General features: G+C 67.2%; 59 protein-coding genes and 1 tRNA gene. 18 read left to right on the top strand and 42 right to left on the bottom strand.

Going from position 1 to position 53,611, the window contains the following annotated elements; genetic code table 11:
* On the bottom strand, positions 1–913 hold a 913-nt coding region (locus R2601_RS04570; RefSeq protein WP_007794239.1), incomplete at its 3' end, for an NAD(P)/FAD-dependent oxidoreductase.
* Positions 914–1,029: 116 nt separating this feature from the next.
* On the opposite strand from R2601_RS04570, the gene R2601_RS04575 reads away from it, so the two are divergent.
* Together R2601_RS04575 and R2601_RS04580 are read left to right on the top strand one after the other, a co-directional pair.
* Positions 1,030–1,575, top strand: coding sequence for a sigma-70 family RNA polymerase sigma factor (locus R2601_RS04575; RefSeq protein WP_007794242.1), 546 nt, complete (start codon positions 1,030–1,032; stop codon positions 1,573–1,575).
* Positions 1,572–2,240 (top strand): anti-sigma factor, encoded by a 669-nt coding sequence (locus R2601_RS04580; protein ID WP_007794245.1) that lies wholly within the window; start codon positions 1,572–1,574, stop codon positions 2,238–2,240. Before R2601_RS04575 ends, R2601_RS04580 begins: the two co-directional genes overlap by 4 nt.
* A 7-nt stretch (positions 2,241–2,247) precedes the next feature.
* Here R2601_RS04580 and R2601_RS04585 read toward each other — a convergent pair whose 3' ends face one another.
* From R2601_RS04585 to R2601_RS04605, 6 genes are all read right to left on the bottom strand, one after another.
* A complete protein-coding gene (locus R2601_RS04585; RefSeq protein WP_007794248.1) occupies positions 2,248–2,556 on the bottom strand; it encodes a hypothetical protein in 309 nt (102 codons plus the stop codon).
* Between the two features lie 164 nt (positions 2,557–2,720).
* A complete protein-coding gene (locus tag R2601_RS26915; RefSeq protein WP_007794249.1) occupies positions 2,721–2,885 on the bottom strand; it encodes a hypothetical protein in 165 nt (54 codons plus the stop codon).
* Positions 2,882–4,018 carry a YeeE/YedE family protein gene (locus tag R2601_RS04590; protein WP_007794252.1) on the bottom strand — a complete coding sequence of 379 codons (1,137 nt, stop codon included), beginning with the start codon at positions 4,016–4,018 and terminating at the stop codon, positions 2,882–2,884. Before R2601_RS04590 ends, R2601_RS26915 begins: the two co-directional genes overlap by 4 nt.
* A complete protein-coding gene (locus R2601_RS04595; RefSeq protein WP_007794254.1) occupies positions 4,015–4,956 on the bottom strand; it encodes a sulfurtransferase in 942 nt (313 codons plus the stop codon). The genes R2601_RS04590 and R2601_RS04595 overlap by 4 nt, the downstream gene beginning before the upstream one ends.
* Before the next feature lie 493 nt (positions 4,957–5,449).
* Positions 5,450–5,526 (bottom strand) — tRNA-Pro (locus tag R2601_RS04600).
* 44 nt (positions 5,527–5,570) lie between these two features.
* Complete coding sequence (locus R2601_RS04605) at positions 5,571–6,548, bottom strand: DMT family transporter (protein WP_007794257.1); 978 nt, start codon at positions 6,546–6,548, stop codon at positions 5,571–5,573.
* A gap of 137 nt (positions 6,549–6,685) precedes the next feature.
* Here R2601_RS04605 and R2601_RS04610 point away from each other — a divergent pair, with 137 nt between their 5' ends.
* Entirely contained in the window at positions 6,686–8,296 is a 1,611-nt protein-coding gene (locus R2601_RS04610; RefSeq protein WP_007794260.1) for a Na/Pi cotransporter family protein, read from the top strand.
* An 81-nt stretch (positions 8,297–8,377) separates the two neighbouring features.
* On the opposite strand, the gene leuB is transcribed toward R2601_RS04610, so the two are convergent.
* From leuB to R2601_RS26610, 4 genes are all read right to left on the bottom strand, one after another.
* Positions 8,378–9,481 carry a 3-isopropylmalate dehydrogenase gene (leuB, locus tag R2601_RS04615; protein ID WP_007794263.1) on the bottom strand — a complete coding sequence of 368 codons (1,104 nt, stop codon included), beginning with the start codon at positions 9,479–9,481 and terminating at the stop codon, positions 8,378–8,380.
* A gap of 85 nt (positions 9,482–9,566) precedes the next feature.
* Entirely contained in the window at positions 9,567–10,472 is a 906-nt protein-coding gene (locus tag R2601_RS04620) for an endonuclease/exonuclease/phosphatase family protein (protein ID WP_007794265.1), read from the bottom strand.
* A 26-nt stretch (positions 10,473–10,498) separates the two neighbouring features.
* On the bottom strand, positions 10,499–11,317 hold the full coding sequence (locus R2601_RS04625) for a hypothetical protein (RefSeq protein ID WP_007794268.1): 819 nt from the start codon (positions 11,315–11,317) through the stop codon (positions 10,499–10,501).
* An 8-nt stretch (positions 11,318–11,325) separates the two neighbouring features.
* Entirely contained in the window at positions 11,326–11,520 is a 195-nt protein-coding gene (locus R2601_RS26610; protein ID WP_144266892.1) for a hypothetical protein, read from the bottom strand.
* Positions 11,521–11,693: 173 nt separating this feature from the next.
* Between R2601_RS26610 and R2601_RS04630 the strand changes: the two genes are divergently transcribed.
* Both R2601_RS04630 and R2601_RS04635 read left to right on the top strand, forming a co-directional pair.
* A complete protein-coding gene (locus R2601_RS04630) occupies positions 11,694–12,347 on the top strand; it encodes a CoA transferase subunit A (RefSeq protein WP_007794271.1) in 654 nt (217 codons plus the stop codon).
* Positions 12,347–13,027, top strand: a complete 681-nt coding sequence (locus R2601_RS04635; protein ID WP_007794274.1) for a 3-oxoacid CoA-transferase subunit B — start codon at positions 12,347–12,349, stop codon at positions 13,025–13,027. Before R2601_RS04630 ends, R2601_RS04635 begins: the two co-directional genes overlap by 1 nt.
* Before the next feature lie 216 nt (positions 13,028–13,243).
* Here R2601_RS04635 and leuD read toward each other — a convergent pair whose 3' ends face one another.
* Entirely contained in the window at positions 13,244–13,849 is a 606-nt protein-coding gene (gene leuD, locus R2601_RS04640) for a 3-isopropylmalate dehydratase small subunit (protein WP_007794277.1), read from the bottom strand.
* A gap of 76 nt (positions 13,850–13,925) precedes the next feature.
* Between leuD and R2601_RS04645 the strand changes: the two genes are divergently transcribed.
* Positions 13,926–14,141, top strand: a complete 216-nt coding sequence (locus R2601_RS04645) for a hypervirulence associated TUDOR domain-containing protein (protein ID WP_007794279.1) — start codon at positions 13,926–13,928, stop codon at positions 14,139–14,141.
* Between the two features lie 37 nt (positions 14,142–14,178).
* Here R2601_RS04645 and leuC read toward each other — a convergent pair whose 3' ends face one another.
* Positions 14,179–15,600, bottom strand: a complete 1,422-nt coding sequence (gene leuC, locus R2601_RS04650; protein ID WP_007794282.1) for a 3-isopropylmalate dehydratase large subunit — start codon at positions 15,598–15,600, stop codon at positions 14,179–14,181.
* 337 nt (positions 15,601–15,937) lie between these two features.
* Here leuC and R2601_RS04655 point away from each other — a divergent pair, with 337 nt between their 5' ends.
* Entirely contained in the window at positions 15,938–16,897 is a 960-nt protein-coding gene (locus R2601_RS04655; protein ID WP_040544359.1) for a DMT family transporter, read from the top strand.
* Here the strand turns inward: R2601_RS04655 and R2601_RS04660 are convergent.
* Positions 16,818–17,627, bottom strand: coding sequence for an ABC transporter permease (locus R2601_RS04660; RefSeq protein WP_007794290.1), 810 nt, complete (start codon positions 17,625–17,627; stop codon positions 16,818–16,820). The two genes, R2601_RS04655 and R2601_RS04660, sit on opposite strands and share 80 nt — an antisense overlap.
* Positions 17,628–17,748: 121 nt before the next feature.
* Between R2601_RS04660 and R2601_RS04665 the strand changes: the two genes are divergently transcribed.
* Positions 17,749–18,351: a GcrA family cell cycle regulator gene (locus R2601_RS04665; RefSeq protein WP_007794294.1), complete on the top strand. Its 603-nt coding sequence runs from the start codon at positions 17,749–17,751 to the stop codon at positions 18,349–18,351.
* 431 nt (positions 18,352–18,782) lie between these two features.
* Here the strand turns inward: R2601_RS04665 and R2601_RS26615 are convergent, their stop codons facing one another.
* Positions 18,783–19,040, bottom strand: coding sequence for a hypothetical protein (locus R2601_RS26615; protein ID WP_144266893.1), 258 nt, complete (start codon positions 19,038–19,040; stop codon positions 18,783–18,785).
* Positions 19,041–19,299: 259 nt separating this feature from the next.
* On the opposite strand from R2601_RS26615, the gene R2601_RS04670 reads away from it, so the two are divergent.
* Complete coding sequence (locus tag R2601_RS04670; protein ID WP_007794297.1) at positions 19,300–19,803, top strand: flavin reductase family protein; 504 nt, start codon at positions 19,300–19,302, stop codon at positions 19,801–19,803.
* Between the two features lie 7 nt (positions 19,804–19,810).
* On the opposite strand, the gene R2601_RS04675 is transcribed toward R2601_RS04670, so the two are convergent.
* Positions 19,811–20,272, bottom strand: a complete 462-nt coding sequence (locus R2601_RS04675; protein WP_007794301.1) for an NUDIX hydrolase — start codon at positions 20,270–20,272, stop codon at positions 19,811–19,813.
* Positions 20,273–20,515: 243 nt separating this feature from the next.
* Between R2601_RS04675 and R2601_RS04680 the strand changes: the two genes are divergently transcribed.
* The 3 genes from R2601_RS04680 to acpS are packed head-to-tail and all read left to right on the top strand — an operon-like array spanning position 20,516 to position 22,124.
* On the top strand, positions 20,516–21,268 hold the full coding sequence (locus tag R2601_RS04680) for a pyridoxine 5'-phosphate synthase (RefSeq protein WP_007794304.1): 753 nt from the start codon (positions 20,516–20,518) through the stop codon (positions 21,266–21,268).
* A complete protein-coding gene (locus R2601_RS04685) occupies positions 21,265–21,723 on the top strand; it encodes a nucleoside deaminase (RefSeq protein WP_007794306.1) in 459 nt (152 codons plus the stop codon). Before R2601_RS04680 ends, R2601_RS04685 begins: the two co-directional genes overlap by 4 nt.
* Positions 21,720–22,124 carry a holo-ACP synthase gene (acpS, locus tag R2601_RS04690; protein ID WP_007794308.1) on the top strand — a complete coding sequence of 135 codons (405 nt, stop codon included), beginning with the start codon at positions 21,720–21,722 and terminating at the stop codon, positions 22,122–22,124. The genes R2601_RS04685 and acpS overlap by 4 nt, the downstream gene beginning before the upstream one ends.
* A 44-nt stretch (positions 22,125–22,168) precedes the next feature.
* Here acpS and R2601_RS04695 read toward each other — a convergent pair whose 3' ends face one another.
* From R2601_RS04695 to yghU, 3 genes are all read right to left on the bottom strand, one after another.
* A complete protein-coding gene (locus R2601_RS04695) occupies positions 22,169–23,239 on the bottom strand; it encodes a 5-(carboxyamino)imidazole ribonucleotide synthase (RefSeq protein WP_007794311.1) in 1,071 nt (356 codons plus the stop codon).
* A gap of 73 nt (positions 23,240–23,312) precedes the next feature.
* Positions 23,313–23,807 carry a 5-(carboxyamino)imidazole ribonucleotide mutase gene (purE, locus tag R2601_RS04700; RefSeq protein ID WP_007794314.1) on the bottom strand — a complete coding sequence of 165 codons (495 nt, stop codon included), beginning with the start codon at positions 23,805–23,807 and terminating at the stop codon, positions 23,313–23,315.
* A 92-nt stretch (positions 23,808–23,899) separates the two neighbouring features.
* On the bottom strand, positions 23,900–24,760 hold the full coding sequence (yghU, locus tag R2601_RS04705; RefSeq protein WP_007794317.1) for a glutathione-dependent disulfide-bond oxidoreductase: 861 nt from the start codon (positions 24,758–24,760) through the stop codon (positions 23,900–23,902).
* Positions 24,761–24,934: 174 nt separating this feature from the next.
* Between yghU and R2601_RS04710 the strand changes: the two genes are divergently transcribed.
* The 4 genes from R2601_RS04710 (at position 24,935) to R2601_RS04720 (ending at position 28,778) form a co-directional block, all read left to right on the top strand.
* Positions 24,935–27,364 (top strand): ligase-associated DNA damage response DEXH box helicase, encoded by a 2,430-nt coding sequence (locus R2601_RS04710; RefSeq protein WP_040544362.1) that lies wholly within the window; start codon positions 24,935–24,937, stop codon positions 27,362–27,364.
* A gap of 94 nt (positions 27,365–27,458) precedes the next feature.
* Positions 27,459–27,602, top strand: a complete 144-nt coding sequence (locus R2601_RS26755) for a hypothetical protein (protein WP_007794323.1) — start codon at positions 27,459–27,461, stop codon at positions 27,600–27,602.
* 65 nt (positions 27,603–27,667) lie between these two features.
* Positions 27,668–28,330 (top strand): ligase-associated DNA damage response endonuclease PdeM, encoded by a 663-nt coding sequence (gene pdeM / locus R2601_RS04715; RefSeq protein ID WP_040545147.1) that lies wholly within the window; start codon positions 27,668–27,670, stop codon positions 28,328–28,330.
* Positions 28,331–28,370: 40 nt separating this feature from the next.
* Positions 28,371–28,778, top strand: a complete 408-nt coding sequence (locus R2601_RS04720) for a PaaI family thioesterase (RefSeq protein ID WP_007794328.1) — start codon at positions 28,371–28,373, stop codon at positions 28,776–28,778.
* 46 nt (positions 28,779–28,824) lie between these two features.
* Here R2601_RS04720 and folD read toward each other — a convergent pair whose 3' ends face one another.
* The 17 genes from folD to leuS all read right to left on the bottom strand — a co-directional run bounded on the left by folD (position 28,825) and on the right by leuS (position 46,802).
* Complete coding sequence (gene folD, locus R2601_RS04725) at positions 28,825–29,727, bottom strand: bifunctional methylenetetrahydrofolate dehydrogenase/methenyltetrahydrofolate cyclohydrolase FolD (RefSeq protein WP_007794332.1); 903 nt, start codon at positions 29,725–29,727, stop codon at positions 28,825–28,827.
* 11 nt (positions 29,728–29,738) lie between these two features.
* Positions 29,739–30,035: a chorismate mutase gene (locus R2601_RS04730; protein WP_007794335.1), complete on the bottom strand. Its 297-nt coding sequence runs from the start codon at positions 30,033–30,035 to the stop codon at positions 29,739–29,741.
* Between the two features lie 129 nt (positions 30,036–30,164).
* Positions 30,165–31,841 carry a formate--tetrahydrofolate ligase gene (locus R2601_RS04735; RefSeq protein WP_007794340.1) on the bottom strand — a complete coding sequence of 559 codons (1,677 nt, stop codon included), beginning with the start codon at positions 31,839–31,841 and terminating at the stop codon, positions 30,165–30,167.
* A gap of 84 nt (positions 31,842–31,925) precedes the next feature.
* Positions 31,926–32,525 (bottom strand): MOSC domain-containing protein, encoded by a 600-nt coding sequence (locus R2601_RS04740; protein WP_007794343.1) that lies wholly within the window; start codon positions 32,523–32,525, stop codon positions 31,926–31,928.
* A 94-nt stretch (positions 32,526–32,619) separates the two neighbouring features.
* Positions 32,620–33,396, bottom strand: coding sequence for a methyltransferase domain-containing protein (locus R2601_RS04745; RefSeq protein ID WP_110739990.1), 777 nt, complete (start codon positions 33,394–33,396; stop codon positions 32,620–32,622).
* The gene (ftsH, locus tag R2601_RS04750; RefSeq protein ID WP_007794349.1) at positions 33,393–35,306 is read right to left on the bottom strand and encodes an ATP-dependent zinc metalloprotease FtsH; all 1,914 of its coding nucleotides are present in this window, start codon (positions 35,304–35,306) and stop codon (positions 33,393–33,395) included. Before ftsH ends, R2601_RS04745 begins: the two co-directional genes overlap by 4 nt.
* An 86-nt stretch (positions 35,307–35,392) precedes the next feature.
* Positions 35,393–36,739 carry a tRNA lysidine(34) synthetase TilS gene (gene tilS, locus R2601_RS04755; RefSeq protein ID WP_007794352.1) on the bottom strand — a complete coding sequence of 449 codons (1,347 nt, stop codon included), beginning with the start codon at positions 36,737–36,739 and terminating at the stop codon, positions 35,393–35,395.
* Between the two features lie 10 nt (positions 36,740–36,749).
* Positions 36,750–37,580 carry a tol-pal system protein YbgF gene (ybgF, locus tag R2601_RS04760; RefSeq protein WP_007794355.1) on the bottom strand — a complete coding sequence of 277 codons (831 nt, stop codon included), beginning with the start codon at positions 37,578–37,580 and terminating at the stop codon, positions 36,750–36,752.
* A gap of 5 nt (positions 37,581–37,585) precedes the next feature.
* Positions 37,586–38,110 (bottom strand): peptidoglycan-associated lipoprotein Pal, encoded by a 525-nt coding sequence (gene pal / locus R2601_RS04765; protein WP_007794358.1) that lies wholly within the window; start codon positions 38,108–38,110, stop codon positions 37,586–37,588.
* A 153-nt stretch (positions 38,111–38,263) separates the two neighbouring features.
* The gene (gene tolB, locus R2601_RS04770) at positions 38,264–39,604 is read right to left on the bottom strand and encodes a Tol-Pal system beta propeller repeat protein TolB (RefSeq protein ID WP_007794361.1); all 1,341 of its coding nucleotides are present in this window, start codon (positions 39,602–39,604) and stop codon (positions 38,264–38,266) included.
* A 125-nt stretch (positions 39,605–39,729) separates the two neighbouring features.
* A complete protein-coding gene (gene tolA / locus R2601_RS04775) occupies positions 39,730–40,917 on the bottom strand; it encodes a cell envelope integrity protein TolA (RefSeq protein WP_050768406.1) in 1,188 nt (395 codons plus the stop codon).
* Between the two features lie 10 nt (positions 40,918–40,927).
* Positions 40,928–41,410 carry a protein TolR gene (tolR, locus tag R2601_RS04780; protein WP_040544365.1) on the bottom strand — a complete coding sequence of 161 codons (483 nt, stop codon included), beginning with the start codon at positions 41,408–41,410 and terminating at the stop codon, positions 40,928–40,930.
* A 3-nt stretch (positions 41,411–41,413) separates the two neighbouring features.
* Positions 41,414–42,109: a protein TolQ gene (gene tolQ / locus R2601_RS04785; protein WP_007794370.1), complete on the bottom strand. Its 696-nt coding sequence runs from the start codon at positions 42,107–42,109 to the stop codon at positions 41,414–41,416.
* Positions 42,110–42,267: 158 nt separating this feature from the next.
* A complete protein-coding gene (gene ybgC, locus R2601_RS04790) occupies positions 42,268–42,657 on the bottom strand; it encodes a tol-pal system-associated acyl-CoA thioesterase (RefSeq protein WP_007794373.1) in 390 nt (129 codons plus the stop codon).
* Positions 42,658–42,734: 77 nt separating this feature from the next.
* Positions 42,735–43,763, bottom strand: coding sequence for a DNA polymerase III subunit delta (gene holA / locus R2601_RS04795; RefSeq protein ID WP_007794375.1), 1,029 nt, complete (start codon positions 43,761–43,763; stop codon positions 42,735–42,737).
* Positions 43,760–44,245 carry an LPS assembly lipoprotein LptE gene (gene lptE / locus R2601_RS04800; protein ID WP_007794378.1) on the bottom strand — a complete coding sequence of 162 codons (486 nt, stop codon included), beginning with the start codon at positions 44,243–44,245 and terminating at the stop codon, positions 43,760–43,762. The genes holA and lptE overlap by 4 nt, the downstream gene beginning before the upstream one ends.
* On the bottom strand, positions 44,232–46,802 hold the full coding sequence (gene leuS, locus R2601_RS04805; RefSeq protein ID WP_007794382.1) for a leucine--tRNA ligase: 2,571 nt from the start codon (positions 46,800–46,802) through the stop codon (positions 44,232–44,234). Before leuS ends, lptE begins: the two co-directional genes overlap by 14 nt.
* A gap of 186 nt (positions 46,803–46,988) precedes the next feature.
* Here leuS and R2601_RS04810 point away from each other — a divergent pair, with 186 nt between their 5' ends.
* On the top strand, positions 46,989–48,248 hold the full coding sequence (locus tag R2601_RS04810; RefSeq protein ID WP_040545156.1) for a glycosyltransferase family 4 protein: 1,260 nt from the start codon (positions 46,989–46,991) through the stop codon (positions 48,246–48,248).
* Positions 48,249–48,287: 39 nt separating this feature from the next.
* Here R2601_RS04810 and R2601_RS26760 read toward each other — a convergent pair whose 3' ends face one another.
* Together R2601_RS26760 and R2601_RS04815 are read right to left on the bottom strand one after the other, a co-directional pair.
* Entirely contained in the window at positions 48,288–48,437 is a 150-nt protein-coding gene (locus tag R2601_RS26760) for a hypothetical protein (RefSeq protein WP_154657514.1), read from the bottom strand.
* A gap of 123 nt (positions 48,438–48,560) precedes the next feature.
* On the bottom strand, positions 48,561–48,854 hold the full coding sequence (locus R2601_RS04815) for an HNH endonuclease family protein (protein WP_007794389.1): 294 nt from the start codon (positions 48,852–48,854) through the stop codon (positions 48,561–48,563).
* 74 nt (positions 48,855–48,928) lie between these two features.
* On the opposite strand from R2601_RS04815, the gene R2601_RS04820 reads away from it, so the two are divergent.
* The gene (locus tag R2601_RS04820; RefSeq protein WP_007794393.1) at positions 48,929–50,137 is read left to right on the top strand and encodes a TIGR03862 family flavoprotein; all 1,209 of its coding nucleotides are present in this window, start codon (positions 48,929–48,931) and stop codon (positions 50,135–50,137) included.
* Here R2601_RS04820 and R2601_RS26920 read toward each other — a convergent pair.
* The 4 genes from R2601_RS26920 to R2601_RS26620 form a co-directional block, all read right to left on the bottom strand.
* The gene (locus tag R2601_RS26920; RefSeq protein WP_007794395.1) at positions 50,107–50,550 is read right to left on the bottom strand and encodes a pyridoxamine 5'-phosphate oxidase family protein; all 444 of its coding nucleotides are present in this window, start codon (positions 50,548–50,550) and stop codon (positions 50,107–50,109) included. The two genes, R2601_RS04820 and R2601_RS26920, sit on opposite strands and share 31 nt — an antisense overlap.
* A gap of 488 nt (positions 50,551–51,038) precedes the next feature.
* The gene (locus R2601_RS04830) at positions 51,039–52,058 is read right to left on the bottom strand and encodes an IS110 family RNA-guided transposase (protein ID WP_007794398.1); all 1,020 of its coding nucleotides are present in this window, start codon (positions 52,056–52,058) and stop codon (positions 51,039–51,041) included.
* Between the two features lie 179 nt (positions 52,059–52,237).
* Positions 52,238–52,810, bottom strand: coding sequence for a hypothetical protein (locus R2601_RS04835; protein ID WP_083793896.1), 573 nt, complete (start codon positions 52,808–52,810; stop codon positions 52,238–52,240).
* Positions 52,800–53,267: a hypothetical protein gene (locus R2601_RS26620; RefSeq protein ID WP_144266894.1), complete on the bottom strand. Its 468-nt coding sequence runs from the start codon at positions 53,265–53,267 to the stop codon at positions 52,800–52,802. Before R2601_RS26620 ends, R2601_RS04835 begins: the two co-directional genes overlap by 11 nt.
* Positions 53,268–53,611 lie beyond the last annotated feature (344 nt).

A 53,611-nucleotide genomic window follows, 5' to 3' on the forward strand; every position in this document is an offset into this window, starting at 1 on the left:
CGGTGACATAGTTCCACGACGACCAGATCTTGCGCGTGCGCGGCATCAGCCTCGTGTCGGAATGCAGCACCATGCGGTTGGGCTCGGTGCGGAAGGCGCTCAGGATGGCGCGCTCCTGCGGGTCGGGCCGGTCGAGCATCTCGAAGCTCTGCGGCGCATGGGTCGCCATCACCACCCGGTCGAAGCGCTCTTCGCCGCGCGCGCTGGTCACGATCACGCCATCGCCATCGCGACGCACCTGCCAGACCGGGCAGCCGAGCCGCAGATCCGCTTTCGTGGCCTTGAGGATCGCCTCGACATAGCGCGCGGAACCGCCCTTCACGGTCAGCCATTTCGGCTGGTCGTTGACGGTCAGCAGGCCGTGGTTCTCGAAGAAACGCACGAAGCTCTCGGCCGGGAAATCGAGCATGTCCTGCGTCGGGGTCGACCAGATCGCGCCCGAGATCGGCATCAGGAAGCGGTCGCGGAACTCTGCTCCCAGCCCCATCTTGGCGATCAGCTCGCCGATGCTGGTACCGGGTTCGACGTGATCGGGCGCGCCCTTGAAGAAGCGCAGGGTGTCGCGGATCATCCGCCAGTGCGACGGGTCGGCCAGCCGGCGCGGTTGGGCAAAGAGGTCGAGCGTGCGGGTGGTCCCGTATTCCAGCTTGCCGCCGCCGAAGCTCGCCGCAAAGCTCATGTCGCTTGGCGCCAGCTCGACGCCCAGATGCTCGAGCAGCGGAATGAACAGCGGATAGGTGCGCCGGTTGCAGACGATGAAGCCGGTATCGACCGAGACCCCGTCAACCTCCGCCGTGCGGGCATGGCCGCCGGGCCGCGCGTCAGCCTCGAAAAGGGTCACATCTTGGTGCGGCCCAAGCAGCCACGCGGTGGCCAATCCCGAGATGCCGCTGCCGATCACGGCGGTTTTCATGCCTGCGCTTGTCACACTCGCCTCGCTTTGTCATTGTCACGCAGTAAGAGACGGAGCGGGCGTGAGAAAAGTTTCACTTCCGGCGAAAAAACCTCGCAAGGAGCCTGACGCCCGACATGAGCACCCAAGCGGCCGACCTCGCCGACCTGCTGACCCGCGTCGCCCTACGCGACCGCAGCGCGTTCAAGGCGCTTTACGAGGCCGCCTCGCCCAAGCTTTTCGCCATATGCCTCAGCTTGCTGAAGGACCGCCGCGAGGCCGAGGACGCGCTGCAAGAGGTCTTCGTCAAGATCTGGCACGGCGCCGACCGCTTCGCGCCGGACCTCGCGAGCCCCGCCGCCTGGCTCAACACCGTGACGCGCAACCACGCCATCGACCGGCTGCGGGCGCTGCGGAGCGGCTCCTACACGCTTGATGCTGCCGAGCAGATCGCCGATCCCGGCCCCGACCCCGAGGCCACCGCGATCACCAGCTCCGAGGGCCGCCGCATCGAGGGCTGCATGGAGGGGCTGATGCCCGAACGGGCCGAGGCGGTGCGGCTTGCCTATGTCGAGGGCGAAAGTTATCTCGAGCTTTCCGAGCGCTACTCGGTGCCGCTCAACACCATGCGAAGCTGGCTGCGCCGCAGCCTGATCCAGCTGCGGAATTGCCTCTCGCCGTGACTGACCTTTCGACAGACGACATCGCCCTTGCCGGGGAATACGCGCTCGGCACGCTGGATCACGCCACCCGTGGCACGGTGGCGGCACGGATCCGGCGCGATGCGGTCTTTGCCGCCGAGGTGGCGCTGTGGGAGGCCCGGCTCGACCCTCTGAACGATGCCTTGGCGCCGGTCGCGCCGCCCGCGGCGCTCTGGCGCGGACTGGAAGGGCGGCTGTTTGCGGAGAGCCCGCGCCCGTCGCCATGGCGTTGGATCGCCGCCGCCGGGGCGCTCTCGACGGCGATGCTGGCGGCGGTGCTGTGGTTCGGTGCGCCGCTTGCGACCGGGCCCGGGCCGATGTGGGTTTCCGACATGGTCTCGGAGGACGGCTCGGTGCGGCTGGCGGCGCTCTACGACGAAGACCGTGGCGAGATGCGCGTCTCGGTCGGTGGCGAGGCCGCGCCCGAGGGCCGTGATTTCGAGCTCTGGCTGATCGCCGGAGAGGCGGCGCCGATCTCGCTCGGGGTGATGCCGGAGGCAGGTCAGGCGGCGATGCCGATCCCGGAGGACCTTCGACCGCTGATGCTCAACGCCACGCTGGCGATCACCGACGAACCCGCCGGCGGCGCCCCCGGCGGCATCGCGACCGGCCCGGTGGTGGCGCTGGCGGCGTTGCGGCGGATCTGAGACCGGCTCAGAAGCTGCAATACTCCGAGCCGTAGTAGCGATAGGTGAAGGGCTCGCGGCTCAGCACCTCGATATCCTCGCGGTTTGAGACCGCGATCACCGCGTTGTTGGTCCCCATGAGGCCATGGCCCGCCTGCTGGTAGATCTCGAAGATCTGCGCCTCCGTCAGCACGCAGGCATTCACCTCGAAGATGTAGCGCACGAAGTCATCGGGATCGTTGGGCTTGGGCGGCGGTCGGCCCTGCTGGGCAATGGCGGGCTGGAGGAGGAGGGCTTCAGCGAGCCCCGCGACGAAGCCAAGACATGCGAAGTTCATTGATCGAAAATCCTGCTGAAATCTTCAGTCAGGAGCATCGATCCCCCGAGTCGAGTCAACCCTGAGGTGTGAAGGCCCGGAACACGGACACGAGGCCGCCACGCTCTCCGCCCGGGACATCGCGGGCAAAAGACCGGCGCACCGAGGCCGCCGGTCTCCACAGATCAGTTCGGAAGGGCTCCGCAGAAACCGCCGGAGGCCACGGCTCCGGAGCCGAGGGCGAAGGCGGCGGGTGCCTGGTAGGGGTTCAGGTCCGAGGTCGCCAGATCGAACCCGACCAGCGCCACGATGAACACCAGCGACAGGGACGCGGTGAAAGCGCGGGTCATGTCCGCGCCTCCAGCCCCAGGATCGGCCGCAGCTTGATGCCGTAGAACGCGCCGCAGAACGCTGCCACGAACCACACCCAGCCGTGCAGGCTGCCGGTCGAGATGCCCGAGAAGAACGCCCCAACGTTGCAGCCGAAGGCCAGCCGCGACGAGTAGCCGAGCAGGAAGCCCGCCACCACCGTCGCCACCCAGGCCCGGGCCGGGTAGCCCGGCAGCGCCGCCGACAGCGCGCCGCGCCGCCAGGCCGCCACGCCGAAGGCGCCGGCGATAATGCCGATATTGGTCAGCGAGGTATAATCGGTCAGCAGGCTCGACTGCACCCGCTCCATCGAACCGGCCGCGGCCCAGAACGCCGAGGCCGAGAGTTCTCCGCCCAGCACAGAGAAGCCCTTGGCGGCCCAGAGGCCGAGCCCGTAGACCACGCCCCAGGGCTGGCCCGCGACCACGAGATTGCCGATCGCCAGCGCCGCGAGCACCAGCGCCGCGATGGCGTGGCGGCGGCTCAGCTTCACCGCTCCGGGCGCCGCGCGCCACAGGAACAGGCCCACGGCCAGCGCGATCAGCACCAGCGTGAGGATCAGCCCCGAGGTGCCGCCGAAGGTGATGATCGGCAGCGCGCCGAGATCGGTCCACCAGATCAGGTTCCACGCCCCCGCAAAGCTGCCCAGCGCGAAGAATGGCAGCGCCAAGAGGCTCACCGGGTTGCCGCTGCCGGCATTGACCAGCGTGCCCGAGCCGCAGCCCAGCACGATCTGCATGCAGGCGCCAAAGACGAAGGCGCCACCGATCATCGCGAAACCCACCGGAGCCTGCGCGCCGACCAGCTCGCCGGGATGGCTCGCCAGCAGCGGGATCGCCACCACCGCGACCACCGCGATGGACAGGAGCTGCGCGATCACCCCCGAGGGCTCGCGGCGCAGGATCATCGCCCGCCACGGGCCGGCAAAGCCGAAGCGCATGCCCTCGAGCGCGATGCCGAAGCCAAGCCCGATGGCCAGCAGCATGCCGTAGCGCGCCCCGGCGAAGAGGCTGACCATCGCCACAACGACAAGCGCGCCGAGCAGCAGCCCGGCGCGTTTCGACCATCCCCCGGCGGCGGCCGCCGGGGTGTCAGGAGTTACCGCCTGGCTCATCCGTTGTTGCCCATGAACTGGTTCAGCAGATTGCGGATCAGGCCCGGCGCATTGGCCATCTCACCGCCAGTCTTGGAGTATTCCACCATCGAGCCGGGGTAGAGCTTGACGTCCTCGAGCTGCGCCAGCTCGCTCAGCGCGAACCAGTTGGTCGCCGCCCAGTGGCCGGTATTGCAGAACGACACGACCTCTTCTTCGCCGCTCAGGCCGAGCGCATCGCGCAGCTCGGTCGCGTCGGTCACCTGGCCGATGGCGGTGGCGCCGGACTGGAAGAAGCGGGTGTAGGGGTAGTTGACCGCGCCCGGCAGCGTGCCCGGCTTCTCGGCGGCGCCATGCGCCTTCTTGCCGAGGAAGAAATCCTCGGGGCGCGAATCGACCAGCACCGCGTCTCCGGTGCCCTCGACCACGGCGGTGACCTCTTCGGTGTCGGCGGTCCAGGTGTCGTCCCAGCTGATGGACAGATCGGTCGGCTGCGGATCGACCGCCTCGGTCGAGACCGGCAGACCGGCATTGGCCCAGGCCTGCGCGCCACCATTGAGGATCGACAGCTCGGTGAAGCCCGAGCTCTTCAGGGTCCAGTAGACGCGGGCGGCGGCGCCGAATTCGGTGTCGGTGGCGCCCTGGGTGACGATCACCACCGGCTCGCCCGGTTCGAGGCCCAGCGATTCGTAGGTGGTCTCGAGCTGGTCGACCGGCACGATCTGACCGGGATTGTCGGCCGGGCCGCGGAACAGACCATACGGGGCCGAAACGGCGCCCTCGATATGGCCCTCCTCATAGGCCTCGCCGCGGATGTCGAGCACCAGCGGCGCGTCATCCGACTGCAGCGCGGCGTCGAGCTCGGGCGCGGTGACCAGCGGGCCGAGCGGTGCGGCAAGGGCGGCGGAGGTCATAAGGGCGGTTGCGGTGGCAGCAATGCCAAGAATACGGGTGTTCATCGCGGAGTGTCCCCTTTCGCTGAAACTTGCCCCTTACTTGGCGCAACGCGAGCCTGTCGCAAGGGCGAAGCGGCTGTTGCGAGGACGACCGCCGGGAACAAAGATCCCGCGGCGCGGCGCTCCGCAGGACAGGGCGCAAGCGGCGCGGCATTTGGAGGATACCTTCCCGCGCTCGCACCACAATACGTAAATTTGTTCTTTTCGTGCGACAATGTTCCCCGGTGGCGGGAAATCCTCCCCGCCCGCATGCTGGGACAAGGTTGCTCCGAGCAGGCAATGCACGCCATCCGCAGGCATCGACGATTCGCGGGCCATTCGCCGCAGCCCCCGACCGCGCTCGCCCACCCCGGCCGGACAACCGCCCCGCCACCCCTCGGATCGCGCTGGGGATGGCGGCGCTGGCCACGGTGATGCCCGCCTGAGCCCGTCGCACCGTCCGCGACAACATTATTGGGCAAACGAAAAAGGCGCCCCGAGGGGCGCCTTGTTTCATTGGTCGGAGTGAGAGGATTCGAACCTCCGGCCCCTGCCTCCCGAAGACAGTGCTCTACCAGGCTGAGCTACACTCCGACCGTGGCGGGCGGAATACCCCAGCCCGCCGACCTTGGCAAGGGTCATTGCGTGCTCTTTTGCACGGTTTTCTCGCGCCGCCTTATTGCCCTCAGAAGCGGCCCGATGCGTAGGCTGGTGCCGGTCTCGAACCGGGTGCGCGTGCGCAGCACCGGGTTGTTCTCGGACGCCTTGCCGCGGCCCTCGCGCAGCACGATGTAGACCCCCGACCCGATGATCAGCACCGCGCCCGCGAGGGTCATCTCGTCGGGCCATTCGTCGAAGATCAGCGCGCCGTAGAGCGTGGCCCAGATCAGCTGCGAGTACTGCATCGGCGCCACGATCACCGCCTCGCCGGCCCTGTAGGCCCCGATCAGCACGAAGGAGGCGATCAGCGCCAGCACCGCCATCACCCCGACCCCGCCGAGATGCTCGATCGGCATCGGCTGGTAGACGAAGGGCAGCGCGCAGGCCATCAGCACGACGTTGGTCATCATCGGGTAGAGTAGCAGCACCACCGAGCGCTCCTCGTGGCCGATCTTGCGCACCACGATCGAGGACAGCGAGCCGCAGCAGGCCGCCACCAGCGCCGCGGCGTGGCCAAGGGTCAGCTCGGTCGCGCCCGGACGCAACACCACGATCACCCCGGCCAGCCCCACCAGCACCGCGATCCAGCGGCGCAGGCGCACCTGCTCGCCAAGGATGGGAATCGCCAGCACGGTGATCAGCAGCGGCTGGGCGAAGATGATCGCGTAGGTCTGGGCAAGCGGCAGCACCGAGAAGGCATAAAAGGCGCAGAGCCCGGTGATCACCGCCGAGACGGTGCGCAGCGCGGTCCACCACGGGTGGATCGGCCGCAGATGCCCCGGCGTGGTGTCGCGGATCAGCATGAGGCTGACCAGCGGGAAGCTGAACAGCACCGAGAAGAACACGATCTGGAACGGGCTGTAGACTGACCCCAGCAGCTTCACCACCACGTCATGGGCAGAATAGAGCGCGAAGGAGAGCAGCGCGAGAAGCGCGCCTTTGGCATTGTGACCCATGACGGTGATCGACTCTACAAAACGGAGATGACCCGAGCCTTACACCGCTTTGCGGGCTCAACAAGAGGTCGCTGCGCCCAAGCGCCGCGCTTGCGGCGGATTCGCACGAGTGCGATGATTTCGCGGGAGATCGTGGCATGAGCATCGAGATACTGAGCCTTCTCGGCGGCGTCGGACTGTTCCTGTTCGGGATGCAGTCGATGACCGGCGCGCTGCGCGAGATCGCCAGCCGGCAGATGCGCGCCATCCTAGCCCGCTTCACCACCTCGCCGCTGACCGGCGCGCTCTCGGGCGCGGCCACCACCGCGGTGATCCAGTCGTCCTCGGCCACGATGGTGACGGTGATCGGCTTCGTGGGCGCCGGTCTCCTGAGCTTCCCACAGGCCATCGGGGTGATCTACGGCGCCAATATCGGCACCACCATCACCGGTTGGATCGTGGCGCTGCTGGGGCTGAAGCTCTCGCTCGGCACCATCGCCCTGCCCGGGCTTCTGGTCGGCGCGCTCACCGCGACGATGGCGCGCGGACGGCTGGCGCGGCTCGGTGCGTTGCTGGCCGGGTTCAGCCTGATCTTCATCGGGCTCGACATGATGAAGGACGCCACTGCCGGCTTCGAGAGCTGGCTCTCACCCGAGATCCTGCCGCCGGACAGCTGGGCCGGTCGGGCGCTGCTGCTGCTCATTGGCGCGGGCGTGACGGTGGTGATCCAATCCTCGAGCGCCGGGGTGGCGACGACGCTGGTGCTGTTGTCCTCTGGCGCGATCACGCTCGGGCAAGGTGCAGCGCTGGTCATCGGCATGGATGTGGGCACCACCTTCACCGCGATCCTCGCCACCGTCGGCGGCTCGCGCGACATGCGCCGCACCGCCATCGCCCACACCGCCTACAACATCGTCACCGGCGCCGTGGCCTTTGCCATGCTGGGGCTCATCGTGCCGCTGCTGTCGCGCGCCTTCGCCCCGGGTGACCCCGCCGCGCTGGTGACATTCCACACCCTGTTCAACGTCATTGGCGCGCTGGTCATGCTGCCGGCCACCGCGCCCTTTGCGCGGCTGATCGAGCGCCTCGTGCCGGGCCGCGCCGCCACACTCACCGAGACGCTCGACCGTCGCCTGCTGGGCGATGCCCACGCGGCGATGGACGGGGCCGGCGGCTGCGCCCTGCGCATTCGGCGCGCACTGTTCCGCGCCGCCGGAGACCATCTGCGTCCGCAGGGCGGGCCCCTGCCCGCGCAGGCGGTGCTGCGGCTGCAGCCCGCGCTCGACGACCTGCACGGCTTTCTGGCACGCATCAGCCCGGCGCCGGAAGATGCCCTTGCTGCCAACCGCTACGCGGCGCTTCTGCACCAATACGATCATCTGGCCCGGCTGGCCCACCGGCTTACCCGCGAAGACCAGATGCGCCCGCTGCTCGGCGACCCCGGCCTGCGCCGCCCGGCGCTCGCCCTTGGCGCGGCGCTGCGCTATGCGGCGGACGACCCGCCCCGCGCCGACGCCGCGCGACTGGAGCGGCTCGAACATCTGATCACCGGGCGCACCCGGCGGCTGCGCCGCTCGGTGCTGCTGCGCGAACATGCGGGTCTCGTGGAGGTGCGCGACGTGTTCGGCCTCACCGATGCCATGCGCTGGCTCGGCCACGCCGCGCACCACGCCACGCGCGCCGCCCATTACGGCGATCTCGCCGCCAGCGACCGCCCCGAGACACCGGTCTCCGACCGCCTTCAGCGGGCCACCGCCAGATCCGACTGAGCCCGCAAACGACAACGGGCGACACCATGGGTGCCGCCCGCGTCACATCAGATCGGTCAAGGGCCCTCAGGCCCGCGCACCTCAGAGGCTGGCGTCGAGCGCCGCGAGGATCGCGTCGCCCATGCCCGAGGTCGAGACCGGGGTCACGCCCTCTTCGCCCAGCAGGTCGGCGGTGCGGACACCGTCGGCGAGCACTGTCTCGATCGCCTTCTCAAGACGCTCGGCCTCGGCCCCCTGATCGAAGCTGTAGCGCAGCGCCATGGCGAAGGAGAGGATGCAGGCGATCGGGTTCGCCTTGCCCTGGCCTGCAATGTCCGGCGCCGAGCCGTGCACCGGCTCATAGAGCGCCTTGGGACGGCCGTTCTCCATCGGCGCACCGAGCGAAGCGGAGGGCAGCATGCCGAGCGAGCCGGTCAGCATCGCGGCGGCATCAGACAGCAGGTCACCGAAGAGGTTGTCGGTGACGATCACGTCGAACTGCTTGGGCCAGCGGCAGAGCTGCATGGCGCCGGCATCGGCATACATGTGCGACAGCTCGACCTCGGGGTAATCCTTGCCGACCTCGGTCACCACCTCGCGCCAGAGGATGCCCGATTCCATCACGTTGGCCTTCTCCATCGAGCAGACCTTCTTGCCGCGGCGCATGGCCAGCTCGAAGGCCGAGCGCGCGACGCGGTCGATCTCGGATTCGGTGTAGCGCTGGGTGTTGATGCCGACCCGCTCGTTGCCTTCCTCGAAAATGCCGCGCGGCTCGCCGAAATAGACGCCCGAAGTCAGCTCGCGCACGATCATGATATCGAGACCGGCGACCACGTCCTTCTTGAGCGACGAGAAATCCGCCAGCGCGTCGAAGCACTGGGCCGGGCGTAGGTTGGAGTAAAGGTCCATTTCCTTGCGCAGGCGCAGCAGGCCGCGCTCGGGCTTCACCGAGAAGTCGAGCACATCGTATTTCGGGCCACCCACGGCGCCGAGCAGGACGGCGTCGACCTCCTGCGCCTTGGCCATGGTGTCGTCATGCAGCGGCGTGCCGTGCGCGTCATAGGCCGCGCCGCCCACGAGGTCTTCGCTCACATCGAAGGCGAGGCCGCGCTTGTCGCCGTACCAGTCGATGATGCGGCGGACCTCGGCCATCACCTCGGGGCCGATGCCGTCGCCCGGCAGGATGAGAAGCGAAGGGTTGCTCATGGGAATATCCTCTCCTCGGAATGTCCCGATCCGCGTAGCCGCTGGGGGCGGGATGGTCAAGAAAGGCGGGGGTCGGCGCCGCCTGTCAGGGCAGATCGAGCGCCACCCAGACCAGCCGGTGCCGCTGCCCCTCGACGGCCGGGCGCACCCCGGCATCACGGACCGTCAGGCCGGCGGCGGGCAGGATGTAGCTTACCCGCATCGGCCCGGTCTGATCCCACGCCACCGTCGCCTCGCCCGGCAGCGGATCCTGCAGGCGCGGATCCTTCAGCAGGCCGCGCATCTCTTCTCGCAGGCCTTCGCCGCGCTCGGGGTCGAGATTGGCGTTGCCGATCAGCACGGGCAGGTCCGGCGGCACGCCAAACGCGCCGTCGAGATAGCGCCGCCACAGCGCCGCCTCGTCGGCGTTGCGCCGGCCGTTGCGATCCTCCGGCCCATCAAAGACCGGTGGCGTGGCATTCCAGGCCAGCAGGCTCGGCCCCCCCTCGATCCCGATCACCCAATGTGCATCCGAGGACAGGCGCTGGACCTCGGGCGCAGGATCGCCCCCGCGCATCCGGCTGCGCGGCAGATCGCGCCAGAGCAGCGCCGTGAAGTCCGCCTCCAACTGCAACGGACGCGTCGACAGCAGCGCCATGCCCCCCTGCCCCGAGAACCATCCGTAGCCCTGCGCATCCCTAGGCCCGCCGAGACGACCGTCGCCATCGAGATCAAGCCCCGTGGGCACGCCGGTATTGGGCCTTTGCGCAAAGCGATGGGGATAGGACAGCCCCGCCGCCTCCAGCCGCGCGGCCAGTGCACCCAGCGCGACGAGATCGTGATCGAAGTCGATATCCGTGAGCAGCAGCACGTCGGGGGCCACGGCGGCAACCTCGGCCACCAGCCCGGCGCCCTCGCCGTCGCGCAGATCGCGGAGCAGGAGCCCCGGCCCTTCGCGGGACAGGTCGGCGTTCCAGATGGCCAGCCGCAGCGGCTCGGCCAGCAGCGGCAAGGTCAGCCACAGCGACAGGAGAAGGCTCAGGCCGCCTGCAAATCCGCCTGCGCATAGGCGCGGCGGCGCTTTTCCTCGATCAGTTCGGCAATGCGCATCAGCGCGACGCCGCGCATGATCAGGCTTGCCGGCAGGAAGGCCCATGCGCTCGTGATCCAGATAAGGCTGTGGACGTTCGCCAAGGAGATCGGGGCAAACGCCTCTGATGCCAGTTTCATCAATGCCGGGATCAGGAATGGCAGAAGAAACCCTAAGGCGATGTTAACGTGGGCATCACGTTTCAGGCGGCGCAGCACGTCTCCGCCTGCGGTCGGGTCGAAGAGCGGCAGGTTGACCCAGAAGTTGAACGCGCCCTTCCGGATCGGCCAGTTCAGCACCCGCACGATCAGCACGAAGGTCACCGTCGCCAGCATGGACACGAGATAGGCAATCCCCGCATGGATCCGGATCATGTCGACCTGCTCGAGCGTCATCTCCGCCGAGGCGCCGAGCACCATCAGCCGCACCGGCGAGTAAGGGAAATCGAGCACGTTCCCGATGCCCCGGCCAAGCGCGCGCAGGCCCTCGCTGAGCGCCGACGGGGACACCTCGCCGCGGCAGATCAGGGTCAGGATCAGCACCGTCGCAAAGAGCGCCAGGAAACGCAGCCGGTTGAACGGCGGCGCATCGCGGAACTCGATGATCGAGGGGTAATCGCCGATATACTCGACGAAGGTCAGCAGCGCGCCCACCAGCGCCAGAAGCGCGATCATCTGGGTCGCATCCGCCGTGGTCTGCGGCAGGAGCAACGCTGGCATTGCCACCAGCGACGCAATCAGGACGGCGCGCGTCCCGGCTTTCACCATACGCTTGATCAATCGTCTTGCCCCTTATGTCCGGCCGGGCACGGTTCTTTGCCATGCACCTTGTTTTGCCAGACGCCGCCACGCGGACGGTATGCCTCAATATTGCCCAATTTTTGCCTACTTTCCCGAGCTGCGGCAAGGATCCATGCAGCAAAGGACTCGGATTCGGGCGGTTTCGTGTTCAGATCGGTGCGTTTTTGCATCAGACGCGCCTCGATTGTGGCGCCGACGCCAGCACCCACAAGATATGGACATGGGGCTCCGGAAACACGGAATAGGCGAATTCGCCAAGTGTTTGACCTACCGCAAGGCCAGTGCCCGTGGAAAGGTCTTTACCGAGCCCGACAGTTGCGAGCGGAACAGGAGGAAGACCACCATGCACCAGGCAATCAGCATGCAGGAGGCCGTGGAGATGATCCCCGACGGCGCCCGCGTGATGCTCTCGGGCTTCATGGGCGTCGGCACGCCCGACGGAATCGTGCGCGCGCTGGCCGAATCCGGCAAGCGCGACCTGACGATGATCGTGAACGATGCCGCGCGCCCCCATACCGGGGTCGGCCCGCTGGTCAGCGCCGGCTGCGTGAAGAAGTTCATCGGCAGCCACATCGGCGTGAACCCGGTGGTGCAGGAGAAGATGCAGGCCGGAGAACTCGAGGTCGAACTGGTGCCGCAGGGCACCTTCGTCGAGCGCATCCGCGCCGCCGGCATGGGGCTTGGCGGCATCCTGACCCCGACAGGTCTCGGCACGCTGATTGCCGAGGGCAAGCAGACCGTCGAGGTCGAGGGCAAGACCTATCTGCTGGAGCCACCTCTGCGCGCCGATTTCGCACTGATCGCGGCGCGAAGCTGCGACTATGTCGGCAACCTCGCCTACATGCTGTCGGCGACGAACTTCAATCCGATCATGGCGCTGGCCGGCGATGTGGTGATCGCCGAGCCGGAAGAGATCGTGCCGATCGGCGTGATCCCCCCGGACGCGGTCAAGACCCCGGGCGTGCTGGTCGACCACGTGATCAAGAGGGCGATGTGATGCGCGATTTCGAAACCATGGACCCGAAGGAAATCATCGCCCGCCGGGTGTCGCTCGAGATCCGGCCGAAATCGCTGGTCAATCTCGGCATCGGCATCCCGACGCTGGTCTCCGACCACCTCGACGAGAGCCTCGGCGTGTTCTTCCAGGCCGAGAACGGCGTGGTCGGCATGGGCCACCGCCCTCCCGAGGGCATGACCGACCGCCACCTGACCGATGCCGGCGGCACCTTCGTCTCCGCCGTGCCCGGCGCCTCGATCATCGACAGCGCCTTCTCCTTCGGGCTGATCCGCGGCGGCCATCTCGACCTGACGGTGCTGGGCGGGCTGCAGGTGGATGCCAAGGGCCATCTCGCCAACTGGATGATCCCGGGCAAGTTCGTTCCGGGCATGGGTGGCGCGATGGACCTCGTGACCGGCGCCAAGAAGGTCATCGTGGCGATGATCCACAGCGCCAAGGGCACCTCGAAGATCGTGCCGGAATGCACCCTGCCGGTCACCTCGCAGCGCTGCGTCGACCTGATCGTGACCGAGCTCGCCGTCATGCAGCCACGCGAAGACGGGCTGCACCTGCTCGAGACCGGCCCCGGCGTCACCGTCGAGCAGGTGGTCGCGGCGACTGACGCGGAGCTGGTGATCGGCGACGACGTGCCCGAAATGGACCTGTCGCGCACCGGCTGACCGCCGCGACAATGGGGGCGCTGCCCCCGCCGCCTGCGGCGCCTCCCCCGGGATATTTCAGGCCAGACGACGCATGGGGCGAAGCGCTCCTGTCTTCTTCTGGCCAAAAATATCCCCGCCGGAGGCAGGCCGGGCGGTGCCAGAGGCGCAAGTCTTCAGAAAAGAGAAAGGCGGGGACACGCGATCCCCGCCTTCCTGATTGCAGTCGCGATCAGCTCAGACCCAGGGGCGGCTCTGTCCGGCCTGCGCCTCGAAGCTGTCGATCGCGCCGACCTTCTCCATGGTCAGGCCGATATCGTCGAGCCCTTCCAGCAGGCAGTGCTTCTTGAAGCTGTCGATCTCGAAGCGGAATTCCTCACCGTCCGAGGTGGTCACGACCTGGTTCTCCAGGTCGATGGTCATGCGGGCGTTGGCGCCCTTCTCAGCGTCCTTCATCAGCACGTCCACGGCCTCCTGCGGCAGCACGATGGGCAGCATGCCGTTCTTGAAGCAGTTGTTGTAGAAGATGTCGGCGAAGGAGGTGGAGATCACCGCCTTGATACCGAAATCGGCCAGCGCCCAGGGGGCGTGCTCGCGCGAGGAGCCGCAGCCGAAATTGTCGCCCGCGACGAGGATCTGGGTCTCGCGGTAGGCCGGCTTGTTGAGCACGAAATCGGGGTTTTCCGAGCCGTCATCGAGGTAACGCATCTCGTCGAAGGCGTGCACGCCGAGGCCGGAGCGCTTGATCGTCTTCAGGAATTGCTTGGGGATGATCATGTCGGTGTCGATGTTGACCAGCGGCATCGGCGCCGCGATCCCGGTGAGTTTTTCGAATTTTTCCATCTCGGGGTCCTTTCGGAGGGCGGAACCGGCGCCGCAGGGCCGGCGTTTGCCGCCAGGATATACCAGGAGTTCAGCGATGTCTTACAGCGAAGGTAGCAAGGTCGAATGGGACTGGGGCAACGGCACCGGGACCGGCACGGTCGTCAAGAAGTACACGCGCAAGACCACCCTCAAGATCAAGGGCAGCGAGGTCACGCGCGACGCCTCCGATGACGAACCGGCCTACCGGATCGAGCAGGAGGACGGCGACGAGGTGCTGAAGTCGGAAACCGAGCTTCGCAAGGCCTCGTGACCGCCTCCTGACCGGAGCCGGGGCCACGCCCCGGCCGTCAGGCCGTAACCGGTGCCTCCATCAGGTCGCGCACATCGGTCAGGTGACCGGTGAGCGCCGCTGCCGCCGCCATCTGGGGCGACATCAGGTGGGTGCGTCCGCCCTTGCCCTGACGGCCCTCGAAGTTGCGGTTCGACGTCGCCGCGCAACGCTCGCCGGGGGCCAGCTGGTCGGGGTTCATCGCGAGGCACATCGAACAGCCCGCCATGCGCCACTCGAAGCCCGCGTCGATGAAGATCTGCGCCAGGCCCTCTTCCTCGGCCTGGGCACGGACGAGGCCCGAGCCCGGCACGACCATGGCGCGCATGCCGTCCTTGACCTTCTTGCCCTTCAGGATCGCCGCCGCAGCGCGCAGATCCTCGATGCGGCCGTTGGTGCAGGAGCCGATGAACACCGTGTCGATCTTGATGTCGGTGAGCTTCTGACCGGCCTCGAGCCCCATGTACTGCAGCGCGCGCTTGGCCGCCTCGACCTTGCCGCCAGTGAAGTCCTCGGGGGACGGCACGTTGGACGAGATGCCGAGCACGTCCTCGGGCGAGGTGCCCCAGGTCACGACCGGCTCGATGTCCTCGCCACGGATGGTGACGACCTTGTCCCAATGCGCGTCGTCATCGGAATAGAGCGTCTTCCACCACGACAGAGCGGCCTCGAACTGGGCGCCTTTCGGCGCGTGCGGGCGGCCCTTCACATATTCGAAGGTGGTTTCGTCGGGCGCGATCAGGCCGGCACGCGCGCCGCCCTCGATGGCCATGTTGCAGACCGTCATACGGCCTTCCATCGACAGCGAGCGGATCGCTTCACCGCAATACTCGATGACATAGCCGGTGCCGCCGCCGGTGCCGGTGTGGCCGATGATCGACAGGGTGATGTCCTTGGCGGTGACGCCCGGGCGCAGCTGGCCGGTGATCTCGACCTTCATGTTCTTCGACTTGGACTGGATCAGCGTCTGCGTGGCGAGCACGTGCTCGACCTCGGAGGTGCCGATGCCATGCGCCAGCGCGCCGAAGGCGCCGTGGGTGGCCGTGTGGCTGTCGCCGCAGACCACGGTCATGCCCGGCAGGGTCCAGCCCTGCTCGGGGCCGACGATGTGAACGATGCCCTGACGCACGTCGCTGACGGGGTAGTAGTTGACCCCGAAATCCTTGGCGTTCTTGTCGAGCGCCTCGACCTGGATGCGGCTTTCCTCGTTCTCGATGCCGTTCTCGCGGTCAACCGTGGTCGGCACGTTGTGGTCGGGAACGGCGATGGTGCGCTGCGGCGCGCGCACGGTGCGACCGGTCATCCGCAGGCCCTCGAAGGCCTGCGGCGAGGTCACCTCGTGCACGAGGTGGCGGTCGATATACAGAAGGCAGGTGCCGTCTTCGTCCTGCTGGACGACATGGGCGTCCCAGATCTTGTCGTAGAGTGTCTTGCCGGACATGGGTTCCTCTCCGGAATTGGGAATGGCTGGGCTGGGCGCGAGGCATCATTGTCCCGCGCCGGGGCGGGCGATGACAGGCTTATAGCCGCGCGAGCACCGTGAAGGTGGCGCCGTAGAACCGTTCACGCAGACGCGCGCGGTCGCCGAGGTCGAGAACCCGAGTCATGACAGGCGGGATACAAGGTCTCCCCGCCCCGATCAAGAGGGCGCCGCCGCAGCACGCAGGCACGCGCCCCGGAGCGCCACGCCACCCGGACCTGGCCTGGCGACACCCTTCCGGGCTGCAGCACCGCCCCGATGCTTGCCAAACCCTCGCCGAGGGCGCAGACGGGCGGGCATGGATGTGCGCCCGAACCCGCCGCTCGCCGCGGCCCTGACCCTGCTCGCCTCCGGCTTCGTCGCCGGCACCACCCTGCTGGCCAAGATGCTCGGCACCGACACGCTGGGACCGGCGCTGCACCCGCTGCAGGTCAGCCAGGGGCGCTTTGTCTTCGCCCTCATGGTGTTCTCCACCGCGGCGCTGATCCTGCGGCCGCAGATGACCCGGCCGGCGCTGCCGGTACACACGCTTCGGGTGCTGTTCGGCTGGGGCGGCGTGAGCTTCATGTTCGCCGCCGCTGCCTTCATCCCGCTCTCGGACGCCACCGCGATCAGCTTTCTCAACCCGGTGGTGGGGATGCTGCTGGCGATCCCGTTCCTCGGGGAAAAGATCGGCCGGGTGCGGGTCTCGGCGGCGGTGATCGCGCTAGTGGGGGCGATGATCCTGCTGCGCCCGACACCGCAGGCGTTCCAGCCGGCGGCACTTCTGGCGCTGGGGGCGGCGCTCTGCCTCGGGGCGGAGCTGGTGGTGATCAAGCGGCTCTCGGGGCGCGAAGGCGCGTTCCAGATCCTGCTGATCAACAATTTCATCGGCACCTGCATCGCCAGTGCCGCGGCCTTCGCGGTCTGGCAGATGCCGACCCCTGCACAGTGGGCGGCGCTCGCGGGCGTGGGCGTGCTGATGGCCTCGGCGCAGACCTGCTTCATCCAGGCCATCCGACGCGCCGATGCCAGCTTCGTGTCGCCGTTCTGGTACGCCACGCTGGTCTTCGCGGCACTTTACGACTTCCTGCTGTTCTCGGTGCGGCCCGATGCGATCTCGCTGCTCGGCGCGACCATCATCGTGGCCGGCGCCGGGCTGCTGGCCTGGCGCGAGGCGCGGCTCAGGCCGGTTGGTCCTAGGCCTTCAGCCGCCAGCCCGTCCGGAACAGCCCCCATGCCGCCAGCAACACCGCCGCCGTCGCGACCAGAGCGATGACGAAACCGAAGCCCGGGGTGCTGTCGCTGACCCCGATCATACCGTAACGCGCGCCGTCGATCAGGTAGAAGACCGGGTTCACGTGGGTGATCTCGTAAAGCCCCGGCGGCAGCGCCTCGACCGAGTAGAAGGTGCCCGACAGGAACGCCAGCGGCGTGACGATGAAGTTGGTGATCGCCGCCATCTGGTCGAACTTGTTGGCCCAGAGCCCGGCCAGCATCCCCATTGCCGACAGGAAGGCCGCGCCGAGGATCACGAAGACCAGCAGGATCAGCGGGTGCTGCGGCACCAGCCCAGTTGTCACGAAAAGCCCGGCCGAGATCGCCACGGCAACGATCAGCCCGCGCGCCACGCCGCCTGCGAGATACCCCAGCACCAGCTCGAACGGTGCCAGCGGCGGCATCAGCGTGTCGACGATGTTGCCCTGCACCTTGGAGACCACGATCGAGGACGAGGTGTTGGCAAAGGCGTTCTGGATCACCGTCATCATCAGGATCCCCGGCGCGATGAAGTCGGTGAAGGGCACGCCCATCACGTCTCCGCGACGAGGACCGATGGCGATGGTGAAGATCATCAGGAACAGCCCGGCGGTGACCAGCGGCGCCAGCAGCGTCTGGGTCCAGACGTTGACGAAGCGCATCACCTCGCGGCTGCAGAGCGTGTAGAGCCCGAGCCAGTTCACCTGCCCGAAGCGGCGTTCGCCGGGATCTCTGTGCGGATAATCGGTCATGCGTGGGCCTTTCCTCTGCGGGCTTGGCTTGTAACTCGGAATGCGATGACTACAATAGGGCCACCCGCGGAATTTCCAGGCGGTCCGGTTAGAGGGCCGCCTTTTTCAATGAGGATACGTCATGTCCTGGACCGATGAGCGCGTCGAGCTGCTTAAGAAGATGTGGGCGGAGGGACAATCCGCCAGCCAGATCGCGAAAGAGCTCGGCGGTGTCACGAGAAATGCCGTGATCGGCAAGGTCCACCGCCTCGGTCTGTCGAACCGGACCGGCTCCGGTGCTGCACCGGCGGCCGCCGCGGCACCCGCCAAGGAGGCGAAGCCGGTCAAGGATGCCAAGCCGGCGCCCAAGCCCAAGCCCGCCCCGGCGGCGCCTGCGGCCGAGACTGCGCCGCGCGAAGAGGCGGCGTCCGTGCCCGAGACCCGTCCGGCCGTGTCGCCGGCGCGCAAGCAGATCATTCCGGCCGGCCAGCCGCTGCCGCCGCAGCCTTCGGCCAACGAGATCAGCCCCGAGGCCCTGGCCAAGGTCAGCGAGATCGAGAAGAAGGCCAAGCGCCTGACGCTGATGGAGCTGACCGAGCGCACCTGCAAGTGGCCGGTGGGCGACCCCGCGACCGAGGATTTCTGGTTCTGCGGCCTGCCCGTGCAGCAGGGCAAGCCCTATTGCGAGGCGCATGTGGGCGTGGCGTTCCAGCCGATGTCGTCGCGCCGCGACCGTCGCCGCTGAGGCGCGTCTCCGTCTCCAGAAACAAGAGCAGCGCGCCAGAGCACCGGCCGAGTTCATCGGCCGGGACATCTCTGGCCGTGCATGACAGGGCCCACGGCAGGTTAACTGGTTGATGCGCAATGCGTCTTTGCGCGACCGTGCGCTGTGGTGCGTGGCATTGTGGGGGTTGCCGGCCCGACCCGTCGATGCCGCCCCCCCTAATCCATGCGGCCGGCGAAGGCCGAGCTCAACGGCAGGGAAAGCACAAAAAAAAGCGGGAACGTCGAGGATCGACGCTCCCGCCAGTTGAACCCCGGGACGCAGGCGGTGCATCCACCGGGGCGGCAATTCAGTTCGCTCGGATCATCGCGCAGCACGTCTGCGCCGCCCCCGAGGGGACAGTGGCAGAGGCGTCTCGATGACGAGCGGGGGACGGGCGAGTAAACTGTCTGTCAGACTCTCCCGGACAGTTGCAGCGCGGTTGCGAACGAACCGGCACAGCCTTTCCGGGCCACACCCGACCGGGTGCGGTTGACGATATCCATCGTTTTCATGACGACACTGCTCCACTCGTGGCCACCGGTTTTTATCGGTTGGCGGCCTTTATTTTCTGGTAACTGACTACCGCAACGGGACACGCGCCACCAGTGCCTATCGGCGCCGCGCCGCCCCCGGCCCCCGTCGGCGCCGGGATTGTTGTCGAAAATCAACACCCCTCCCCGGCCCGCCCTGCCCCGTGGAATCACTCCAAAGGCGTCGGAAAGCAAAGCAATAAAGGGCGCGGGCGGCTTGACTTCACCGCCTCGTGCGCAAGGTTGAGCGAGAGGGGCTGTGCATCAGCAAACAGTTTCGTTGCTTGCCCCGCCCGACCGAAGCACGCATTACCCACGCGTGACGATAAGACCACAGAGGCAAGACGAGGAGAGACGGCGTGCGAGACGCGACGGCGACACGGCAAGAGGACAAGGCATGAGCCAGATCCCGCAGAGCTTCGATCCTGCCGGAGCCGATCCCCGCGCCTTCCGCAACGCCCTTGGGCAGTTCGTCACCGGGGTCACCGTGGTCACCTGTGCCACCAAGGACGGCCCGATCGGCATCACCGCCAACAGCTTCGCCAGCGTCTCGCTTGACCCGCCGCTGGTGCTGTGGTCGCCGGCGAAGGACTCGCAGCGCTACGCCTCGTTCATGGCCGCCGAGCGCTTTGCCATTCACGTGCTGAGCCGCGATCAGGCCGCGCTCTGCCGCGGTTTTGCCCGCAATGCAGAGTCCTTCGATCTCGCCGACTGGTCCGCGAGCGCCGACGGTGTGCCGTTGATCGAGGGCTGCCTCGCGCGCTTCGAGTGCAGCACCGAGGCGCAGCACGATGCGGGCGATCACTCCATCGTCGTGGGACGGGTGCTGCGGGTGACAACCCATCCCGGTGCGCCGCTGACGTTCTCGGCCGGCGTGTTCGGCGCCTTCACCCCAGACTGAGGCGCGGCTAGCCCGCCTTCTTGAGCAGCTGCTTGATGACCGGCTGCTTTTGCGGCTTGTCGACCAGCGACAGCAGCATCTCGGCCAGTTCCGGCTCCTGCACCCGCTTGGCGGCGGCCTTTGGTGTGAACCAGTGCCGCGTGCGCTCGTTGCGCTCTTTCCAACGCCGCTTCAGCTTGTCGACGATCATCGGATAGACATCGACCCGGCAGGGCAGGTTGGTGCCATCGTCGAGCCCCTTGTCGTAATGGAACGTGCCGATGATCTCCTTGCCGATATGCCCGACGGCCCCGGCCTCTTCCAGCGCCTCGATCTCGGCGGCGGCCCAGGGCTTCTTGCCGTCCATCAGCCAGCCTTTCGGCATCACCCAGCGCCCGGTATCGCGAGACGTGACCATGAGGACCTGAAGGTTGCCCTTCTTGTCCCAATGCATGGGAAGGGCGCCGATCTGCTCGCCTATATCGGTCATGAGGCTCCGTTTATCTGCTCTAAAGTGTTTTACTGAAATACAGCCTGTCCGTAGACAAAGTATGACACTTTCATGATGTGACGACGTTTATTTTGCCGCCCGCCCCCAACCCGGCGTCAATCATGTGAAAATCTCGCCCCCGAGCGGCGCTGAATTCCCCCGAACTCCCCTGAAATCGGTTTCCCCCGCAACGCGGAAGCGGCTAGGGTCCGCCCGTCGACTACTGCCTCGCGAGGAAGCGAAATGACCGAATATGCCGGACGCCTGCGGCTGGGCGTCAACATCGACCACGTCGCCACCGTGCGCAACGCCCGCGGCAGCGCCTATCCCTGCCCGCTGCGCGCCGCGAAGATCGCCGAAGAGGCCGGTGCCGACGGCATCACCGCCCACCTGCGCGAGGATCGCCGGCACATCTCGGATGCCGATATCGACGGGCTGATGGAGACGCTGTCGCTGCCGCTCAACCTCGAAATGGCGGCCACCGAGGAGATGCAGGCCATCGCGCTGCGCCACAAGCCGCACGCGGTCTGCATCGTCCCCGAGAAACGCGAGGAGCGCACCACCGAGGGCGGGCTCGAGGTGGCAAAGGACGAGAACCGTCTGGCGCATTTCATCGAACCGCTGCGCGCGGCGGGCTGCCGGCTGTCGCTGTTCATCGGTGCCGACGAGACGCAGGTCGCGGCATCGGCGCGGATCGGCGCGGCGGTGGTCGAGCTGCACACCGGCGCCTATTGCGATTTTCACTACGAGGGCAAGTTTGCCGAGCGCGATGCGGAGCTCGAACGCCTGCGCGAGATGGCGGCCTATGCCCATTCGCTGGGGCTTGAGGTCCATGCCGGGCACGGTCTGACTTACGAGACCGTCGCCCCGATCGCGCAGATCCCGGCGATCGTGGAGCTGAATATCGGTCACTTCCTGATCGGTGAAGCGCTGTTCCGCGGCCTTGGCCCCTCCATCGAGGAGATGCGTCGGCTGATGGACGACGCCCGCGCATGATGCCGACCACGGCAGAACGCGAGACGCTCGACGCGGTGATCGCCGCCGCGCTCGCGCGCTTCAGCCCCGGCGAGGGACCGGTCTTCACCGCCGCCGTACTGCGCGGCGACGAGGTTCTGGCGCTCTCGGCCAACGAGGTCTCCGAGCGCTGCGATGCCTCGCGCCATGCCGAGATCGTCGCCATCGAGACCGCCAGCCGCAAGCTTGGCAGCACCAAGCTCGACGGCTGCACCCTGATCGCGTCGATGCAGCCCTGCGAGATGTGCCTCGCGGCGATGCGCTGGGCCGGGATCGACCGGCTGGTCTTTGCCATGACACAGGAGCTGGCGCCGACGTTCTTCCAGTTCCCCAACCTCACCATCGCCGACTATGCCCGCGCCTGCGATCACGCTTTCGACTGGCATGGCGGGCTCGGTGCGGAGCGGCTGAACCAGATCTACCGGGGCGAGGCATGATCCTCGGCATCGGCACCGACCTGGCCAATATCGAGCGCATCGAGCGCACGCTCGCGCGCTTCGGCGACCGGTTCCGCAACCGGGTCTTCACCGAGACCGAGCAGACGAAAGCCGAGCGTCGCAAGGACGTGGCCGGCACCTATGCCAAGCGGTGGGCCGCCAAGGAGGCCTGCTCCAAGGCGCTCGGCACTGGTTTGCGCATGGGCATCGCGTGGAAGGACATGGCGGTCACCAACCTGCACACCGGACAGCCGGTGATGGCGGTGACAGGCTGGGCGCAGGAACGACTGGAGAGCATGACCCCGCCGGGTTACGAGGCGATCATCCACGTCACCCTGACCGACGATCACCCCTGGGCGCAGGCCTTCGTGGTGATCGAGGCGCGCCCGATCCAGAGCTGATCCTTCGACAGGTGCGCGCCCGCCCGGGCGCGCACCGAAAGTCTTCAGCCCCGAATGATCCGGTTGACGTGGCCCATCTTGCGCCCGGCCTTCACGGCGTCCTTGCCGTAGAGATGGATCGCGGTGTCGGCCTCGGTCGCCAGTTCCGGCAGCTTGTCGAGATCGTCGCCGATCAGGTTCTCCATCTGCACGTCGGCAAAGCGGCTGCCATCGCCCAGAGGCCAGTTGGCCACGGCGCGGATGTGCTGCTCGAACTGGTCGATGGTGCAGCCGTTCTGGGTCCAGTGGCCGGAATTGTGCACCCGAGGCGCGATCTCGTTCACCAGAAGCCCCTGCGGCGTGACAAAGAGCTCCACCCCCATCACGCCAACATAGTTCAGCGCGTTGAGGATCTTGGCCGCCAGCAGCACCGCGTCGGTGCGCTGCGCCTGCGACAGCCGCGCCGGCACCGTGGTGGTGCGCAGGATGCCCTCGCTGTGGATGTTCTCGCCCGGATCGAAGCAGGCCACGGCGCCGTCGGCGCTGCGCGCCGCGATCACCGAGATCTCGCAGGAAAACTCGACGAAGCCTTCGAGGATCGCCGGTGCGCCGCGCATCTCCTCGATCGCTGCTGCCGCCTCCTCGGGCGTGTTGATCCGCGCCTGCCCCTTGCCGTCATAGCCGAAGCGGCGGGTCTTGAGGATCGACGGCGTGCCGATGATCTCGAGCGCCTGCGTCAGGCTCTCGGCATCGGTGATGTCGGCGAAGGGCGCGGTCTTGAGCCCGAGATCGGTGAGGAAGGTCTTTTCCGTCAGCCGGTCCTGACTCACCCGCAGCGCCTCGCGACCGGGGCGGATCGGGCACAGCGCCTGCAGCGTATCGAGCGCCGCGGTGGGGATGTTCTCGAACTCGTAGGTGATGACATCGACCGAAGCGGCAAAGGCCTCGAGCGCGGCAGTGTCCTCGTAGGGCGCGGTGGTCACCGCATCGGCCACGTGACCGGCGGGCGGGGCCTCGCCGGGCTCGTAGACGTGGCAGCGCAGGCCCAGTCGGCTGGCCGCGACCGAGAGCATGCGGCCCAGCTGTCCGCCGCCGAGAATGCCGATGGTGGCGCCCTGTCGAAGTGGTTCGGTCATGTCAGCCTCCGGAATCGTGGTCTTGCGCCGCTTCTTGCGCGAAACGAAGCCGCTGACAAGCCGCGCCGGCGGATCAGTCGCGCACCGGCTCGTCGGGAATCGAGGCCGAGAGCGCCGCGCGCCACGCGTCGAGGCGCTCGGCCAGCGCCGGATCCTGCAACGCGAGGATGCCCGCCGCCATCAGCCCAGCATTGGCCGCACCGGCGCCGCCGATGGCCATGGTGCCGACCGGGAAGCCGCGCGGCATCTGCAGGATGGAATAGAGGCTGTCGACGCCCGACAGCGCCTTGGTCTGCACCGGCACGCCGATCACCGGCACGCGGGTTTTCGATGCCATCATGCCCGGCAGGTGCGCGGCACCACCGGCGCCCGCGATGATGACCTGAAGGCCGCGCCCGGCAGCCTCCTTGCCATAGGCCCAGAGCCGGTCCGGCGTGCGGTGGGCCGAGACGATCTTGACCTCATAGGCCACGCCCAGCTCGTCGAGCATCCGCGCCGCCTCTTCCATCGTCGGCCAGTCCGACTGGCTGCCCATGATGATGCCGACCTTGACCGTGTCTTCCGCCATTTCCTGCCCTGACCTCTCGCAAAAAGAAGCCCGCACTATAGCGGCTGGCCGCCCCGTGTCCATGCGTCAGGGGCGGCCGTTTTCCGAGCGATTTACCCGCCGATCTTGTCCTGCGTCCTGGTCTCGAAATCCGAGGCCGCGTGACGTTCGCGCAGCTGCTGGCTCGGCTCGCCGCTCATGGCGTTGACCATGCGGCCACGCTGCACCGCCGGACGCTCTGCGATCTCGTCGGCCCAGCGGATGACGTTCTTGTAGCTCTGCACGTCGAGGAACTCGCCCGCGTCATAGGAGCCGCCCTTCACGGTGCGGCCATACCACGGCCAGATCGCCATGTCGGCGATGGTGTAATCGTCACCGGTGATGAACTTGCGCTCGGCCAGCGCCCGGTCGAGCACGTCGAGCTGGCGCTTCACCTCCATGGTGAAACGGTCGATCGGGTATTCCATCTTGTAGGGGGCGTAAGCGTAGAAATGCCCAAAGCCGCCGCCCAGATAGGGGGCGCTGCCCATCTGCCAAAACAGCCACGACAGCATCTCGGCGCGGTTCTCGGGCGCGCCCAGGAAGGCGCCGAACTTCTCCGCGAGGTGCATCAGGATGGCGCCGGATTCGAACACCCGCACCGGCTTGTCGCCCGAGCGGTCGAGCAGCGCCGGGATCTTGGAATTCGGGTTGATGTCGACGAAGCCCGAGCCGAACTGGTCGCCATCGCCGATCTTGATCAGCCACGCGTCGTACTCGGCCTGCGAGAAGCCAGCCTCGAGCAGCTCCTCGAACAGGATCGTCACCTTCTGGCCGTTCGGCGTGGCAAGACTGTAGAGCTGGAACGGATGCTCGCCGACCGGCAGCTCCTTGTCATGGGTCGCACCGGCGATGGGGCGGTTGAGCGAGCCCCAGGTGCCGCCATTGTCCTTTTCCCACTTCCAGACCTTGGGCGGGGTGTACTCTTCGGTCATGTCTGCGTTTCCCTTGCGCTGTTTGGGCGGAAGGTAACGTCACTGAGCAGGAATGCCAGTGCCGCCCCTGTGCGGAGGGGCACAGGCAGGTCGCGCGGGGCCGCGCAGCCCTTCCCGGCAAGCGAATTTCCGGCGGCTCTGTCGCATTTGCGGGCGCCGCCCTATCTATGGCCCATGACGATGCTCCCCCCCTCCCTTCAGGGCTGGTTCGACCGGCGCGGCTGGCAGATCCATCCGCACCAGCAAGAGATGCTGGCCCACGCCTCTGATCCGTGCCTGCTGCTGATCGCGCCCACGGGGGGCGGCAAGACGCTGGCGGGTTTCCTGCCGACGCTGGCCGAGCTCGCCGAGGTGCCGCGCGAGGGGCTGCACACGCTCTACATCTCGCCGCTGAAGGCGCTGGCCGCCGACATCCGGCGCAACCTGCTGATCCCCATCGAAGAGGCGGGTCTGCCGATCCGCGTCGAGGACCGCACCGGCGACACGCCGTCCTCACGCAAGCGACGGCAGCGCGCCGACCCGCCGCAGATCCTGCTGACCACGCCCGAGAGCCTCGCCCTGCTGACCTCCTACGAGGATGCGCCGCGGATGTTCGCCGGGTTGCAGCGGGTGGTCGTCGACGAGATCCACGCGCTGGCGGAAAGCAAGCGCGGCGACCAGCTGATGCTGGCGCTGGCGCGATTGCAGGACATGTGCCCGGGGCTGCGGCGGGTGGGGCTCTCGGCCACGGTCGAGGACCCTCAGGCCATCGCCCGGCTACTGGCGCGCCATCCCGATCCCTGCGAGATCCTGCAGGCCGATCCCGGCCCCGAGCCAGATATCTCGATGCTGGTCACCGACGAGGCGCCGCCCTGGTCCGGCGGCGGCGCGGCCTATGCCATCCCGGCTGTGCTCGAGCAGGTGAAGCAGCACAAGACCACGTTGATCTTTCACAACACCCGCGCCCAGGCCGAGATCTTCTTTCACAACCTCTGGCTCGCCAACGAGGACGCGCTGCCCATCGGCATCCACCACGGCTCGCTCGATCGCGGCCAGCGCGAGAAGGTCGAGGCGGCGATGGTGCGCGGCGAGCTGCGGGCCATCGTCTGCACCGGCTCGCTCGATCTCGGGATCGACTGGGGCGACGTCGATCTGGTGATCCAGATTGGCGCGCCGAAGAACGTCAAGCGGCTGGTGCAGCGCATCGGGCGCGCCAATCACCGCTACAATGCGCCGTCGAAGGCGCTGTTGGTGCCGGCCAACCGCTTCGAGGTGGTGGAATGCGTCGCAGCGCTCGAGGCGGTGAAGGATCGCGAGCTCGACGGCGAATGGCGCGGGCGCGGGCCGCGCGACGTGCTCTGCCAGCACATCCTCATCGCCGCCTGCGCCGGGCCGTTCGACGCCGACATGCTCTACGACGAGATGTTGCAGGCTGGCGCCTATGCCGACCTGAACCGCGCCGAGTTCGACGCCTGCCTCGCCTTCTGCGCCACCGGCGGCTACGCGCTGCGCGCCTATGACCGCTGGCAGCGGCTGTTGCAGCGAGAAGACGGTCTCTGGCAGCTGCGCGACCCGCGCTCGGCTGCCCGCATCCGGCAGAATATCGGCACAATTCAGGACACCGACACACTCAAGGTGCGCTGGCGCGGTCGCGGCGGCGCGCCGCTGGGCGAAATCGAGGAAGGCTTCGCCGCCTCGCTGAGCCGGGGCGACACCTTCCTGATCGGCGGCCAGATCGTGCGCTACGAGGGGCTGCGCGAGATGACCGTCGAGGTTTCGCGCGATGCCGCGAGAAAGCCCAAGATCGCCACCTTCAACGGCACCAAGTTCGCCACCTCGACACAACTGTCGCAGCGCATCCTGCGCATGTTCGGGCAAGAGCGCTGGCCCGAGCTGCCGGACCACACCGCCGAGTGGCTGGGCCTTCAGCGCGAGGTCAGCCGCCTGCCCGAACCGGGCCGCCTGCTGATCGAGAGCTTCCCGCATGACGGGCGCGAGCAGCTCGTGGCGTATGGCTTTGCCGGGCGCAACGCCATGCAGACGCTGGGCTTGCTGCTCACCAAGCGGATGGAGGAAGAGGGTCTGGCGCCGATGGGCTTCGTCGCCTCGGATTACGCGGTGCTGATCTGGGGGCTCGATGCGGTCACCGATCCCAAGCCGCTCTTCGACCTCGCCAAGCTCGAGGCCGGACTCGAGACATGGTTGCAGGGCAACGCTGTGATGAAGCGCACCTTCCGCGCCTCGGCCACCATCGCCGGGCTGATCGAGCGCAACACCGGCGGCCAGCGCAAGAGCGGACGGCAGGCGACGATGTCCTCGGACATCCTCTATGACACGCTGGTGAAATACGACCCCGACCACCTGTTGTTGCAGATCACCCGCGAGGAAGCGATGCGCGGGCTGGTGGATTTCAGCCGCATCCGCGAGATGTGCGAACGGGTCGAGGATCGCATCGACCTGCTGCGCCTGAGCCGCGTCTCGCCACTCTCGGCGCCGCTGTTCCTCGAGCCCGGGCGCATCCCGATCGCCGGGATGGCCGATGAACGGCTGCTGCAGGAAGAGGTCTCGGCGCTGCTTAATGAGGCAGGATTGTCGCAGCTGCCCGGCTCGATGGTCGCGTCCTAGCCGGGTTTGCGCGAACAGGGGGCAAACTCTGCAATCGGGGTTTACCCCGCGACGCTTGCGGCTGTATCAGCCGAGTGGATCGAAGACAAAAGCGATGACGCAAAACAATCACACAGAGAAGACAAAGCGCCAGCTGCCTCGTGGCTGGTGGATCGCCCCCGGTCTGCTGATCGGAGGCTTGCTGTGGTTCTTCATCATCAAGGGCGTGATCGCCCTCGTCCACCTCGTCGCCGGCTGAACTGAGCGTCCCCGGCCCTTGCTTCGTGCGAACGGTTCGGCCATTCAGGCCCCATGGAACAGGCCATGAACACCCTTCCCTTCCGGTTTCGCGACGCCATGCTCGCGGCGCTGCCCTCGGGAGCGCTGCACTGGCCCGATGAGCGGCTGCTGGTGGTCTCGGACCTGCATTTCGGCAAATCCGCCCGGCTCTCGGCCGTGGGCGGTGCCGCCCTTCCACCCTACGAGACCCGCGACACGCTGCTGCGGCTCGAGGCGGATCTCGAGGCCACCGGGGCCGAGCGGGTGATCTGCCTCGGCGACAGCTTCGACACCGCGCAGGTCGAGGGCGAACTGCCCGAGGCGGACCGGGTGTGGATCGCCCGCCTGCAGGCAGGGCGCAGCTGGGTGTGGATCGAGGGCAACCACGATCCGGGACCGGTGGCGCTTGGCGGTGCCCATCTGGCCGAGCTTAGGATCGGAGGGCTGCTGTTCCGGCACATCGCCACGCACGGCGCGGAGGGCGAGGTCTCGGGGCATTACCATCCCAAGGCACGGCTGAAGCTGCGCGGGAGGACGCTGTCGCGTCCCTGCTTCCTGTTCGACGCCGTCCGGCTGATCCTGCCGGCCTATGGCGCCTATACCGGGGGTCTGCGCAGCGACAGCGCGGCGCTCTGCGCTCTGATGGCCGGGGATGCCCGCGCCATCCTCACAGGCCCGCGCCCCGTCGCCATCCCGATGCCGCGCTGAGGGCTTGCCAAGGGGGCCTTGCCGTGGCCCCTTGGGCGGCATGGAGATCGACACCCGCATCCGCGAGAGCTTTGCCCGGCAGGGCATGATGACCACGCTCGGCGCCCGACTGGTCGCCGTGACGCCCGGCGCCGTCGAGATCGAGGCCGCGATCACGCCCGAAACCTCGCAGCAGCATGGCTTCGCCCACGCAGCGCTGGCCTTCGCGCTCGGCGACAGCGCGGCGGGGTACGCGGCGCTTACGGTGATGCCAGAGGACCGCGAGGTGGTGACCTCCGAGATGAAGATCCACCTGCTCGCCCCGGCGCGCGGCGCGCGGCTGATCGCCCGCGGTCGGGTGGTGAAGCCCGGGCGGAGGCTGGTGATCGTGACGGCGGATGTCTACGCGGTGACGGCCGGGGTCGAGACCCACGCGGCGCTGCTCACCGGGACGATGGTTCCGGTCTGAGCGAACCCGCCGGGACAAGCAGGGCGCCCCGGCGGGTTTGCGTTCATCAGGCGGTGAGGCCTTCCGGCTCTGCAAGACCGTTGGCACGGCAGCAGGCGGTGACGGTGTTGGCCAGCAGGCAGGCAATGGTCATCGGACCGACGCCGCCCGGCACCGGGGTGATGGCACCGGCAACCTCGGCGCAGCTCTCATAGGCGCAATCGCCCACCAGCCGGGTCTTGCCCTCGCCCTTCTCGGGCGCCGGGATGCGGTTGATGCCGACATCGATCACCGTGGCGCCCGGCTTGATCCAGTCGCCCGGCACCATCTCGGGGCGACCCACCGCGGCGACGACGATATCGGCGCGGCGCACCACCTCGGGAAGGTCCTTGGTACGCGAATGCGCGATGGTCACGGTGCAGCTCTCACCCAGCAGCAGCTGCGCCATCGGCTTGCCGACGATGTTGGAGCGCCCGATCACCACCGCGTCGAGCCCGGACAGCGAGCCGAGCTGGTCACGCAGCATCATCAGGCAGCCAAGCGGGGTGCAGGGCACCATGCTCTTCTGGCCGGTGCCCAGCAGACCGACGTTGGAGATGTGGAAGCCGTCCACGTCCTTGGCCGGATCGATGGCGTTGATCACCGCATCAGAGTTCATGTGATCCGGCAGCGGCAACTGCACGAGGATGCCATGCACCGCCGGATCGGCGTTGAGCTTCTCGACCAGCGCCAGAAGCTCGGCCTCGGAGACGCTGGCGTCAAGCTTGTGCTCGAAGCTCTGCATCCCGCACTCGACGGTCTGCTTGCCCTTGTTGCGGACATAGACCTGGCTGGCGGGGTCCTCGCCCACCAGCACCACGGCGAGCCCCGGCGTGATGCCGTGCTCGTCCTTGAGACGCGCAACATGCGCTGCAACCTGTTCCCGCACCGTGGCCGCGAAGGCCTTGCCGTCGATGATCTTCGCCGCCATGCAGCTCTCCTTCATTCGCGCCCGAGCGCGGCTTTCTCGCGCTCGATCGACCACTCCACAAGTTCGCGCCAAAGCACCTCGGCCAGTTCCGGATCCCAGCCCTGGGCTTCGGCGTTGCGGCGCGCGTTATCGATGACCTCGTCGACCCGGCCACCGATGCGGGCGGGCCATCCGTTGGCTTTCTTGAGTTCGGCGGCGCGCGAGATCAGCCGCGCGCGATGCGCCAGCAGATCGCAGAGCGCGGCGTCGGTGGCATCCACCTCGGCGCGCAGTTCGGTCATGTCACCAAGGGTGGCGGGGTCGCGCATTCCCGTGCTCTCCAGCTAGTCCGTCACGCCCCTAATGCCGCGACGGCTGCGAATGATCAACGTCCCCAAGCGGCGCAATGCAGTCTCGATGCGGCAAAAGCCGTTCCGATAGGCGCCGCGTGGCGCCGATCAGAACAAGCCCTCGACCTCGCCCGCCGCGTTGAGCCGGATCGCCTCGGCTGCCGGCCGCCGCGGCAGGCCCGGCATGGTCATGATATCGCCGCAGATCGCCACCACGAAGCCCGCCCCGGCCGAGAGCCGCACCTCGCGCACCGGCACCACGTGACCCTCGGGCGCGCCGCGCAGGCCGGGATCGGTCGAGAAGGAGTACTGCGTCTTGGCCATGCAGACCGGCAAGTGCCCGTAGCCCTGCGCCTCCCACTCCTCGAGCTGGGCTCGGATGCGGGTGTCGGCGGTGACCTCGCTGGCGTGATAGATACGCTCGGCCACGCACTCGATCTTGTGCCAGAGCGACATCTCGTCGGGATAGAGCGGGGCGAATTGCGACTGCCCGGCATCGGCGATCTCGGCGACCCGGGTGGCCAGCGCCTCGGTGCCCTTGCCGCCCTCGGCCCAGTGGGTGCAGAGATGCGCCTCGGCCCCCTGCCCCTCGACATAGGTCTGAACGGCGGCGATCTCGGCCTCGCTGTCTCCTGTGAAATGGTTGATCGCCACCACCACCGGCACGCCAAAGCCTTTCAGATTCTGGATGTGACGGCCAAGGTTGGCGCAGCCCTCGCGCACGGCTGTGACGTTCTCGGCCGAGAGCTCCTCTTTTGCCAGCCCCCCGTTCATCTTCAGCGCGCGGATGGTCGCGACGAGCACCACACAGTCCGGATGCAGCCCGGCCTTGCGGCACTTGATGTCAAAGAACTTCTCGGCCCCGAGATCCGCGCCAAAGCCGGCCTCCGTCACCACGTAATCGGCAAGCTTGAGCGCCGTGCGCGTGGCGATCACCGAGTTGCAGCCATGGGCGATGTTGGCAAACGGCCCGCCATGCACGAACGCCGGCGTGTGCTCGAGCGTCTGCACGAGGTTGGGCTGCATGGCATCGCGCAGCAGCACGGTCATGGCGCCGTCGGCCTTGATGTCGCGGGCAAACACCGGCGTCTTGTCACGGCGATAAGCGACGATCATCTCGCCCAGCCGGCGCTGCAGGTCGGCGAGGTCATCGGCAAGGCAGAGGATCGCCATGACCTCGGAGGCCACGGTGATGTCGAAGCCGGTCTCGCGCGGGAAGCCGTTGGCGACACCGCCGAGCGAGGTCACCGTGTGACGCAGGGCACGGTCGTTCATGTCGAGCACCCGGCGCCAGACCACGCGGCGCAGGTCGATCTCCTGCTCATTCCCCCAGTGAATGTGGTTGTCGATCATCGCCGAGAGCAGGTTGTGGGCGCTGGTGATGGCATGGAAATCGCCGGTGAAATGGAGGTTCATCTCCTCCATCGGCACGATCTGAGCATAGCCGCCGCCGGCTGCGCCCCCCTTCATGCCGAAATTCGGCCCCAGCGAGGCCTCGCGGATGCAGATCGCGGCGGTCTTGCCGATCCGGCTGAGCCCGTCGCCAAGCCCCACGGTGGTGGTGGTCTTGCCCTCGCCCGCCGGCGTCGGGTTGATCGCGGTGACGAGGATCAGCTTGCCGTCCTTGCGGCCCTCGAGCCCGGCGATAAAGTCCTGCGCCACCTTCGCCTTGTCATGGCCGTAGGGCAGCAAATGCTCCGGCGGAATGCCCAGCTTGCCGCCGATCTCCTGGATGGGCCGTTTATCGGCCTCGCGGGCGATCTCGATATCGGGTTTTGCGGCCATGACGTGGGTCCCTTCGGTCTTCGCGATGTTTGCGGCAACTGTGCCGCATCGCGGGCGCGGAGAACACCGGGAAATCGGTCGCGTTCAGCGGCTGCGCACCGCTTCGATATGCGCCCAGACCCGCTGGTCGGGAATGCTGAGCTGCAGCGTCTCGCCGACCGCGAGCCGCCCGGGCCGCTCGACCCATGCTGTGACCCCGCGCCGGCCCTCGGCGGCGGGCTTGAAGCGCGCGCCGAAGCCGTCGCGCTCCTTCTCGATCTCGCGCCCCGGCAGCACGCAGGGGCGGTTCTCCATGTCGACCGCAAGCGTGGTGCCATCGGGGCCCTGCAGGCGCGACGACGGCGGGATATGCGAGAAATCGGGCAGACCCTCGACCACCATCGACGCGCCGATCCATTCCGGCTCGATCCGCGCGAGCCCCATGCGCTCCGCGATCGCCGCCAGCTCCTCGACGGAGACGATGGCGAGCTGGCGCACGTTGCGGATCTCGGTGCCACGCTGGTGCTGCGACAGCACCCGGCTGCAGGACGGCCGCGTCAGGCCCGAATGCCGCTCGCCCACGGCGCCCTCGAAGCGCAGGTCGAGCGCCTCGACCGGCTCGGAGCGCAGCCCGTCGCCCTCAAGCGGGACGCGGCCCAGCCAGAGGATCTTGGCGTGGAAATCGGTGGTCTTCAAAGCGGGCATGCGTGGCATCTCCTTGGAAGTGCGAGGAGGTTGCGGAAAGCGCCGGGAGCCTCAACCGCTTTCATGCGAATTCACGAATAATTCGCGGAACAGGTCAGACGGTGAGGGTGAGGAACAGGCGGCGGAACGGGAACAGCACGCGGCCATCGGGACCGGTGGGATAGGCGCTGCCGATCACCCGCTCGTAGGCGGTGATGAGCTGGGCCTGCTCGTCCTCGTTCAACACCGTGAGCACGGGCCTCGCGAAGGTCGCCTCGGTGAAGCGCCGCACCGGGTGGCCCTCGCCGTCAGGCGCGAGATCCTGATAATACTCCGTCTCCCAGATCGCCACCTTGCCGAGCGGACTGAGCAGACGGTGATACTCCGCCGGCAGCAGGACCTCGGGCTGGGCGTCATGGTCGATGCGGCCCGGGAACAGCTCTTCGGCGAGGCTCAGCCAGAAGCGGTGCGACGGGGCATTGTTCTGATGCGGCATCTGCACCGCCAGCGTGCCGCCGGGGGCAAGCTTGGCGGCCAGCAGCGTCAACAGGTTGGCATGATCGCCGACCCATTGCAGCGCGGCGTTGGAAAAGATCAGCGCCGCTTGCTCCGAGGGGAGCCAGAGCGACACGTCGTCCTCGACCAGTTCGTCATAGCAGCCGGTGCGCCGCGCCTGATCCAGCATCGCACGGCTCAGATCGACGCCGACCAGCTTGCGGCCAAGCTGCTGCAGCGCCGGTCCCACCGCGCCACTGCCGCAACCAAGGTCGATCACCGCACCCTCGGGAAGCGGGCCGACGCTGCGCAGCAGATCGATGGCGGGGCGCAAACGAAGACCCCGGAACCTGTGATAGAGTCCGGGGTCCCAGTCGTTCTGCAGCGAAGCGCTCATGCGGTCGGTTCGGGTTCCATGCCGCCTTCGCCGGCGGGCTTGGGCTTCGGCTTGGTCTTCGGGATCGCGGTGACGCTGGGCGTGTCGTCGTCCGAGTTGTCGGCGCCGTCACCGCTATGCGGCGGCTCGCCGTTCATCACGCGCTTGATCTCTTCGCCTGTGAGGGTCTCGTACTCGAGAAGACCCTGCGCCAGACGCTCCCAGTCTTCCTTGCGGTCGCTGAGGATCTGGTAGGCGCGCTCGTAGGCGTCCTGGATGAAGCGGCGCACCTCGTCCTCGATCAGCTCCTTGGTGTGGGCCGAGACAGAGAGACCCGCGGTGTTGCCCTGATAGCCCTCGTGGGCCTCGGAGTAGTCGATATTGCCGATCTTGTCCGACATGCCCCAGCGCAGCACCATCGCGCGCGCCAGAGCCGAGGCCTGCTGGATGTCGCCCGCCGGGCCGTTCGAGACATTCGGCTCGCCGTACTTGATGATCTCGGCGGCCTTGCCGGCCATGGTCATGGCGAGCTTTTCCTCGCACTCGGACTTGTGCCAGTTCAGGCGGTCGATCTCGGGCAGCGAGACCACCATGCCGAGGGCACCGCCGCGCGGAATGATCGTCGCCTTGTAGACGGGATCGCATTGCGGCAGGGCGAGGCCCACCACCGCGTGACCGGCCTCGTGATAGGCGGTCTTTTCCTTCTGGTCGGCGGTCAGCACCATGGAGCGGCGCTCGGCGCCCATCATGACCTTGTCCTTGGCGTTCTCGAAATCTTCCATCGTCACGAAGCGGCGACCGACGCGGGCGGCCATCAGCGCCGCCTCGTTCACGAGGTTGGCCAGATCCGCGCCCGAGAAGCCCGGGGTGCCGCGCGCGATGATGCGCAGGTCGACATCCGGTCCGAGCGGGGTTTTGCGGGCGTGCACGCCGAGGATCTTTTCGCGGCCCTTGATGTCGGGGTTGCCGACCATGACCTGCCGGTCGAAGCGGCCCGGGCGCAGCAGCGCCGGGTCGAGCACGTCGCGGCGGTTGGTGGCGGCGATGATGATCACGCCCTCGTTGGCCTCGAAGCCGTCCATCTCGACCAGAAGCTGGTTGAGGGTCTGCTCGCGCTCGTCATTGCCGCCGCCATAACCGGAGCCACGGTTGCGACCGACGGCGTCGATCTCGTCGATGAAGACGATGCAGGGGGCGTTCTTCTTGGCCTGTTCGAACATGTCGCGGACGCGGCTTGCGCCGACGCCGACGAACATTTCCACGAAGTCAGAGCCCGAGATGGTGAAGAACGGCACGCCGGCCTCGCCCGCGATGGCGCGCGCCAGCAGCGTCTTACCGGTGCCCGGAGGGCCCACGAGCAGCGCGCCCTTGGGGATCTTGCCGCCGAGGCGCGAGAACTTCTGCGGGTTGCGGAGGAACTCGACGATCTCTTCCAGTTCTTCCTTGGCCTCGTCGATGCCGGCGACATCGTCAAAAGTGACACGGCCATGCTTTTCGGTCAGCAGCTTGGCCTTGGACTTGCCGAAGCCCATGGCGCCGCCTTTGCCGCCGCCCTGCATCCGGTTCATGAAGTAGATCCAGACGCCGATCAGCAGCAGGAAGGGCAGCAGCGAAAGCAGGAAGGCCTGGAAGCCGGACTGTTCCTGCTGTTCCGCGCGCACCGTGACGCCGTTGTCGATGAGAAGGTCGGTGACCTGGGCATCCTGAGGTTTCACCGTCACGTAGTCGGTGCCGTCGCTGCTGCGGTAGCGGATCTGTTCACCGTCGATCGTGACCGAGCTGACACTGTTGTCTTCCACCGCCGAGACGAAATCCGAGTAGCTGATTTCGCGGCTCTGCAGAGTGCTGCCACCGCCCGAGAACAGGTTGAACAGGGCGAGGATCAGAAGAAACAGGACCACCCAGAAGGCGATATTACGTGCGTTGCCCAAGGAATGCCTCCAAACATGCGTCGCGTGCCCCGATCAGAGCACGATGTGCCTAACATAAGGATCAGGGCGGCACGTTCAATGCGAATTCAGTGCGAAAGCAGGAAGCCTTTGAAACCTGCGCCCTGTGTTTCGCCCTGTTCCAACGTCGTCGTCGCCCCGGGCCCGACCCCGAGCGCATCGCAGGCGCGCAGGGTCTCGCCCTGCCAGACCGACGGCAGGCACAGCGCCAGTGCATGCGGCACGTGCGCCTCACGTGCCGGGGCGGCCTGACGCCAGCCCTCCTCGCCAAGCGCCTGCACCGTGTGTCCCCTGAGATCGGGGTGGAAAACCCGCCAGCGCCCGTCCCATAGGGCCGTATCGCCGACCGTGACGGATGTGCCGGCCACCGCCGCGTATTCGCGCCAGACCCGCAGTCGGTCGCGCTCGGCCCGCGCCGCGCACCCCATCAGCGTGCCCGCCCCGCCCGACAGCAGCCGCTCGAGCAGCCCCTCGAGCGCCGCGGCGCGCGGGCGGTACTCCGCCGAGGCGACCCATTGCAGCGCTGCCGCGAGCAGCCGCAGCTGGGTGTCGCGCTCGAGCGCCGCGAACCGGTCGCGCTCGAACACGAGGTCGCCGGCGCCCCCCTCCTGCCCGCACTGTTCCCAAGCCCAGACTGCCCGGGCGCGCAGCGCCTCGCGGGCCCGGCCCATGCGCCCGGCGGTGGCGGCGAGGGTCTCGGCCCCGAGTCCCTCCGCCTCAAGGCCGCGCAGCAGCTTGCGGATGCGGGCGCGCTCGTAATGATCGTCCTCGTTGGTGGGATCCTCGACCCAGCGGCCCTTGAGCACCCGCAGGTAGTGGCGCAGCTCCGCGCGGCGCATGTCGAGACAGGGGCGCACGATGGTGAGCCCGCTTGGTACGGCGGCCTCCGGCGGGCGGGCGCCGTCGCACGCCTCTGGGTCAAGCGGCGTGGCCCCGGTTTCCGCGACCTCGCGCAGGGGCGTCATGGCCGAGAGCCCGTCGACTCCAGAGCCGCGGGCCAGCCGCATCAGGAAGGTCTCGGCCACGTCGTCGCGGGTGTGGGCCAGCAGCACGTGCGAGAGCCCGCCGCGCCAGCGGCCGATGAGGTCGAGCCGGGCGCGGCGGGCGGCATCCATCAGGTTGCCCTGCCCGTCCCAGCGCCAGCGCAGCGTGGTATGGGGGTGGCCCAGCTCGTCGCAGGTCTCGCGCACCAGCGCCGCCTCGTTCCCGGCCTCGGGGCGCAGCCCGTGATCGACGGTCACCACCCAGAGCCGGGTGCCCCAGACATGCGCCCAGTTGTGCGCCAGCGTCAGCATCGCCATGCTGTCGCCGCCGCCCGAGACGGCGAGCACGATGTCGGAAGGGAAATCCGGTCCCAGCGCCGCGCCCATCGCCTCGGCGAAGCGCTGGTCGAGGCTGTCGGCTCCAGGCGTCACCCGCGCAGTCTCACTGGCAGCCGAGGCGCCCCATCTCGGCCTCGGCCTCGGCCACCGCCGGGGTGCCGGGATAGCGCGCGCCGACCTCGGCCAGCGTCACGCAGGCCTCGTTGACGCTCTGCAGCGCACCAAGCGCGGTGCCGAGCCGCCACAGCGCTTCCGGCGCGGCGTCGCTCTCGGGGTAGTTGGCATAGGCGTCGAGGAACCGGCGCGCCGCGGTGCGGGTGTCGCCGGTCTGATCCAGCGCCTTGCCCTCGGCCAGAAGCGCGTCAGGCTCTAGCGGGCTGCCGGGAAAGGTCTCGCGGAAGGTCGCAAACTGGTCCGCGGCGCCTTGAAAGTCACCGCTGGCGAGCGCCTCCTGCGCCCGCCGGAAGTCGTTCTGTTCGCCGATTGCGAGCTCGGCCCCGCCACCATTCGAAGGCTGAGCGGGCGCCGGGGCCGGCGCCGGGGCACCGGTCGAGGGCGCCTGCCCGCCAAGCAGCGGCGTGTCGCCGAGGCTGCCGATGTCGCAGGCAGGCTCGAGCTCGCAGAGGCGGAACTCGAGATCGCCGATGCGGTTGCTGCCGTCCTGCACCACCACGTCGACGCGGTGCTGCAGTTCCTCGGCCAACGCGGTGACGCGTTGCAGCTCGGTCTCGATGATGTTGACGCGGTCGAGCGTGCTGCCGCTTACCTGTACGCCGCTCGTGCCCGTGGTGTTGAGCTCCTGCTGAAGGCGCAGGAGCTCTCCCTTGAGCAGAGAGAGATCCTGCCGGATGTCGGCCAGGGTTTCACTGTCCTGGGCCGGCGCGGACGTGGCCGCGGCGAGACCGAAACAGAGGGCAAGAACGGCGAGGCGCATGGTGGTCAGCTCCCGAGACCCATGGAGATCACGGTGACGGCGCGGCGGTTCTTGGCGTAGCACGACTCCTCCGAACAGATCTCGACCGGACGCTCCTTGCCGTAGCTGATGATCTTCAGCCGGTTCGGCGCGACGCCCTTGGAGATCAGGTACTCCATCGTTGCGTTGGCGCGGCGCGCGCCGAGCGCGATGTTGTATTCGCGGGTGCCCTGCTCGTCGGCGTGGCCCTCGATCACCGCGAGGTAGTCGGAATTGGTCATCAGCCAGCCGGCCTGCGCGTCGAGGGTCGCCTGCGCCTCGGGCGTCAGGGACGACTGGTCGACGAGGAACAACACGCGGTCGCCGATGGTCTGGTTGAAATAGGCCGGCGACTGGGGATCGTTTGCGCTGCCCGGCACGATGCCGGCATTGGCGCCGGCGCCCGCGCCGTAGCCGTCAGCACCGCTGCCGGCACCGAAACGGTCACCGCTGGTGCAGGCCGCCAGGCCAAGCGCGGCGGCGATCATCAGGGCCTTGGAAAGATATGTCATGGAACTGTCCTGCTCGTTTCTTGCCGGCAAATTATCACAGGCATGTTGGCTTGCAAATGTCGTGCGAAGACCAGGATTTTTCGTCCGAAAAATCCTGGTCCCCGGTCTTCCGACCCGAAAAATCTTTCGAAGAAGATTTTTCGGGCGCCTTGGTCACTGCAGCGGGCCCCAGCTCGGGTCCGACGCGCCATCGGGGGTGCGCACCCGGGTCAGCTTCCGCCCCGCCACGTCGACGCTGTAGAGCGAGGAGGTGCCGCTTGCGCCCTGGGTCTCACGCGAGAACATCAGCACCCGGCCATTGGGCGCCCAGGTCGGACCCTCGTCGAGATGCGAGGCCGTGAGCAGGCGCTCTTCGCTGCCGTCAGTGCGCATCACGCCGATGTGGAAACGGCCCTGGTTCTGCTTGGTGAAGGCGATGAGATCGCCGCGCGGCGACCACACCGGCGTGCCGTACCGCCCCTGCCCGAAACTGATCCGCGTCGGCTCACCACCGCTGGCCGGCATGACGTAGAGCTGCTGGCTGCCCGAGCGGTCGCTTTCGAACACGATGCGGCTGCCGTCGGGAGAAAAGCTCGGCGCCGTCTCGATCGCGGGGGTAAAGGTCAGCTGGGTGGTGCTGCCGCTGGCGAGATCGCGCATGTAGATGTCGGTGTTGGACCCGGAGGTCACCGAGTAGACCACCTTGCTGCCATCGGGCGAGAAGCGTGGCGCGAAGCTCATGACTCCGCCGCCGGCCGACATGATCTGGCTCTGCACCGCGCCCACGTTGAGCACATGCACCCGCGGCTCACCAGATTCGTAGCTGGTATAGAGCACCCGCTCGCCATTGGGCGAGAATCTCGGCGCCAGCACGATGGAACGGCTGTCGGTCAGGTACTGCACGTTGGCGCCGTCGTAATCCATGATCGCGAGGCGCTTGGCGCGCTGGTCCTTGGGGCCGCTTTCGGAGACGAAGACCACGCGGCTGTCGAAATAGCCGCTCTCGCCGGTGAGGCGCGAATAGACCTGGTCGGCCACCTTGTGGGCCAGCCGGCGCCAGCCGTCGGAGGTGGCGGCGAACTGCATGCCGTCACCAAGCTCGGTGCCGGCGAACACGTCCCAGATGCGGAACTTCACCGTGACCCGACCATTCTGCTCCGAGACCGCGCCGGTCAGCAGCACCAGCGCGTTGATCGCCTTCCAGTCGGCGAACTGCACCGGGCTCTCGAACGAGGTGATGCGGCTGATATGGGCGTCGCGCGGAATCTCGCGGAAGAGGCCCGTGCCGGTCAGGTCATCGGCGATCACCTGGGTAATCTGCTCGGCATATTGCTGCGCGCCCGGCGTCTCGGCGACGAAACTCGGCACCGCGTAGGCCATGGGCTCGATGGTGCCCTCGGTGATCTCGATCCGCAGCGGACCTCCCTGCGCCTGCGCCGCATTAGGCAGCGCCAGTCCCAGCGCCGCCACGAGGGCGAGGCCCAGGACCATTGCCTGCGCCAAAACCTGTTTCATTCCAAAGCTCCCCTTGCCGGACCGGCCTCTGCTCGTGCCGTCCATGTGGTCAGGATAGTGCGTTGCGGCGGCGGGAACAGCCAAGTTCCGCCGCCGCCATGGGCGAGACCTTGCCGGTCGCATGATCATCGCAGCCTCATGTCGTCGGGATTGAAGGTCATCTCGATCTGCTTCCACTGGTCGTACTTGTCCTGCGGCAGCTGGTAGCCGTCGCCCTGGCAGCGCAGGATCGCGCGCCGTGCCGCCTGGAAGGCGGTGTCGGCAGCCGAGGCGCTGCCGCCTTCTGAGCCGATCAGGCGCAGGCTCGAGCTAACCACGCGGCCCGAGGGCTCCATCTCCATGCCCACGGTCACCGTGACGCTGGCCGCCTCGCTGCCCACGTCGACGATCCAGCAGCGCTGAACGGCGATGCGCAGCGCATCCTGCTCGCCACGGGTCAGCGGCGGACCAGCAGGCGTGTCGGATTGCGTCGGGGCCCCGCCCCCCAGCGCCTCCGCAATGGCGGCGTCGACGGCGGAGTCGGTCGATTGCGACGGCGCAGGCTCGGGCTCAGCCTCGGGCGCGCTCGGTGTCGCGGGCGCAGGCTGCGGCTCCGGTTCCGGCTCGGGGGTCGGCTGCGCGGTGGCGATGTCGCGCGGACGCGGGCGCGGACGCACCGAGGCGGGCGGCGCCGAGGCGGGCTCTTCGGCCTCGGTCACGATTTCGGTCGCGGTTTCGGGCGGCGCGGTCGCTTCCTGCGCCTCCTCGGCCACGTCGGGGCTGTCGGCCTCTTCCTGCGCCGCCTCCTGAACCTCCTCGGCCTCGGTCACGTCGGGCTCGGACGGCGCGACCGGCTCGGGCGCCACGCGGGGCGCCGGACGCGGCACCGGGCGGGTGGCGCTTTCGGGCGCAGAGACCTCCGGCACCGCCTCGGCAGCGGGCGGCAGCGGGTCCGGCTCGGGTTCGGGCACAGGTTCTGGCTCTGGCGCCGGCTGCGGCGCCGGGTCAGGTTCGGGCTGCGGCGCGGGCTCGGGGGCCGGCGCCTCGGGCACAGGCTGCGGCTCCGGCGTCGGCTGCGGTTCCGGCTGGGGTGCGGGTTCCGGGGTTGGTTCGGGCTGCGGCGCAGGCTCCGGCGCCTCGACCGGGGCGGTCACCTCGGTCTGCACCTCGGGCGCCTGCGCGGCATCGACCATGGCCGAGAACTCCGCCTCCGAGATCACCGACACGTTCGAGACCTCGAACTCCGGCGGATCCGGACGGAACACGTTGCCGACCAGCAGCCACAACAGCACCAGGGCGTGCGCCCCGGCGGATATGGAGAAACTCCTGCGCAATCAGGCCCCCTCAGCCGCCGTCCGCGCCGTCGAGCGCCGGACCACCGCTATCGGTGACAAGTCCGATCGAGGAAAAGCCGCCGCGGTTCAGCGCGCCCATGACCTGCGCCACCGTCTGGTAGGGCACCGCCCCGTCGGCGCGCAGGAAGATGCGGTCGTCGGCCCGTTCCACGGCGATGGCACGGAGGCGGTTGACCAGCTCGTCCATCTCGACCTCGGTGGTCATGATCGTCACGGTGCCGTCGGCGGTGATCGTCACCGCGAGCGGCTCCTCGGTCTCGGAGGGCAGCGAGCTGGCCGCCGTCTTGGGCAGCTCGACCGGCACACCCACGGTCAGCAAAGGCGCGGCGACCATGAAGATGATCAGCAGCACCAGCATCACGTCGACCATCGGCGTGACGTTGATCTCGGCCATGGGCTGCGATCTGCCGCCGCTGCGGCGCCGCCGGCGTCCGCCGCCGCCTCCGCCCGATTTCATCACCCCTCCGCCCATGGATCAGGCGTCCAGCTGGCGCGAGAGGATGGTGGAGAACTCGTCGGCGAAGGCCTCGTAGCCCGAGATGATGCGGTCGGCATCGGCAGAGAGCTTGTTGTAGAAGATCACTGCCGGGATCGCCGCGACGAGGCCCAGCGCGGTGGCGAACAGCGCCTCGGCGATGCCGGGCGCCACGACCACCAGCGAGGTGTCCTGCTGGGCAGCAATCTCGATGAAAGCGTGCATGATGCCCCAGACGGTCCCGAACAGGCCGACGAAAGGCGCGGTGGAGCCGACGGTGGCCAGCACCGGCAGGCCGCGCTGCAGATCCTCGGATTCCTTCTGGATCGCCACGTCCATGGAGCGGTCGATGCGGGCATGAGCCCCGGCGATCAGCCCGCCATCGTCGCGATGCGAGCGGCGCCACTCGGTCATGCCGGCGGCGAAGACGCGCTGCGCGCGCCCCTTGGGCTCGGGCCCGATCTGGTCATAGAGTTCGTCGAGCGGTTCGCCGGACCAGAAGGCGCGGTCGAACTTCGCCGCCTCGCGGCGAGCGGCGCGGTAGCTGACGATCTTTTCGACGATGATCGCCCAGCCCCAGACCGATGCCAGCACCAGCATCAGCATCACCAGTTTCACCGTCAGGGTGGCGCGTGCGAACAGCCCCCACATGGAGAAGTCGATCTCCTGCGCGAGCTGGAGGGTTTGTGGATCCATTAGCCTGCTCTTCCTCATCGGGCCCGTGTGCACTGGGCTCTCGTTAGCGACGATTGTAGCGGATTTGCAGGGAGAACGCCAACACATTGGCGTCATCAGGGCCGCGAAAGCCCTTTGTAACAGGGTTTTGACGGCGCATCTCCGCCGAGCGGGCGGCCTTAGTGCACCTTGCGGCGCAGCTCCTGAGGCAGCCGCGTCGGCTGGCCGTCCAGCGTCATCGAGACCAGCGTCACCTCGGCGGTGAACAGCGCCTCGCCGGCGCGCTGCACCTCCTGGTGAAGCACCAGCCGCACGCCGCTGACCGACTGTACCCGGGTCTGCACCACCAGCTCGTCGTCGAACCGGGCCGAGGCGCGGAAATCGGCCTCGATGCGGCGGATCACGAAGACCACGCCCTCGTGCTCGCGCAGGGCGTTCTGGTCGATGCCCATGCCCTTGACCCATTCCGAGCGCGCGCGCTCGATGAACTTGAGGTAATTGGCGTGGTAGACGATCCCCGCCATGTCGGTGTCTTCGTAATAGACCCGGACCGGAAACTCATGCTGCATCTGTCGGCTCCCCTGGCTCGCGCCGCGACCCTATGCTCAGGTTGCCCGCCGCGCAAGCATCGGGAGGGCAAGGGCTTTTAGCGCCGGTTGCTGAGCCACGCGAGGCGCACGAAGCCGCGCTCGACCAGCGCCATCGCCGGCGCCCGCTGGCCCGCGGAGCGGATCGAGAGATCGGTGTCCATCAGCATGCCCAGCGCCGCCTCGAGCCGGTCGGCGGACCAGTTCTGCGCCTGCCGCAGCATCCGGTCGCGGCGCGGCCCGAAGAGCGGCGGGCGCAGGCGCTGCACCCCCGCCTGCGGGCCGCCCTGCGCCGAGGCCAGCGCGTAGAGCACCCGGAAGTGGCGCATCGCCATGATCAGCAGCGTCACCGGGTTGACCCCCTGCCCCTCGAGCCGCTGCACCAGCGGCCCGATCTCGGCGCTTCGGCCCTCGGCCACCACGTTGAGGATGTCGTCGAGCTCGGCCTCGATCGAGGCCGGCGCGCAAAGCGCCACCTCGTCCGGGGTCAGCGGTTCGGGGTCGTCGAGCTTGTAGAGCGCGACCTTCTCGAGCACCTGCCGGAAATCGCCCGGATCCAGCGCCCGGGCCAGCCCCTCGAGCGCATCGAAGGCGGCGCGGTCGACCTGTTCGAGACCCGCCTTCCTGAGCGCTGCCTCGATCTCGTCGCGGCCTGGCGGGTCGGAATAGATGCCGATGGAAAAGGCGTTGTGAAAGCCTTCGAAGAGCTTGCGCAGCTTGGATTTCGCGGCCAGCTGCCCGGCGGTGACGATGATCTGGGCATCGCCCTCGCGCCACTCGTCGAGCGCCGTCTTGATCACGTCCGTCAGGCCATCCGTGGCGTCCTCGACAAAGGCCACCCGGGGTCCGGGAAAGAAGCCCTGCGACTTGATTGCGTCGAGCAGCATGGCGCTATCACGGCGCAGCTCGCTGGCGGGAATGCGGGTGAGGCGCATCTCGGCCTCGCCCTCCGGGCCCACCAGCGCGCCGATGACTTCCTGCCGGCGATGGGCGACGCGCATCGCGTCCTCGCCGAAGAGCAGCACCCCCGCGCGCGACGGGTCGGGCTTGCGGAAGAAAGCCTGTGCGTCGCGCCCGGTGAGCTTCATTGCGGCAGCATGTCCGCGTCGAGCAGCAGCCGGTCGATGACCTGATCGGCAAGGATCACCATCAGGCGACGGCGCGCGTCGCGCTCGGCGGCCTGCGTGGCGGCTGTGGAGCCGGTGGCGGAGTAGCCGGTGAAGGCGTCGGTCTGGCCCGAGATCAGCACCTCTTCGCTGCCCACGAAGCCCAGGCTGTAGGTTGCCCGGCCGGTGAGCTGGTAGCGGGTGGTCTGGCCGTCGGCCAGCGAACCGAGCCCGTTCGAGGTCACGTCGATCGAGCGGTTCAGCATGTAGGGCCCAGAGGCGCGGCCAAGCCGTTCCTCGAAGCGCGCATTGAAATCATAGGTGTAGCGTCGGTCTGGCTCGGGCAGGGCCACGGCGTTCAGCAGCTGGCCACCGCCGCCCTGAGGCCCGTAGACCGGCGTGAACCCGCAGCCCGCGAGGGCTGCGAGCGAGATCAGGAAGGTTCTGCGATCAGGCAACCACATTGACGATCCGGCCCGGGACAACGATCAGCTTCTTCGGCGCGGCCCCCTGCAGGGTCCGTTCCACAGCTTCATGCGCCAGCACGAGTTTTTCAATCTCTTCCTTGGCCATGTCCTTGGGCACGGTCAGCTCGCCGCGGCGCTTGCCGTTGACCTGGATCGGCAGGGTCACGGTGTCCTCGACCAGCATCGCCTCGTCGGCCTCGGGCCATGCCGCATCCGCGATCAGCCCCTCGCCACCCAGCAGCTGCCAGATCTCTTCCGAGAGGTGCGGCGTCATCGGCGACATCAGCTGCGCCAGAACCTTGGCAGCCTGGGTCTTGGCCTCTGTGCCGGCGCGCGACTTGGTCAGCGCGTTGGTGAAGGCATAGAGCCGGGCGATGGCGGCGTTGAAGCCGAAGCTCTCGACGCCCATGGTCACGTCGTGGATCGCCTTGTGCATCTCGCGCAGCAGCGCCTCGTCCTCACCGGTCGGCGGCACGTCGCCCGCCGCGATCTCGGCGCAGGCGCGGTAAACGCGGGAGAGGTGCTTGTTGGCGGCCTCGGCCCCCGACGCGGTCCATTCGACGTCGCGCTCCGGCGGGCTGTCCGACAGCACGAACCAGCGCGCGGTGTCGGCGCCGTACTGTCCGATGATGGCCACCGGGTCGACGACGTTGTTCTTCGACTTCGACATCTTGGCCGAGGGGATGATCTCGACCTCGGTGCCGTCCTCGAGGAAGCCCCTGCCGTCGCGCAGTTCCACCGCCTCGGGGTAGTGATAGACCGGACGGCCCTCGGCGCTCTTGGTCTGGTAGATCGCGTGGGTCACCATGCCCTGCGTGAAGAGCGCGTTGAACGGCTCCTTGCACTTCTCCGGCAGGTGGCCGGTGAGGTGCATCGCCCGGGCAAAGAAGCGCGAGTAGAGCAGGTGCAGGATCGCGTGTTCGATGCCGCCGATATACTGGTCGACATTCATCCAGTACGCGGCCTCCTCGGGATCGACGGGGGTGTCGGCATCCGGCGAGGTGAAGCGGGCGAAGTACCACGAGCTGTCGACGAAAGTGTCCATCGTGTCGGTCTCGCGCCGGGCGGGCGCGCCGCAGGACGGACAGGCACAATCGCGCCAGTCCGGGTGACGGTCGAGCGGGTTGCCGGGGATCGAGAAGTCGATCGGCTTGCCACCCTCGTCATAGGGCAGCTGGATCGGAAGGTTTTCCTTCTTCTCCGGCACCACGCCGCAGGCCTCGCAATGCACCACCGGGATCGGGCAGCCCCAGTAGCGCTGGCGGCTCAGGCCCCAATCGCGCAGGCGGTACTTGGTGACGCCGTGGCCGACGCCATTCTCTTCGCAGAACGCAACGGCCGCGTTGACCGCCTCGTCGCCGGTCTGGACCTCTTCGCCCGCCACGAGACGGGTGTAGCGGACCTTTTCCGATTTTTGCGGCACGAAGGGCTCGGCGGAGATGTCGATCTCGCCTTCGAGCGGCACGAAGGTCTCGACGATCGGCAGGCCATACTTGGTGGCGAACTCGTGGTCGCGCGCGTCGTGGCCCGGGCAGCCGAAGATCGCGCCGGTGCCGTAATCCATCAGAATGAAGTTGGCGACATAGACCGGCAGCTCGACCGAGGTGTCAAACGGGTGGCGCACGGTGATTCCGGTGTCGAAGCCGCGCTTCTCGGCTTTCTCGAGCTCTTCCTCGGAGGTGCCCATGCGGCGGCACTCGGCGACGAACTCGGCCAGCTCGGGATTGTCCTTCTCGAGCGTGCGGGCGAGCGGGTGATCCGGCGAGATGCCGACAAAGCTCGCGCCCAGCAGCGTGTCGGGGCGGGTGGTGTAAACCTCGATGCGGTCAAAGCCCTCGGGGGCATCGACGGTCGAGAAGGCGAACTCGAGCCCGCGCGAGCGGCCGATCCAGTTGGCCTGCATCAGCTTGACCTTGGCGGGCCAGTCGTCGAGCCCGTCGAGCGCATCCAGCAGCTCGCCGGAGAAGTCCGAGATCTTGAAGAACCACTGGGTGAGCTCCTTGCGCTCGACCAGCGCGCCCGAGCGCCAGCCGCGGCCGTTCTCGACCTGCTCGTTGGCCAGCACGGTCATGTCGACCGGATCCCAGTTCACCACGGCGTTCTTGCGGTAGACGAGGCCCGCCTCGAGCATGTCGAGGAACAGCCCCTGCTGCTGGCCGTAATAATCCGGGTCACAGGTGGCGAACATGCGCGACCAGTCGAGCCCGAAGCCAAGCGGCTTCATCTGCTCGACCATCGTGTCGATGTTGGAATAGGTCCAGTCCTTGGGGTGGCCGCCCGACGCCATCGCGGCGTTCTCGGCCGGCATCCCGAAGGCGTCAAAGCCCATCGGGTGCAGCACGTTGAAGCCATTCTGCTTCTTGTAGCGCGCGATCACGTCGCCCATCGTGTAGTTGCGCACATGGCCGATATGGATGCGCCCCGACGGGTAGGGGAACATCTCGAGCACGTAGTATTTCGGCTTGTCGGCGGTGCGGGTGGCCTTGAAGGTCAGGGCCTCATCCCATGCGGCCTGCCATTTCGGCTCGATCGTGGCGGGGTCGTAACGCGACATTTCTTATTCCCTCGGAACGGACGGGTCTCGGGCGGGGTGATAGGCGCATGGGATCGGGGCGTCCAGTGCAAGGCGACATTTCCGCAACCGACACCCCGCATCGCCGGCCCCCGGCAGCTTGCGCGGTTGGATCGCGCCCCGTCTCATGCAACAAATCGCAAAAGCCATTTCGAGATGACCGCCCAGATGAAAATTCTCTGCATTCACCAGAATTTCCCCGGCCAGTACAAGCACCTCGCGCCCGCACTGGTGCAGCGGGGGCACGAGGTCGTGGCGCTGACCCTCAAGGTGAAGGAGCCGACGCAGTGGAATGGGGTGCGCGTCCTGCCCTACAAGATCAACGGCGGCAGCACCCAGGGCATCCACCCGTGGCTCGGGGATTTCGAGACCAAGCTGATCCGCGGCACCAGTTGCTACAACGGGGCAGTGCAACTGAAGAAGCAGGGCTTCACCCCCGACGTGATTCTCGCCCATCACGGCTGGGGGGAGAGCATGTTCCTCAAGGATGTCTGGCCGCGCGCCCGGATGGGGCTGTATTGCGAGCTCTATCACCTGGCGTCGAAGCCCTTCGTCGGCTTCGACCCGGAGTTCGACAAGGCCCCGCCGGACACCAACGCGCTGCGCATCCGGATGAAGAACCTCAACAACCGGCTCCACGAAGAGATCATGGATGCCGGCATTTCGCCGACGCGGTTTCAGGCATCGACCTTTCCCGAGGCCTGGCAGGACCGCATCACCGTCGCGCATGACGGCATCGACACCGATCTCGTGCGCCCCAACCCGGACGCAACGCTCGAGGTCGGCGACGGCAAGGTGCTGACCCGCGACGACGAGGTCATCACCTTCATCAACCGCAACCTCGAGCCCTATCGCGGCTACCACATCTTCATGCGCGCCCTGCCCGAGATCCTGCGGCGGCGCCCCAATGCGCAGATCACCCTGATCGGCGGCGACGAGGTGAGCTACGGCTCGAAGCCGCCCAAGGGCACCACCTGGAAACAGACGTTCATCGACGAGGTGAAGGACCGGATCTCGGAGGAAGACTGGGCGCGCGTGCACTTCCTTGGCCGGGTGCCCTATGACCGGTTCCTGTCGATGATGCAGGTAAGCCGGGTGCACGTCTACCTGACCTACCCGTTCGTGCTGAGCTGGTCCCTGCTCGAGGCGATGAGCGCGGGCTGCGCGATCCTCGCCAGCGACACCGCGCCGGTGCGCGAGGCGTTGACCGAGAACGAGACCGGCTGGATGGTCGATTTCTTCGACGTGAAGAGCCTTACCGACCGGCTCTGCACCCTGCTCGACGATCCCGAGACCCGCGCCCGGCTGGGGCAGGCTGCCCGCGCCCATGTGCGCGAGCATTACGATCTCAGAACCCGCTGCCTGCCGCAGCACATCGAGTGGGTCGAACGACTGCTGGCGCAGACGCCGCGGCCGGCCCGCGACTGACGCGGCCACAGCTCTCCACCCGCGGCTGTCGCGGCGCCCCTAGCGCAGCGCGAAGTTCTCGGCCGAGAATGCCGACAGCGCGGCCCATTCCAGCGCCTTGCGCTCGGCTTCGCCATCGGGATGCATGAGAAGGGCGACAAGCGCGACCAACAGGCCGCACATCCCCCACAATTCTGTTCTGATCGACATCTGCTCTGCCTCTGATTCTTTCTTGGGCGTCTTTTTGTGACTGGGAAGGTGGGCTTCCCGGCGATCCGGATCAAGTCACGCTTTATGGCAGGATCGTGCGCGTGCTCGCGGCGCCACGCCGGGCTAGCGTTTGCGCCGTCCACCGCTGCTGCGCGCATGAAAGGCCGGCGGACGTTTGCCGACCCAGGCGAGGAAGCGCGCCATGCGGGGATGGGCGCGCAGCGCCTCGGGGGTGTTGAACGCGCGCGCCAGCTCGGCCTCGGTGAAGGTGGCGTGGATCTCGTTGTGGCAGATCTGGTGCAGCCGCACGACCGACCCGCCCTTGCCGCCCTTCAGTTTCGGCACGAGGTGATGCAGGCTCTGTTTCGCCTCTGGCGGGATCGGGCGCAGGCACAGGGGGCAGATCGGATCGGTCATGCGCGGCTCTTGAACGGGGGCGTCTGGCAGGGCAGAAGACTGGCGCCATTCACGGCAGGATCAAGGGGGCGTTGATGCAGGCAGGGCACGAGATCGAGGCGCTGGTGATCGGCGGCGGCCCGGCCGGGCTGATGGCCGCCGACGCGCTGCTCTCGGCCGGGCACAGGGTGCTGCTGGCCGAGGCCAAGCCATCGCTCGGGCGCAAGTTCCTGATGGCGGGCAAGTCGGGGCTGAACCTGACCCGCGCTCAACCCTTCGGGCCGTTCCTCGCGGCCTATGGCAGCGCCGAGGCGGCGCTGCGCCCGATGCTGGCCGAGTTCACCCCCGAGACCGTGCAGGCCTGGGCCGAGGGGCTGGGCCAGACCACCTTCACCGGCTCCACGGGCCGGGTCTTCCCCACCGCGATGAAAGCCTCGCCGCTCTTGCGGTCGTGGCTGGCACGGCTCGACGCCATGGGGCTCGAGCGCCACACGCGCTGGCGCTGGACCGGCTGGGACGGCGAGGAAACCCGTTTCGAGACCCCCGACGGCACGCTGGCGCTGCGGCCGCGCGTGACGGTGCTGGCGCTTGGCGGAGCGAGCTGGGCCCGTCTTGGCTCGGACGGCGAGTGGACCGGGCATTTCGCAGGACAAGGCATCGAGGTCTCGCCGTTCCGGCCGGCCAATGCAGGTCTCTGCGTCGACTGGTCCGAGCACATGGCACCGCAGTTCGGCGCGCCGCTCAAGGGCGTGGCATTTCGCGCCGGCGGTCTGGTCTCGCGCGGCGAGGCGGTGATCTCGGCGCGCGGGCTCGAGGGCGGCGGGCTCTACCCGCTGTCGCCGGCGCTGCGCGAGGGCGCGGCTCTGGTCATCGACCTCGCGCCGGATGTCTCGGAGGAGGCTTTGACCGCAAGGCTCGCGAAGCCCCGCGGCAAGCAGAGCCTGTCGAACCACCTGCGCCGCGCGCTGAAGCTCTCGCCCGCCGCCCGCGCCCTGCTGATGGAATGCGCCCGCCCCCTGCCCGAGGATCCGGGCACGCTGGCCCGCACCGTCAAGGCACTTGAGCTGCCGCATCAGGGGCTGCGCCCGATGGACGAGGCAATCTCGACCGCCGGCGGCGTCGCCTTCGCGGCGCTCGACGAGGGCCTGATGCTGACGCAGCGCCCAGGCTGTTTCGTGGCCGGAGAGATGATCGACTGGGAGGCGCCGACCGGCGGCTACCTGCTCACCGCCTGCTTCGCGACCGGGCTCTGGGCCGGACGCCATGCGGCGCGCTACCTGTCGTCACGCGGCCGCACACCGTAGCTGCGCATCGCGCCCTCACGCATCTCGGCGACCTCGGTTTCCGGATAGAAGAGATAGCTTGGCGCGCGCACGGCACTTTCGGTGCTCACATCGACGGCGATGACGTTGCGAATGCGGAAGCGGGTGCCGACCTGCGCCAGCAGCGGGGCGGCGAGCGCGTCGAACCCCTCGCTGTCCGCTGGCACGACACGGGCGCGCCCTTCCAGACGCCTCCCGCGCTGGCTGAACACGTCGATCAGGCTGATGCAGACCGCCGGGTTGGCGCGGATGTTGCGCAGGCTGCGACCCGATGCGATCTCGGCGATCAGGAAGACGCCCTCGGAGGGCTCGGCATAGACCTCCTTCGGCGACACGTTCGGCAGCCCCTCTTCGGACACCGTCGCCAGCCAGCACAAAATGGCCCTGTCTTCCATCCCGCCTCCTCCCGTCTCCGTGGCCCGGTCGACCCTGATGGCACGCGACGGGGCCGTCAACAGACGAAAGGGGCGTGTCAAACGCCGAGCGAAAGCGGATCGAAGCTTCGGTTTACTGGGGTTTGACTGCGTGCGGTGGCAAGCAATCCCGCCGCAACCGCCGAGCATGTCCGACCCAAACCGAACCTTGGATGCCGCAAGGCGAACGACCGCAATGCGGACGAAGCCGACTTCCGCCAAAGGTCCTGTGTGGATGGCCCCCGCATAGCAAGGCTTAAATGAGATTGCGTGTACCTTTTCAGAAGCGGTCTTGTGTCCGGCCTGTTGATGCGGTCATCGCCGCTGGCCCTGATGGGATCCGCAGATCAGGTTCCTATCTGCTTTGCGGGCAATGGCGCCCGGGACATTCGTCGGAGCGTCCTGATCGTTGCGGCTGAACGGTACACCATCACATCGTTGGTCTTGCTATCTCGTTGGCGCGCGCCGTCTCATACGGCGTGCGGCTTGTAGGGCTCGTCTCTGGTCAATACAGCCCACATGATCCGGGCCGTCTTGTTCGCCATGGCGACAGTCGCAAGCCGCGCTGGCTTTCTCTGCAGCAGCTTCGTCAGCCAGGGGTCGGCGCGCTCGGGGCGGGTCGCAACTTGCCGGATGCGCGATGTCATACCGACAACGATAAGCTGGCGTAGGTATCGGTCACCCATCTTGGTGATCTTTCCCAACCGCTCTTTACCACCGCTGGAATGATTGCGTGGTGTCAGGCCAAGCCACGCCGCAAACTCTCGACCGCTCCGGAATTGGCGGCCCGACCCAATCGTAGCGGCCACGGCCGAGGCAGTGACGGGCCCGACGCCGGGAATGGTCTGCAGGAGTTGAGCTTGGCGGCTGAGACGGGCCTGAATACGCATCGTGATCTCGTACCAGCCGAGGCGATTGTGCAGATCGACCAACTGTCGGCTGAGGACGCGCAGAACGTCCTGGGCCAGATCGGGCAGTTCCGGCTGCTTGCCGTCGATGATGGACCTGGCGAACTCGATGGCGCGCGCGACGCCCCGAGCGATGGTGATCCCGAACTCCGCTGCAAGGCTCCGGACCATGTTGATCAGCTGCGTCCTCTGGCGCACGATGAAGTCACGCGCGCGGTGCAAGGACAAGAGTGCCTGCTGCTCCTCGGACTTGATCTCGACGAAGCGCATCGTGGGCCTTGTCACGGCTTCGCAGATCGCTTCGGCGTCGACCGCATCGGACTTGCCACGCTTCACGTAGGGTTTGACGTACATTGGCGGCATCAGTCGGACGGTATGGCCGAGTTGCGAAAGCTCCCGCGCCCAATGGTGGCTCGATGCGCAGGCTTCGATGCCGATGAGGCAGGGCGACAGTCGCTCGAAGAACGCCAGCACCTGCGCCCGTCTCAACGGTCGGTTGAAGGCAACCTCTCCGGTCCCGGTCACTCCGTGGACTTGAAAGATGTTCTTGGCCAGGTCGAGGCCGACGGTGGTAACTTGCATGGGGTGGCTCCTTTCGATCGCAGATTCTGACACCTGCAGTATGGCGTGTTGCGACGCCGGGAGCGGGAGCCATCCACCCCATCTGCTTTTGGAACGGGACAAAAACGGTCGTTTTTGTCCCGTTCCAGAAACCTACGAGTTTTGGCATTTTTCTGCGTTATAGTAGCTGGTTGAGTCATTTATTGTGTCTCCAACGCCAGCGCTCCGGACACAGAGTTTACAACGATCATCATAGTGGAGATGTTCGAAACGAGACGATTTACTGTCGTGCGACCTTCAGAACTTGCAGCTGCGTCCGGGCCAAAATCAATTTCCTGAAGCGTACTCACCAATCCAGCTAGTTCTAAACTTTGGTCACTAGAATAGCGTGCCAGATCGGCTGCAGTCTCGATCTCCGCGTTCCCTACCAGCTGGATAGCATCCTCATCAATTTGTGCGACGGCCTCTATTGACACGACGAGCGTTTGTAAGTCGTCTGTCTGCAAACCTTGGAACAGTTCCGCAGCTGAAGTAAGCCTCTCTATCGCAGCAGAAGTTGTTTCTAAGGAGTTAACGCTCGTCTCGTCCTGCTCTATTTGCAGCAGCACGTCGTGGATCAGCGCCAAACCCTCGAGAGTGTTCACTGCCGCTTCTTGAAAGCGCGCCAGCGTCTCCTCTGAAACCGTTCCAGGTGGAGGCTGGAAGAACCAAGCATGAGCAGGCAACGTATAAAGTACGGCGCTGAGAACTAATCCAACAAGTCTATTGCGCATCGCTGCACCCTCTTAAAACTTCGGTGAAGTTATTTGGAAAATCGCCACGGTCAAGTAAAGGAGCGGCTATCCTGAGAAAGCCAGGTGATTGATAGGTCTGACACATATCTCGCTGGACTAGTTCCCACGTTTCATTGTCGATCAGGCCACCATCACGGTAAATGTATTGTTCTGAGAAAAAGCTAAGTGTCTTTTGGACAAAAACTGTTTCTTCTAGCTGCGGAGGCTCTACTCCAAAGAGCCTCTCGGCGAGATCAGCGTTTGCCGCTAACGCATCATATAGGTCTCTACCGTGCGCAAGCGAGGTTCCAATGGCCTGTGCTTGAACGGCTTGGCGGGCTAAATAGAACTGCCGAGCGCTGATGGCAACGGACACGATTAGAACGATTGCTGAGATTATTGAAATGATCGCAGCGGTGGAGGCAATTTCGTCTTTGAATGTTTTGAGAAAAGCCAATTTCAAATACCTTGCCGTTCGTTGATACGTATCACGCCTCTCAGTCAGTGAATTAGTTACCGGTAATATTAGAAGTTTATCTAGCCCGTGCAACCCCAAAGGAACAGCACGAACTTCAGTGACACCAGAATTGAGACCCAACCCCCCTGACACAACCTATACGCCAAAAACGGTCGTTTCTATCCGGCCACACGTTCCTAAGCGTTTTCATGGGTTTAGCCAGGGCAGAACCCCAAAGCAAAATCCATGTGGTGCTCGCACGGTTTGGGCTGCACGGCAGAGCGGCCGTTCGCTGCAGTCCGTCGAAGGCGTAGGTCGGGCTCGAAGCCGTCGTCCGCCGCATG

The sequence above is a fragment of the Salipiger bermudensis HTCC2601 genome, assembly GCF_000153725.1.
GTDB classification, from domain to species: Bacteria; Pseudomonadota; Alphaproteobacteria; order Rhodobacterales; family Rhodobacteraceae; genus Salipiger; species Salipiger bermudensis.

What these genes read in the sequence shown, in the direction of transcription:
- ybgC (WP_007794373.1), bottom strand. Translation starts at nt 42,657, where the DNA reads ATGCAGCATGAGTTTCCGGTCCGGGTCTATTACGAAGACACCGACATG.
- R2601_RS04665 (WP_007794294.1), top strand. Translation starts at nt 17,749, where the DNA reads ATGTCCTGGACCGATGAGCGCGTCGAGCTGCTTAAGAAGATGTGGGCG.
- R2601_RS04680 (WP_007794304.1), top strand. Translation starts at nt 20,516, where the DNA reads ATGACCGAATATGCCGGACGCCTGCGGCTGGGCGTCAACATCGACCAC.
- R2601_RS04710 (WP_040544362.1), top strand. Translation starts at nt 24,935, where the DNA reads ATGACGATGCTCCCCCCCTCCCTTCAGGGCTGGTTCGACCGGCGCGGC.
- yghU (WP_007794317.1), bottom strand. Translation starts at nt 24,760, where the DNA reads ATGACCGAAGAGTACACCCCGCCCAAGGTCTGGAAGTGGGAAAAGGAC.
- holA (WP_007794375.1), bottom strand. Translation starts at nt 43,763, where the DNA reads ATGAAGCTCACCGGGCGCGACGCACAGGCTTTCTTCCGCAAGCCCGAC.
- pal (WP_007794358.1), bottom strand. Translation starts at nt 38,110, where the DNA reads ATGACATATCTTTCCAAGGCCCTGATGATCGCCGCCGCGCTTGGCCTG.
- R2601_RS26755 (WP_007794323.1), top strand. Translation starts at nt 27,459, where the DNA reads ATGACGCAAAACAATCACACAGAGAAGACAAAGCGCCAGCTGCCTCGT.
- tolR (WP_040544365.1), bottom strand. Translation starts at nt 41,410, where the DNA reads ATGGGCGGAGGGGTGATGAAATCGGGCGGAGGCGGCGGCGGACGCCGG.
- R2601_RS04630 (WP_007794271.1), top strand. Translation starts at nt 11,694, where the DNA reads ATGCACCAGGCAATCAGCATGCAGGAGGCCGTGGAGATGATCCCCGAC.
- R2601_RS04735 (WP_007794340.1), bottom strand. Translation starts at nt 31,841, where the DNA reads ATGGCCGCAAAACCCGATATCGAGATCGCCCGCGAGGCCGATAAACGG.
- R2601_RS04635 (WP_007794274.1), top strand. Translation starts at nt 12,347, where the DNA reads ATGCGCGATTTCGAAACCATGGACCCGAAGGAAATCATCGCCCGCCGG.
- tolQ (WP_007794370.1), bottom strand. Translation starts at nt 42,109, where the DNA reads ATGGATCCACAAACCCTCCAGCTCGCGCAGGAGATCGACTTCTCCATG.
- R2601_RS04835 (WP_083793896.1), bottom strand. Translation starts at nt 52,810, where the DNA reads ATGCGCAATAGACTTGTTGGATTAGTTCTCAGCGCCGTACTTTATACG.
- leuD (WP_007794277.1), bottom strand. Translation starts at nt 13,849, where the DNA reads ATGGAAAAATTCGAAAAACTCACCGGGATCGCGGCGCCGATGCCGCTG.
- R2601_RS04625 (WP_007794268.1), bottom strand. Translation starts at nt 11,317, where the DNA reads ATGGTGAAAGCCGGGACGCGCGCCGTCCTGATTGCGTCGCTGGTGGCA.
- R2601_RS26915 (WP_007794249.1), bottom strand. Translation starts at nt 2,885, where the DNA reads ATGACCCGCGCTTTCACCGCGTCCCTGTCGCTGGTGTTCATCGTGGCG.
- R2601_RS04610 (WP_007794260.1), top strand. Translation starts at nt 6,686, where the DNA reads ATGAGCATCGAGATACTGAGCCTTCTCGGCGGCGTCGGACTGTTCCTG.
- R2601_RS04670 (WP_007794297.1), top strand. Translation starts at nt 19,300, where the DNA reads ATGAGCCAGATCCCGCAGAGCTTCGATCCTGCCGGAGCCGATCCCCGC.
- R2601_RS04740 (WP_007794343.1), bottom strand. Translation starts at nt 32,525, where the DNA reads ATGCCCGCTTTGAAGACCACCGATTTCCACGCCAAGATCCTCTGGCTG.
- R2601_RS04745 (WP_110739990.1), bottom strand. Translation starts at nt 33,396, where the DNA reads ATGAGCGCTTCGCTGCAGAACGACTGGGACCCCGGACTCTATCACAGG.
- leuB (WP_007794263.1), bottom strand. Translation starts at nt 9,481, where the DNA reads ATGAGCAACCCTTCGCTTCTCATCCTGCCGGGCGACGGCATCGGCCCC.
- lptE (WP_007794378.1), bottom strand. Translation starts at nt 44,245, where the DNA reads ATGTGGTTGCCTGATCGCAGAACCTTCCTGATCTCGCTCGCAGCCCTC.
- R2601_RS04820 (WP_007794393.1), top strand. Translation starts at nt 48,929, where the DNA reads ATGCAGGCAGGGCACGAGATCGAGGCGCTGGTGATCGGCGGCGGCCCG.
- tolB (WP_007794361.1), bottom strand. Translation starts at nt 39,604, where the DNA reads ATGAAACAGGTTTTGGCGCAGGCAATGGTCCTGGGCCTCGCCCTCGTG.
- R2601_RS04720 (WP_007794328.1), top strand. Translation starts at nt 28,371, where the DNA reads ATGGAGATCGACACCCGCATCCGCGAGAGCTTTGCCCGGCAGGGCATG.
- R2601_RS04645 (WP_007794279.1), top strand. Translation starts at nt 13,926, where the DNA reads ATGTCTTACAGCGAAGGTAGCAAGGTCGAATGGGACTGGGGCAACGGC.
- R2601_RS04815 (WP_007794389.1), bottom strand. Translation starts at nt 48,854, where the DNA reads ATGACCGATCCGATCTGCCCCCTGTGCCTGCGCCCGATCCCGCCAGAG.
- R2601_RS26920 (WP_007794395.1), bottom strand. Translation starts at nt 50,550, where the DNA reads ATGGAAGACAGGGCCATTTTGTGCTGGCTGGCGACGGTGTCCGAAGAG.
- R2601_RS04595 (WP_007794254.1), bottom strand. Translation starts at nt 4,956, where the DNA reads ATGAACACCCGTATTCTTGGCATTGCTGCCACCGCAACCGCCCTTATG.
- R2601_RS26610 (WP_144266892.1), bottom strand. Translation starts at nt 11,520, where the DNA reads ATGCAAAAACGCACCGATCTGAACACGAAACCGCCCGAATCCGAGTCC.
- purE (WP_007794314.1), bottom strand. Translation starts at nt 23,807, where the DNA reads ATGGCGGAAGACACGGTCAAGGTCGGCATCATCATGGGCAGCCAGTCG.
- folD (WP_007794332.1), bottom strand. Translation starts at nt 29,727, where the DNA reads ATGGCGGCGAAGATCATCGACGGCAAGGCCTTCGCGGCCACGGTGCGG.
- R2601_RS04675 (WP_007794301.1), bottom strand. Translation starts at nt 20,272, where the DNA reads ATGACCGATATAGGCGAGCAGATCGGCGCCCTTCCCATGCATTGGGAC.
- ybgF (WP_007794355.1), bottom strand. Translation starts at nt 37,580, where the DNA reads ATGCGCCTCGCCGTTCTTGCCCTCTGTTTCGGTCTCGCCGCGGCCACG.
- R2601_RS26760 (WP_154657514.1), bottom strand. Translation starts at nt 48,437, where the DNA reads ATGTCGATCAGAACAGAATTGTGGGGGATGTGCGGCCTGTTGGTCGCG.
- R2601_RS04590 (WP_007794252.1), bottom strand. Translation starts at nt 4,018, where the DNA reads ATGAGCCAGGCGGTAACTCCTGACACCCCGGCGGCCGCCGCCGGGGGA.
- leuS (WP_007794382.1), bottom strand. Translation starts at nt 46,802, where the DNA reads ATGTCGCGTTACGACCCCGCCACGATCGAGCCGAAATGGCAGGCCGCA.
- R2601_RS04685 (WP_007794306.1), top strand. Translation starts at nt 21,265, where the DNA reads ATGATGCCGACCACGGCAGAACGCGAGACGCTCGACGCGGTGATCGCC.
- acpS (WP_007794308.1), top strand. Translation starts at nt 21,720, where the DNA reads ATGATCCTCGGCATCGGCACCGACCTGGCCAATATCGAGCGCATCGAG.
- R2601_RS04585 (WP_007794248.1), bottom strand. Translation starts at nt 2,556, where the DNA reads ATGAACTTCGCATGTCTTGGCTTCGTCGCGGGGCTCGCTGAAGCCCTC.
- R2601_RS04655 (WP_040544359.1), top strand. Translation starts at nt 15,938, where the DNA reads ATGGATGTGCGCCCGAACCCGCCGCTCGCCGCGGCCCTGACCCTGCTC.
- pdeM (WP_040545147.1), top strand. Translation starts at nt 27,668, where the DNA reads ATGAACACCCTTCCCTTCCGGTTTCGCGACGCCATGCTCGCGGCGCTG.
- R2601_RS04730 (WP_007794335.1), bottom strand. Translation starts at nt 30,035, where the DNA reads ATGCGCGACCCCGCCACCCTTGGTGACATGACCGAACTGCGCGCCGAG.
- leuC (WP_007794282.1), bottom strand. Translation starts at nt 15,600, where the DNA reads ATGTCCGGCAAGACACTCTACGACAAGATCTGGGACGCCCATGTCGTC.
- R2601_RS04575 (WP_007794242.1), top strand. Translation starts at nt 1,030, where the DNA reads ATGAGCACCCAAGCGGCCGACCTCGCCGACCTGCTGACCCGCGTCGCC.
- R2601_RS04695 (WP_007794311.1), bottom strand. Translation starts at nt 23,239, where the DNA reads ATGACCGAACCACTTCGACAGGGCGCCACCATCGGCATTCTCGGCGGC.
- R2601_RS04810 (WP_040545156.1), top strand. Translation starts at nt 46,989, where the DNA reads ATGAAAATTCTCTGCATTCACCAGAATTTCCCCGGCCAGTACAAGCAC.
- R2601_RS04830 (WP_007794398.1), bottom strand. Translation starts at nt 52,058, where the DNA reads ATGCAAGTTACCACCGTCGGCCTCGACCTGGCCAAGAACATCTTTCAA.
- R2601_RS04660 (WP_007794290.1), bottom strand. Translation starts at nt 17,627, where the DNA reads ATGACCGATTATCCGCACAGAGATCCCGGCGAACGCCGCTTCGGGCAG.
- R2601_RS04605 (WP_007794257.1), bottom strand. Translation starts at nt 6,548, where the DNA reads ATGGGTCACAATGCCAAAGGCGCGCTTCTCGCGCTGCTCTCCTTCGCG.